We start from the raw sequence: 56427 nt of genomic DNA, 5'->3' as shown, positions 1-56427 counted from the left end.
TCAGCGTGGACTTGCCGGCCCCGTTCTCGCCGCAGATGGCATGGATTTCGCCTTCCCGCACGTCCAGATTGACGTCGGACAGCGCTTTCACGCCGGGGAAGGTCTTGGTGATGCTGCGCATCTCCAGAATGGTCTTGGTCATGCTGACCCTGTCATTTCAGTGACCTATCAAGGATTCGGCGAAGGATCGGGCCTTCTACGAACCCGACCTCCCAATCGCCCCAAGATAGAAGAGGGCGTCCGCGAGGTCTTGCGGAAAATCGCGAAAGGGCCCCGCACGCAGCGGGGCCCCCTCTTGGGTCTTGCAGATTACTGCAGTTCTTCGGCCTTGATATAGCCCGAAGCGATCACGCGTTCTTCGTAATTGGTCACATCGACCTCGTACGGGGTCAGCAGGATCGAGGGCACGACCTTGACGCCATTGTCATAGGTGGTGGTGTCGAGGCCACCCGGCTCGTTGCCCGACAGCACGGTATCGATCAGCTGGGCGGTGTACTGGGCCAGCTCGCGCGTGTCCTTGAACACGGTCGAGTACTGCTCGCCGGCAATGATTGCCTTGACGGACGGGACTTCAGCATCCTGGCCGGTGATGATCGGCCAGCTCAGGTCGCCCGAGCCATAGCCAACGCCGCGGAGCGACGAGATGATGCCGCGCGACAGGCCGTCATAGGGAGCCAGCACACCGTGCACACGGCTGCCGTCCGAGTAGTTCGCGGACAGGATATTGTCCATGCGGGCCTGTGCAACCGCACCGTCCCAACGTAGCGTACCAACCTGTTCCATGCCCTGCTGGCCCGACTTGATGACGATGTCACCAGCGTCGATCATCGGCTGCAGTACGGCCATGGCACCGTCATAGAAGAAGAAGGCGTTGTTATCGTCCGGCGAACCGCCGAACAGCTCGACGTTCCACGGCTTTTGGTCGGGGAAGCGCTCTTCGAGGCCCTTCACCAGGCTGTTGGCCTGGAGCACGCCCACCTGGAAGTTATCGAAGGTGGTGTAGTAATCGACATTGGCGCTGTCGCGGATCAGGCGGTCATAGGCAATGACCTTGACGCCCTGGTCGGCAGCGTTCTGCAGTACGGCAGAAAGCGTGGTGCCGTCGATCGAACCGATAACGAGGGCCTTGGCGCCCTTGGTGACCATGTTTTCGACTTGGGCCAGCTGGTTCGGAATGTCGTCTTCTGCGAACTGCAGGTCGACCGAATAGCCCATGCCTTCGAGCGCGGTCTTGAGCTCATTGCCGTCCGAGATCCAGCGCAGCGAGGACGAGGTCGGCATGGCAACGCCAATGAGACCCTTGTCCTGGGCAAAGGCGCCCGTTGCGGCGGTGGCCAGAACGGCACCGGCAGCGACCAGCGTCGCGATTGATTTGAGAACCTTCACGTCTCGACTCCCTAAAAATGTTTCGAGATTGGTTGTTTATGGTCTTTTGGGTTCGGGAAATTCAGACAGCGCCAACGGCCCGGATCCGCCCGCCATGGCCACACGGGCACGGCAACGGATGCCGACTTGCGCCGCATCTGGTGGGGCCGACGCCCTGGGGCATCGCCGCTCGGATCTGCATGAAGTCCTCCGGCACGGACGACATTATTGTCGCCATGGACTCTCCCAAGCCCATGGCCCGGACGCTAGAATAATCAGACAGGCCTGTAAAGCATCGAGTCACCGCAAACGCATATTTTTTCGACTCATGCAATAAAATGAGACGCCCGCTTGCTGGCCTCCTCAGCCATCGTTATTGTCGCGAAATCCATGGGAGAAGCTGTTGCAATAGGTCAAATAATTACCCACAACAGTTTAAAGGTATCAGATACCTTTAGGGAGGATGAACCATTAGGACCGGAGAAATCCGGCCTGATCAGCCGAGCGCCGCCAACACGGTCGCCGATGATCTGGCCAACGAAATCCTGACCGAGCTGGCACCCGGCGCCAGCCTGCCCAGCGAGGCTGAACTAGCCGGCCGCTTTGCCGTGAGCCGGCTGACCATTCGCGAGGCTGTCAAGCTCCTTGCGGGCCGCGGCCTGCTTGATCTGGCGCGTGGCCGCCGCGCCGTCGTGCGTGAGCCGGATGGCGCCGCCTTTGCCGACTTCCTGACATCCATGCTGCACAACGATTCCAAAGGTCTTTTTGATCTGGTTGAGGTACGTCTGTCATTGGAGGTTCAATGCGCCACCCTGGCGGCCAAGCGCGCCAGCCGCGCCGCCATCGCGGCCATCGAAAGCGCCCTGCAAGGCATGCGCGACAATGCAACCGCCGCCATGGCAAATGACCCGGAAGCCGACCGGCGCTTCCACGATTTCGATGTCGGCTTCCACGAAGCCGTCGCTCTTGCCAGCGGCAACCGCATCATGGGCTATCTGTTCGAAGCCATGGCCGTGCCCCTGCGTCAGGGCATCCAGATCAGCCGGCGCGGGCATGCCAATCGCGGTCATACCCTGTTTGACACCCTCGCCCTCCACGAGCGCATTCTCGACTGCATCAAAGACGGCAATGGCCGCGCTGCAGGCGAGGCCATGCGCCTCCACCTCAAGGATACGGAGCGCGACATCCGCAATGCGCTCTCCAGCATGGCCGATCGCCCCGCCCGTCCCCGCGCGCGGTAATCACCCTTGCGGCTTGCCGCTGTATCGCAATAATCGCGGCAACATCACCACGAGGGGCCGATGGCTGCGCGAACCGATAATAATGCGACCCGGCTGGACGATGCCGCCCGGGCGGGCTGGCTCTACTACGTAGCCGGCAACACGCAGGAAGAAATCGCCGCCAAGATGGGCATTTCGCGCCAGTCCGCGCAGCGCCTTGTCTCCCTTTCGGTCAGCGAGGGCCTGATCAAGGTAAGGCTCGACCACCCCATCGGGCACTGCCTGGATCTCGCCGAGCGCCTGCGCACCCGCTATGGGCTTGATCATTGCGAGGTCGTTCCATCCGACCCCGGCAGCGCCTCCACCACCATCGGCGTGGCCGAGGCCGGAGCCGCCGAAATCGAGCGCTGCCTGCGTGCGCCAGAGCCTCTGGTCATGGCCATCGGCACCGGTCGTACGCTCAAGGCCGCCATCGAGCAGCTCCAGCCCATGGACTGCCCGCACCACAAGGTCGTCTCGCTCACCGGCAATATCGCGCCCGACGGCTCGGCCGCCTTTTACAACGTCATCTTCAACGTGGCCGATACGGTCAAAGCCCGCAGCTTTCCCATGCCCCTGCCGGTCATTGCCTCCTCCGCCCGCGAGCGCGAACTGCTGCATAACCAGCCCATGATTGCCTCAACGCTCGCTCTGGCGGCGCGCGCCAACACCACCTTTGTCGGCATCGGCCATCTGGGCCCCGACGCGCCCCTGCTGCTCGATGGCTTCATCACCGAAGCCGAGCACAAGGCCCTGCAAAAGGCCGGTGCTGTCGGCGAGATCTGCGGCTGGGCCTTTGACGCCGAGGGGCGGCTGGTCGATGGCCTCACCAATGAGCGCGTCGCCTCGGCCCCCATTCCCAGCCGCGAAAATGGTCTCGTCATCGCCCTGGCCATGGGCCCCGCCAAGGGCGCCGCCATCCGCGCTGCCCTCACCAGGCGCCTCGCCAATGGACTGATCACCGACGAGCGCACCGCCGAACTGCTGCTGGGCTGAGGGCTGTCCGCCCGCCAATCGCGTGCGGCAGTGGCCACATTGAAAAAACCGGCCGCGCCATGTCGATCCGGAACGGGATCAATCGTCATGTCAGCGAAACGACTTCAAGGCACACGATCAATCAGGAGGAATTTTCTATGCGCTATTTCATGAGCATCATCCCGCCCGCCGACCTCAAGCCCGAACAGGTGCCCCAGGGCCTGATGGACGCCATGGGACCATGGATGGAAAAGAACCTCGCCTCTGGCGCCCTGGTCTCGACCGGTGGCCTCACGCCCGCCAGCCAGGGCAAGCGCCTGATCGGCCGGACTGGCGAAGCCGTGGTCACCGACGGCCCCTTTGCCGAAGCCAAGGAAGTGCTTGGCGGCTACGCCGTCTTCGAGGCTACCGATCTCAATGCCGCAACGGCGCTGGCCGGCGAGTTCCTGCAACTGCACATCGACAACGGACTGTCGGACATCATTCTCGAGATCCGCGAAATCGCCGGTGGCGTCAACTACTAGCGCCCCGACTGAATGGGCGCGGATTCGCCGCGCCCAGCCCCGCACAAGGAGACTGGCCTATGGCGCTCAAGCGCATGGACAATGTCGGGATCGTCGTCGAAGACCTCGACCGGGCGATCGAGTTCTTCTGCGAACTCGGCCTGACCCTCGAAGGCCGCGCCATGATCGAAGGCGAATGGGCCGGACGGGTCACTGGCCTGGGCAACCAGCAGGTCGAGATCGCCATGATGCGCACGCCCGATGGCCACAGCCGGCTTGAACTTTCCCGCTTTCTTGCCCCGCAGGTCATCGCCGATCACCGCACCGCCCCGGTCAATGCCCTGGGCTATCTGCGCGTCATGTTCACGGTGGACGATCTGGACGAAACGCTGGAACGGCTGGCAGCGCGTGGCGCCCAGCTGGTCGGCGAGGTCGTCAACTATCAGGACGTCTACAGGCTCTGCTATATCCGCGGCCCCGAGGGCCTGCTGCTGGGCCTGGCCCAGGAACTCACCTGAGTTCAAAGCCCCCATTTTCGAGCATTAGTCAGCATTTTTTCCAAGTGCCCAGGGCATTTTGAGGTCCATTTCCGGACCTCGAAATGCCTGCAATGAAGCACGTACGCCAGCCAATCGCGAAAAACCGCGCTTGACTCGCGTACACAGTTTGTGAACATTTGCTCACATCCGAAGCAAATGCCCGCTTCGGTATCTGGGAGGATATAGATGAAACTGACACCCCTTTACGCGGGCGCCTTCATGCTCGCCCTCGTCGGCACCGCTTCTGCGCAGACGCTCACCATTGCCACCGTGAACAATGGCGACATGATCCGCATGCAGGGCCTGTCCGGCGCCTTCACCGAAGAAACCGGCATCGAGCTGAACTGGGTGGTTCTGGAAGAAAACACGCTGCGCCAGAACGTCACCACCGACATCGCCACCAATGGCGGCCAGTACGACATCATGACCATCGGCACCTATGAAGCGCCGATCTGGGCCGGCCAGGGCTGGCTCAAGCCCCTCGACGGTCTGGCCGCCGACGCCGAATATGACATCGACGACCTGCTGCCTCCGATCCGTGGCGGCCTCTCGGTCGATGGCAAGCTCTATGCCGCACCCTTCTATGGCGAGAGCTCCTTCATCATGTATCGCACCGACCTGATGGAAGCCGCGGGCCTTGAAATGCCGGAAGCTCCCACCTGGGAATTCATCGGCGAGGCCGCCCGCGCCGTGACCGACCGCGCCAATGACATCAACGGCATCTGCCTGCGCGGCAAGGCCGGCTGGGGCGAAAACATGGCCTTCCTCACCGCCATGTCCAATTCCTTCGGCGCCCGCTGGTTCGATGAAGACTGGAAGCCCCAGTTTGACAGCCCGGAATGGAAGGCGACCCTCGACACCTACCTCTCCCTGATGGCCGATGCCGGTCCCGCCGGTGCCTCCTCCAATGGCTTCAACGAGAACCTGACCCTCTTCCAGCAGGGCAAATGCGGCATGTGGATCGACGCGACAGTGGCGGCCTCCTTTGTCACCAACCCCGCTGACTCCACCGTTGCCGACAAGGTCGGCTTTGCCCTGGCGCCCGACAATGGCCTGGGCAAGCGCGGCAACTGGCTCTGGGCCTGGTCGCTGGCCATCCCGGCCTCCTCGCAGAATCCCGATGCGGCCGAGCGGTTCATCAACTGGGCAACCAGCAAGGATTACCTCGCCATGGTCGCCGCCGAGGAAGGCTGGGCCAATGTGCCCCCGGGCACCCGCATCTCGCTCTACGAGAACCCGGAATACCAGGCTGCCGCCCCCTTCGCGGACATGACCCTGGGCTCCATCTACGCGGCTGACCCGACCCAGCCGACGGTCCAGCCCGTGCCCTATGTCGGCGTGCAATTCGTGGCCATCCCCGAATTTGCCGGTATCGCCACCAATGTCGGCCAGCTCTTCTCGGCGGCTCTGGCCGGTCAGATGTCGGCCGATGACGCCCTGGCCCAGGCCCAGGACGCCACCACCCGCGACATGACCCGCGCCGGTTATATCAAGTAGGCTCCTCCAAAACCCGGCGGCCGGATCGTCTCCTCCCGGCCGCCAAATTCCGGACCATGCACGGAACCCCTCGTCCTCCCTTGCATCGCGTCCCGAACCGGAGCCGCCCGGCAAATCGCCCCCTCGGGACGCCGGACGGCTCCAACCCTTCAGACGAATTCCGTTGCGCGCGGACCTGATCCGATGGCCACCTCGTGACCATCCGGTGAGGACCGGCGGTCTGGACGAACCGGACCCGACAAACGGCCCTGGGAGGAATGGATGGCGACCCGGCAGACCCGCACCCTGGCGCGCGTAATGATGGCTCCTGCCGTCATCGTGCTGCTCATCTGGATGGCCGTACCGCTGGCCATGACCCTGTGGTTCTCGTTCCAGAACTACAGCCTCATCAACCCGATGATGACCGGCTTTGCCGGCTGGGGGAACTACTCCTACGTCATCGGTGATCCCAGTTTCACCCAGGCCCTGGTCAATACCCTGCTGCTGGTCGGCGGCGTGCTGCTGATCACCGTCATCGGCGGCACTTTCCTCGCGCTGCTGCTCGACCAGCCCATCTGGGGCCAGGGCATCCTGCGCATCCTTGTCATCTCGCCCTTCTTCGTCATGCCCCCGGTGGCGGCGCTGATCTGGAAGAACGGTTTCATGCATCCCGGCTACGGCATGCTCGGGCATGTGTGGAAATTCTTCGGCCTCCAGCCCGTCGACTGGTTCGCGCAATATCCGCTCTTCTCGGTCATCGTCATCGTCGCCTGGCAATGGCTGCCCTTCGCCACGCTCATCCTGCTGACAGCGCTCCAGTCGCTCTCCGAGGAACAGCGCGAGGCCGCGGAAATGGACGGCGCCAAGGCCATCAACCGCTTCCGCTACATCATACTGCCGCACATGGCCCGCGCGATCACCATCGTGATCCTGATCCAGACCATCTTCCTCCTCGGCATCTTCGCCGAGATCCGCGTCACCACCGGCGGCGGCCCGGGCTATGCCTCGACCAATATCGCCTTCCTCGTCTTCCGCACCGGCATACTCAGCAATGACATCGGCGCCGGTTCCGCCGGCGGCGTGGTCGCCGTCATCATCGCCAACATTGTCGCCATCTTCCTGATGCGCGCCGTCGGCAAGAACCTGGACGCTTGAGGAGTTCACCATGGCCCGCACCGCAACCGTCCAGACCAAAATCGGCTTCACCATCCTGGCCTGGGCCGTCGCCCTGCTACTTTTCTCGCCGATCCTGTGGACCATCGTCACCGCGTTCAAGACCGAGGCCGAGGCTATCGCCACCCCGCCAACCTTCCTGCCGCAGACCTTTACGCTCGAGAATTTCGTCGATGTGCAGGACCGATCAGACTATTTCAAGCACGCCTGGAACTCGATCCTGGTCTCGGTCGGCTCGACCCTTTTGGGTCTTGTCATCGCCATCCCCGCGGCCTGGTCCATGGCCTTTGCGCCGACCAGGCGCACCAAGGACATCCTGATGTGGATGCTCTCCACCAAGATGATGCCGGCGGTGGGCGTCTTGATCCCGATCTATTTGATCTTCCGCGACCTGCGCCTGCTCGATACCGTGCATGGCCTGACCATCATCATGACGCTGATCAACCTGCCGATCATCATCTGGATGCTCTACACCTACTTCAAGGAAATCCCGGTCGACATCCTCGAAGCCGCCCGCATGGACGGCGCCGAGCTCTGGAACGAGATCGTCCATGTCCTCGTCCCCATGGCCGTGCCCGGCATCGCCTCGACCCTGCTGCTCAACGTCATCCTCGCCTGGAACGAGGCCTTCTGGACCATCACCCTCACCTCGGGCCGCGCCGGTACGTTGACGGCCTTCATTTCCTCCTTCTCATCGCCGCAGGGCCTGTTCCTTGCAAAACTCTCCGCCGCCTCGCTGCTCGCGATCGCCCCCATCCTGCTGCTTGGCTGGTTCAGCCAGAAACAGCTGGTCCGAGGCCTGACCTTTGGCGCAGTGAAATAAGGACACCAAAAAATGGGCTCCATTACCCTCGAACACGTCAAGAAGTCCTTCGGCGAAGTTCAGATCATTCCGGACATCTCGCTCGAGATAAAGGACGGTGAGTTCGTCGTCTTCGTCGGCCCGTCCGGCTGCGGCAAGTCCACCCTGCTGCGCCTGATCGCCGGGCTGGAAGACACCAGCGGCGGCACCATCCTGCTCGATGGCGAGGATATGACCAAGGCGCCGCCCGCCCGCCGGGGTCTGGCCATGGTGTTCCAGTCCTATGCGCTCTATCCCCATATGAGCGTGCGGGACAACATTGCCTTCCCTCTCAAGATGGCAAAGGCGCCGCAGGCCGAGATTGACAAGAAGGTCGAATACGCCGCCCGTACTTTGAACCTCGGCTCTTATCTCGACCGCCGTCCGCGCGCCCTTTCCGGCGGCCAGCGTCAGCGTGTCGCCATCGGCCGCGCCATCGTGCGCGAACCCAAGGCCTTCCTCTTCGACGAGCCCCTGTCCAATCTCGACGCCGCGCTGCGCGTCAACATGCGCCTCGAAATCACCGAGCTGCACCAGCAATTGAAGACCACGATGATCTACGTGACCCATGACCAGGTCGAGGCCATGACCATGGCCGACCGCATCGTGGTGCTGAACGCGGGCAATGTCGAACAGTTCGGCTCCCCGCTCGAGCTCTACAAGCGCCCGGCCAACCGCTTCGTCGCCGGCTTCATCGGTTCGCCCAAGATGAACTTCGTCGATGGTCCCGAGGCCGAAAAGCACAAGGCCCATTCCATCGGCGTCCGCCCCGAGCACTTTACCCTCTCCACCACCCAGGGCGCCGGTCAATGGGCCGGCAAGGTCAATGTTGCCGAACAATTGGGCTCCGACACCTTCCTCCATGTCGAGGTTGAGGGCCTGGGACTGATGACCATCCGCACCGATGGCGATCAGACCTTTGCCCATGGCGACAAGGTCTGGCTCACGCCCGACCCCAACCGCATCTACCGCTTCGACGCCGGCGGATTGGCGCTCTAGATGGCAAATGCCCCGGAAGCCCTCATGGTGAGGTGCTTTGCACCGCGAAGCCTCGAACCACGAGGGCGGCAGGCGCCGAAACCTCCACTCAGCGACCTCGTGGTTCGAGGCTCGACTTGCTCGCACCTCACCATGAGGTCTTTCGGAATAGCCCCATGACCACCAAGCTCTCCCTCGCCACATTGCCCGCCCTGACCGGCGTGGCGACACCACAATACACCCGCGCCGATCTCACCCCGGGCATTGTCCATTTCGGCGTCGGCAATTTTCACCGCGCCCATCAGGCCGTCTATCTCGATGCCCTGTTCAACCTGGGCGAGGGCCATGACTGGGCCCTTATTGGCGCCGGCGTGCGCGAGGCCGATGAGGCTATGCGGCAAAAGCTCATGGGCCAGGACTGGCTCACCTCTGTGGTCGAACAGGAGGCCGACCACAGCGCCGCCCATGTCACCGGCGCCATGATTGACTATCTCAAGCCCGGCAATGCGACGGCCATAATTGCCCGCCTCGCCGATCCCGCCATCCGCATCGTCTCCCTTACCATCACCGAGGGCGGCTACTATATCGATCCGGCGAGCCAGCAATTCGATCCCACGCATCCCGACATCGCCCATGACGCCGCCCATTTCCATGCGCCGAAAACCGCCTTCGGTCTAATCCTCGCCGGCCTCGTCAGGCGCCGCGATGCCGGTGTGCAGCCCTTCACGGTTATGAGCTGCGACAATATTCCGGGCAATGGCCACGTCACCGAGAACGCCGTCGCCGGACTTGCCGCCCTCATCGATCCGGCCCTGGCCGCGTGGGTCAAGTCCTCGGTCGCCTTCCCTAATGGCATGGTCGATCGCATCACGCCCGCCACCTCGGACCGCGAGAAGAACCTCTTGGCCGATAATTTCGGCATTGACGACGCCTGGCCGGTCTTCTGCGAAAGTTTCCGGCAATGGGTACTGGAAGACAATTTCCCCGCCGGCCGCCCGGCGCTGGAGAAGGTCGGCGTGCAGTTCGTGCCCGACGTCGCCCCTTATGAACACATGAAAATCCGCATCCTCAATGGCGGTCATGCCACCATCGCCTATCCGGCCGGCCTGATGGACATCCACTTCGTCCACGAAGCCATGGAGCATCCCCTGGTCGCCGCCTTCCTCAGGAAAGTCGAGACCGACGAGATCATCCCGGTCGTTCCGCCCGTGCCCGATACCGATCTCAACGACTATTTCACGCTCTGCGAGCGGCGCTTCGCCAATCCCAAGATCGGCGACACGGTCCGGCGCCTGGCGCTGGACGGCTCCAACCGGCAGCCCAAATTCATCATTCCCTCCGCCCTCGACCGGGTCCGAAGCGGCGAAGGCATCACTGGGCTGGCGCTGGTCTCGGCCCTCTGGTGTCGCTACTGCTTCGGCACTACCGACAGCGGCGCCGTGATCGAACCCAACGACCCCAGCTGGCCTCGCCTCGCCGCGCAGGCGCGACTGGCCCGGGACAATCCTCCCGCCTGGCTGGATATGGCCGACATCTATGGCGAACTCGGACATTCCCTGACGTTCAAGTCGGCCTTTGCCCATGCCCTGACCACGCTCTGGTCCATCGGCACCGCCGCAACGCTCGAACGCTACTTGGCAGGCACGCTCTAGCTCCAGTATGGTCCGCGCGGACCAAAGAGAGAGGGCGGCGTGTCGCAAAACCTCCTGGTGGGAGTCGACGTTGGAACAGGCAGTGCCCGGGCCGGCGTCTTCACGCCCGACGGCCGCCTTCTGGGCCGCTCCGAAAACCCCATAGCCATGCGGCGCACCGACGCCAACTTCGCCGAACACGACAGCGAGGATATCTGGGCGGCCGTCTGCGCCGCCGTGCGCGAGGCCATTGTCGCGTCCAGGGCCGCTCCTGCCGATGTCGTCGGCATCGGCTTTGACGCCACCTGCTCCCTCGTGGTCCGCGATGCCAATGGCGCGCCGGTCACCGTGGCCAGCGACGGCCAGGACCGCTGGGACACCATTGTCTGGCTCGATCACCGCGCCCTTGAGGAGGCCGACGAATGCACCCGCACCGGCCATGAAGTGCTGCACTATGCCGGCGGTGTCATGTCGCCGGAAATGGAAGTGCCCAAGCTCATGTGGCTCAAGCGCCATCTGCCCCGGAGCTGGGCCCGCGCCGGCCAGATGTTCGACCTGGCCGACTTCCTCTCCTGGAAGGCCACCGGCTCGCTGGCCCGTTCGCAGTCGACCCTCACCTGCAAATGGACCTATCTGGGTCACGCCGAAGAGAAATGGCGGCACGACTTTCTCGCTCGGGTCGGCCTGGAGGACCTCATCGAAAAAGCCGCCCTGCCCAAGATTGCCAGCCCCGTGGGCGCCGATCTCGGCCCGCTGACCGGGGACGCGGCCAATCAGCTTGGTCTCTCCACGTCCTGCCGTGTCGGCGCCGGCCTCATCGACGCCCATGCCGGCGCCTTGGGTGTGCTCGGCGCCTTCACGGCCGATGTCGACACCATCGACCGCCACCTGGCCTTGATCGCCGGCACCTCCAGCTGCGTCATGGCCCTCTCGGCCGAGGATCGCCCGACCAATGGCGTCTGGGGCCCCTATTTCGGTGCCGTCCTGCCCGGCGTCTGGCTCAACGAGGGCGGCCAGTCCGCCACCGGCGCCCTGCTCGACCATATCATCCGCTGGCATGGCGCAGGGGGCGAGCCGACCCGCGAAAAGCACGTCGCCATCTGCCGCCGCGTCATGGAACTGCGCGCCACCGAAGGCCTGGCCCTGGCCGACCGCCTGCATGTGCTCCCCGATTTCCACGGCAACCGCTCGCCGCTGGGCGACCCCTTTGCCCGCGGCGTCATCTCCGGCCTGACGCTGGACAGCGATTTCGACTCGCTGTGCCGGCTCTACTGGCGCACCTGCGTCTCCATCGCGCTCGGCGTCCGGCACATCCTCGAAACCCTCAACACCAGGGGCTATTCCATCGATACGCTCCACATCACCGGCGGCCACACCCGCAATCCGCTGCTGATGGAACTCTATGCCGATGCCACCGGCTGCACTGTTGTCCAACCCTCGACCCCTGACGCGACCCTTCTCGGCATGGCCATGGTCGCCGCCAATGCCGCCGGGCTCCACCCCAGCCTCGACCAGGCCTGCCTCGCCATGCAGCAGGGCGGCACCTCGCGCGCATCAGACCCGGCGGCCCGCCCTCAGTTTGATCGCGACTACGCCATTTTCCTTGAAATGCTCAGGCAGCGTCAGGCCATCGATGCGCTGGAATGAGCCGAAGGCGGTTCAGGCGGTCGTCAGTTTCAAATCCGAGAAATGCAGGATGAACCCATCGGGGTCTGTCAGCACGAACTCTGTGGCGCCGTTATACTCGGTCCGACCCAGGGGCTTGAGCACGCACGGCATGCCTTCGACGCGAGCAAAACGGGCGGCAATATCGTCTGCCTGTATCCACAGCGTCAGCGCACCGCCATCTGCATGCCTGGCCAGCAGCGGAAACTCTTCTTCCAGTGTCTCGCGACTCTGGAACATCAACCGCACGCCGCCGCTTTTGACATGGGCCCAAATAGCCTGCCCGGTCGCAGGCACTCTCTGAACCAGCACGAACCCTAAATTCCGGTAGAAGGACAGGCTTTCCTCGACGTCATCCACCCTCAGATTGGGGGTCAACGCATGCAGGGCGGCTAATGGGAAGGCTTCGGTCATGGTCTTTTCCTCGACTGCTTGCCTCCCCCATGCCCCAGGCACATGTGCCAAGGCAACGCGAACCATTGCACCTCCAAGGTGCAGGGGCGCACAGGCATCGGACATTTCCTGCAGACAGGGGCTTTGTGCTTAGCCTCCGCCTATCCTTCTCTCCCAATCCCCGCTAAGCTCTTTTCCGGGAAGTCGAATTCCGTGGCCTTAAAGCGAGCGACAAAACTGCATGTCGATCAAAGCCGCCATCTATCATCTGACCCACTACAAATATGACCGCCCGGTCACCTTGCAGCCGCAGATCATTCGCCTGCAGCCCGCGCCCCATTCGCGCACCAAGGTGCTCAGCCACTCCCTGCGGGTCAGTCCGTCCCTGCACTTCGTCAATGTGCAGCAGGACCCCTATGGCAATTTCCTGACGCGCTTCGTCTTTCCCGAGCCGGTGACCGAGCTCAAGATCGAAGTCGATCTCATCGCCGACATGACGGTTTACAACCCGTTCGATTTCTTCGTCGAAGAAAGCGCCGAGACCTGGCCGTTTCAATACCCCGAGGATGTGCGCGCCGATCTGTCCATCTACATGCAGCCAGAGCCGGCCGGCCCGCTGCTCCAGCAGTTCCTCGACAGTATCGACCGCACCCCGCACAACACGGTGACCTTCGTCACCGATCTCAATGCGCACTTGCAGACCATTGTCGATTATATCGTCCGCCTTGAACCCGGCGTCTGGACACCCGAAGAAACCCTGAGCAATGGCCGGGGCTCGTGCCGGGATTCAAGCTGGCTGCTGGTCAATATCCTGCGCCATCTTGGCCTGGCTGCTCGCTTTGTCTCCGGCTATTTGATCCAGTTGAAGCCTGACCTCGTCTCGCTCGATGGCCCCGCCGGCACCGATCACGATTTTACCGATCTCCATGCCTGGTGCGAAGTCTATCTCCCCGGCGCCGGCTGGATCGGCCTTGACCCAACCTCCGGCCTGCTCACCGGCGAGAGCCATGTGCCGCTGGCCGCCACTCCGCATTACCGGAATGCCGCGCCCATATCGGGCTTTGCCTCCTTTGCCGAGGTCGATTTCGCCTTCGACATGAAGGTGACGCGCGTGGCCGAACATCCGCGCATCACCAAACCCTTTTCGGACGAAAGCTGGGAGCGGCTCAACGCCCTGGGCAAAAAGGTCGATTCCGTTCTGGTCGACAATGACGTCCGCCTCACCATGGGCGGCGAACCAACCTTCGTTTCCATCGATGATTTCGAGGCCGACGAGTGGAATGCTGGGGCAGTTGGCCCGACCAAGCGCGCCCTGGCCGACGATCTCATCCGCCGCCTGCGCGCCCGCTTCGCCCCTAATGGCATGCTGCATCACGGTCAGGGCAAGTGGTATCCGGGGGAAACCCTGCCGCGCTGGACCTTCTCGCTCTATTGGCGCATCGACGGCAAGCCTGTGTGGAAGGACGAAAAACTCGTCGCCCGCGAAGGCGTCAAGACCACCGCGACCCATGAGGACGCGAAGAAATTCCTTGATGCCTTTGCTCGCAATCTGGGCCTGACCGGCGACACCATCGACGAGGCCTATGAAGATCCCGGCGAATGGCTGCTCAAGGAAGCCAATCTGCCAGCCAATGTCGATCCGGCCAATTCCGAGCTGGCGGACCCGGAAGCCCGCTCGCGCATCGCCAAGGTGTTCGAACGGGGCCTGACCAATCCCACCGGCTATGTGCTGCCGGTGCAGCGCTGGAACGCCCAGGCCTCCAGTCCCTGGCTGACCGAAAAGTGGAAGACGCGTCGGGGCAAGCTGTTCCTTGCCCCCGGCGACAGCCCGGCGGGCTATCGTCTGCCGCTCAGTTCGCTCAAACATCTGAAACCCACCGAATATCCGCATGTGGTCCCCATGGACCCCGGCGCGCCGCGCGCACCCCTGCCCGATCCCGAGGAAGTCCTGGCGCGTCAGAAGACCGGGCTCGAAACCGATCCGCGCGCGCAGGCCGCCGCCGGCTTCACCGCCGCGACCGAACAGCAGGACATCACCGAACAGGTCATCAGCGAGATCGAGGGCGAGGTCCGCACTGCCGTGACTGCCGAAGTGCGCGAACACCGGCTTTGCGTCTTCCTGCCGCCGGTCGAAAAGCTCGAAGATTTCCTCGAACTCGTCGCTGCGGCCGAGGCAGCGGCAAAGGAGATCGGCCAGCCCATCCATCTCGAAGGCTATGGCCCTCCGCACGATCCGCGCCTCAACGTCATCCGCGTCGCCCCCGATCCGGGCGTCATCGAGGTCAATATCCACCCCGCGTCGAGCTGGGACGATTGCGTCGCCACCACCCAGGCCGTCTATGAGGAAGCCCGCCTCTGCCGGTTGGGCGCCGACAAGTTCATGATCGATGGCAAGCATGTGGGCACCGGCGGCGGCAACCACGTCGTGGTCGGCGGCGCCACGCCCCATGACAGCCCCTTCCTTCGCCGGCCGGACCTCTTGAAGTCCCTGGTGCTGCATTGGCAGCGCCACCCTTCGATGAGTTTCCTCTTCTCGGGCATGTTCATCGGCCCCACCAGCCAGGCGCCGCGCCTCGACGAAGCGCGCCATGACAGTCTCTACGAACTCGAGATTGCCATGGCCCAGGTGCCCCTGCCCGGCGAAGGCGCCCCGCCCTTGCCCTGGCTGACCGATCGCCTCTTCCGCAACCTGCTCGTCGACGTCACCGGCAATACCCACCGCGCCGAGATCTGCATCGACAAGCTCTATTCCCCCGATGGCCCCACGGGCCGGCTGGGCCTGGTCGAATTCCGCGGCTTCGAAATGCCTCCTAATGCCCGCATGAGCCTGGCCCAGCAATTGCTGGTCCGCGCCCTCATCGCCCGCTATTGGGCCAAGCCCCTTGTCGGCGATTTCACCCGCTGGGGCACGGCCCTGCATGACAGGTTCATGCTGTCCTTCTTCGTCTGGCAGGATTTCCTCGGCGTGCTGGCCGACCTGAGGGACCATGGCTTCGATTTCGAGCCCGAATGGTTCGCCGCCCAGCGCGAATTCCGCTTTCCCTTCTGCGGCGAAGTTAGCGTCGATGGCGTGAAGCTCGAACTGCACCAGGCCCTTGAACCTTGGCACGTCATGGGCGAACAGGGCGCCATTGGCGGCACGGTGCGCTTCGTGGATTCCTCGGTGGAACGCCTTGAAGTGCGGCTCGAAAGCGACAATCCCGCCCGCTACATCGTCACCTGCAACCAGCGCCCGGTTCCGCTCAAGCCTACGAGAACCAGCGGCATCTCCACCGCCGGTGTCCGCTTCAAGGCCTGGCAGCCGGCCTCGGGCATGCACCCCGCCATTCCGGTCCATGCCCCGCTGGTCTTTGACATCTATGACACCTGGACCGGTCGGGCCATTGGTGGCTGCACCTACCACGTCGCCCATCCGGGCGGGCGCAATTACGAAACCTTCCCGGTCAATGGCAACGAGGCCGAGGCCCGCCGCCTCGCCCGCTTCGTTCCACACAATTATACGCCCGGCGCCTACCCCCTCCGCTCGGAAAAGCCTGCGGATGAATTCCCGCTGACGCTTGACCTTCGGCGGCCGCCACGGTTCACGTAACCCATGACTTCGCGGAATCACCAGACCCGCGGCAAGCCCCCGGCCGGGCCCAGCATTGTCGCTGGCTACCAGCTGCTGCCCGGCGTGCCGGACGAGATGATCGACCCGTCCGGCGCCATCAGGCCCGGCTGGGACAAGCTCATGTCGGCTTTCGATGCGCTGGGGCCGATTGAACTCGCCGCTCGCTTTGAGCGTGCCGACCAATATCTGCGCGACGCCGGGGTGTTCTATCGCAAATACGATGGCGCCGAGGGCAAGGAACGCGCCTGGCCGCTGGCCCACGTCCCGCTGCTCATCGACGAAGACGATTGGGTGCAGATTTCAAGCGGCCTGACCCAGCGCGCCGAACTGCTCGAAGCCATCGTTGCCGACATCTACGGCGACAATACCCTGGTGCAGGAAGGCCTGCTGCCGCCCGAATTGATCGCTCAGAATGGCGAATTCCTGCGCCCCATGGTCGGCATTCGCCCGGTCAGCGGCCATTATCTGCACTTCTGCGCCTTCGAGCTGGGCCGCGGCCCCGATGGGGCCTGGTGGGTACTGGGCGACCGGACCCAGGCGCCTTCGGGCGCCGGCTTTGCGCTCGAAAACCGCGTCGCCACCACGCGGGCCCTTTCAGACATCTATTCGGACCTAAACATAAACCGGCTCGCCGGCTTCTTCCGCGGGTTCCGCGACACGCTCTTTGCCCAGGCCCGACGCGATGGTGGCCGCGTCGGCATTCTCACCCCCGGCCAGCTCAACGAGACCTATTTCGAGCACGCCTATATCGCCCGCTATCTGGGGCTGATGCTGCTCGAAGGCGAGGACCTCGTGGTCGAGGATGGCCAGGTCATGGTTCGCACCGTGGCCGGCCTCAAGCCGGTCAGCGTGCTGTGGCGGCGGCTCGACGCCAGCTTCGCCGATCCACTCGAATTGCGCTATGACAGCCATATCGGCACACCGGGCATGGTCGACGCGCTGCGCGGTGGCTCGATCTCCATGATCAACGCGCTGGGCACCGGCATTCTCGAAACCCGCGCCCTCGCCGCCTTCATGCCGCGCCTCTGCAAGCACCTGCTCGGCACCGGCCTCGAACTGCCCGAAATCGCCACCTGGTGGTGCGGCCAGGGCGCCGAGCGCGAATTCGTGCTCGACAATTTCAATGGCCTGATGATCGGCCCCGCCTTCTCGACCGCCCTGCCTTTTGACGATCTGCGCGGCACCGCGCTGGGCGCCAGCATGACGCCAGCGCAAAAATCCGAGCTCAAGACCCGCATTGCCGCACAGGGCGGAAGCTATGTCGGCCAGGAACCGGTGCGGCTCTCCACTGCCCCCATATATGTCGATGGCAGGCTTGAGCCGCGGCCCATCACCCTGCGCGTCTATGCTGCCCGCACCGAGAGCGGCTGGACCATCATGCCAGGCGGTTTTGCCCGCGTTGGCTCCACCACCGACTCCTCTGCGCTGGCCATGCAGCGCGGTGGCCAGGCCGCCGACGTTTGGGTGCTCTCCTCAAAGCCGGTAGAGCCAGTCTCGCTCCTGCCGCGCGAGGGTCAGAAGCTGTTGCGCAATTCGCCAGGCAGCCTGCCCAGCCGCGCCGCCGACAATCTCATCTGGCTGGGCCGCTATGCCGAGCGCTGCGAAGCCACGGTGCGCATCCTCAGGGCCTATAATGCGCGGCTGGCCGAACTCTCCAAGCCCGATCTGCCGATCCTGACCCATTGCGCTGCCTTCCTCGACACTCTGGATGTCGACGCATCCGAGGCCATGCCGCAGGGTCTCCTCGCCTCCATCGATAGCGCCGTGCACAGCGCCGGTCAGATCCGCGACCGCTTCTCGCCCGATGGCTGGCTGGCGCTGAACGACCTGCAGAAGACCGCCAGGCGCTTTGCCGCCCGTATTAGTACCGGCGACGACTCGACCCGCGCCATGACCGTGCTGCTGCGCAAGCTGGCTGGCTTTTCCGGTCTGGTACATGAAAACATGTATCGCTTCGCCGGCTGGCGCTTTCTCGAACTGGGGCGTCGGCTGGAGCGCGCCATTCAGATGGCCCGCGCCGCCGCCTGGCTGACCGCAGCCGACGCCCCTGACGGTTCTCTCGAGATGCTGCTTGAAATCGGCGATAGCGTCATGTCGCATCGTCGCCGCTACTCGGTCAGCGCCGGCACCCAGAGTGTGGTCGACTTGCTCGTGCTCGATCCGCTCAATCCGCGCTCGGTGCTGTTTCAGTTGACCGAACTGCGTGCCCAGGTCGAGACCTTGCCCGGCGGCATCGTCGACGATCAGCATTCGCCTGCCGCCAAACTGGCCCTGCAGATTCATACCGATCTGGTGATCACCGAACCGGCACACATGACGCCCGAGCGACTCGAACGCCTGGCCGGGGACATCGGCATGCTGTCCAGTCTCATCGCCGCAGCCTATTTCACCTGACGCCATGTTGTACGATATCCGCATGACGCTCGAATATGATTACGACGCCCCCGTGCATGGCGGGCGCCACCATATTCGTGTCGTCCCGGCTAATGTGCCCGGCGTGCAGCGGGTGATCGCCGCCTCGCTCACCGTCGATCCGGGGCCATCGCGCCAGAGCGGGCACCTGGATTTCTTCGGCAATTCGGTCACCGCCATCACCATGACCGATCCGCATGATACTCTGAGCATCCGTCTGACCGCCCGCGTGCAGGTCGAAGATCTGACCCCGCCGGCCGATCTGTCGCCACCCCTGCCGCAACTGACCCGCGAGGTCGCGCAATACTGGTCGATTGCGCCCGCCAGCCCGCAGCATTTCCTGGCCGCCTCGCCCCGCATCCAGATCGTTCCGGCCATCACCGACTATGTCCGCGACGCCACGGAGGGCGAACACTCGACCCTCTCCATTGCCACCGCCCTCTGCATGGCGATCCACAAGGATTTTGAATACGACGCCAAGGCCACCGATGTCGAAACCCGGCCAGCCGAAGCCTTCGCGCTCAAAAGGGGCGTCTGCCAGGATTTTGCCCATGTCATGATCGCCGGCCTGCGCGGCATCGGCATCCCCGCCGGCTATGTCTCGGGCTTCCTGCGCACCAATCCGCCACCGGGCAAGCCGCGCCTCGAAGGCGCCGATGCCATGCATGCCTGGGTGCGCGCCTGGTGCGGCCAGCATGTGGGCTGGGTCGAGTTCGATCCCACCAATGCCATGATCGCCGGCGCCGATCACATCTCCATCGGCCATGGCCGCGACTATGTCGATATTTCCCCCATTGTCGGGGTGTTGCGCACCAATGGCTCGCACGAAACCAAGCAGTCCGTGGACGTGCTTCGAGTCGAATAAGACGCGTCACGGAACCAAAATCATCCGCCTCCGTTTTCTTGCCACGGGCCGTACGGCACCGCCAGGAAGGTCCGGTCAACCCGGATCGCAGGAGACCCCAAGATGAACCACTCCCAGTTCAGGACGATTGACAAGTCAGCCCGCGCCACCACCGCTTATTGGGGTGACGATGTGCTGAACCATCAGCCGCGCTTTGCCGAAGTGGCTATGGCCCTCCTGCCAGCTTCGCTGATCCTCGCGACCGCTACCGCCCTGCTGGTCGCCCTCGTCTAGGGTCGAACAGGCGCACTGGCAATCCGAGGTTTAGGAGGGTTTTATGACGCTCGGCACTATTCTTATCATCATTCTCATTCTTTTGCTCATCGGCGCGCTGCCGACCTGGGGGTATTCGCGTGGCTTCGGCTACTTCCCCTCGGGCATTCTCGGCGTCGTGCTGGTCGTGGTGCTCATCTTGGTCCTCATGGGACGAGTATAGCACTCAACGTCAGAAACGGGCACGCCAGGTCCCTCTGGTATCCGCCAATGGAACGTGCCCCTCAGCGGACCGATGGTCGCCCCCCTTTTCGGTCCGCGCCCTTTGTCCCGACAGGCAGCGCCTGTCGGGACTTCTTTTTGTCCCAATCGCACTGTGCCCCGGAACTTGGGCAGAACCCCCGCGTTAAGCGGCTAAGCAAACAAGGAGCGTCCTATGGCTACCACCGCAGATATGGCCCCGTCCCGTGGCAAGACCGGCAATGCCGGCCGCACTGCCGCCACCAAAACTCGCGAACAGGAGCTGGAAGCCCAGGTCTCCCAGCTTCAGGATGACCTGAAGGCCATCACCGAAACTCTGGGCAAGCTGACTGGCGAAAAGGTGGGCGAGGCCCGGTCCCTGGCGACCACCGAGATGAAACATCTCCAGGCCAAGGGTCAGCAGATGCTCGACGAGGCACAGGGCCAGGCCGGGGAGATGGAAAAGCAGCTCAAGGACACCATCCGCGAAAAGCCTCTAACCGCAGTGGCCGCCGCCGCCGGTATCGGCTTCGTTCTGGCATTGCTGACCCGGCACTGATCATGGGTTTGCTTGCAAACCTGGCGTCACTCTTCGGGCTCGAGGTCGAAAATCTCGCAGATCGGGTGAAGTCCACCGCGCTGGTTTATGGGTTGATCGGTCTGTTTAGCTTGGTCGCGGTCGCCTTTCTGGTTGCGGCAGGCTTCATGACGCTTGCTGAGAGAGTTGGCCCAATTCAGGCTGCCCTTATCCTGGCCGGAGTCTTTCTCGCTCTGGCCCTTGTGGTCTATCTGGCCGCGCTGGTGCACAGGAATAGCCGCCGACGCCATCTGGCGGAGCGTCGTCGTTCCCACGAAACCAGTGCAGTGATCTCGACGGCTGCCATTACCGCCCTGCCGCTACTGGCGAGATCACCCGGCTTGCTGAAACTAGGCCTGCCGGTCGCAGCACTCGCCGCCTATGCCCTACTGCGAGGCCATAAGGACGATTGAGCCTGACACGGTCTCCCAATACCGCGCGGGACTTCTGCGCGGTTTATTCAAAGTTGCCGGATAGTGTTTGGTCGAATGACCGAGAGCGCTTTGGGATGAATTGTCAGGGTGACCTCGTTTTCGAGGTCAATCAGCTCGCCATCCAGCACCGCATGGGTGCCGCGCTTGCGCTTGGGAAATCGTAGGACAACCTCCCGCACTTCGGTCTCGTTCACAGCGGGATTGGCCCGCCACCGGCCGGTCATCACATCGAGCGCCAGGTTCAGCAATTCATTGGTCGTGACGCTGCTCGCAACATAGACACCCAGCACCCCGGCATCGAGCCGCTCGGCAACCGGCACCGGGCTGTCATCAAGCGGATTGTTCGAAACGGCAACACCGGAGGCGGTGAAACGCACGTCGCCGCGATCCGTATGCATTGCCACTTCGAACTTGGGCGGATCTACGGCAGACGCGAGGATCGCCCGCATACTCGCCAGCATCTTGCCTGCCCGGCTGCCATACACCATGCCATTGCGGATGCGCACCAGGCGCGCATGAATGCCCACTCCAAATTGGTGCACGAAGGGGCGGCCATTGGCCGTCGCAATGTCGATGCGAGCGACAGTGCCTTGCGCATTGGCCAGCAATGCCTGATCAAGATCGAGCGGCATGCCCAGCGCCCTGGCAAACAGGTTCATAGTCCCGGCCGGCAGGACGCCCAGCGGCTTCCCGCTTGCAAAGGCCATAGCCGCTGCAGCCGAAATCGTGCCGTCGCCGCCACCGGCCAGCACCGCCTCTACCCCATCCTCATCGGCTGCCGCCTGGAGTTCGGCTTCGACCGATTTCCCCGAGACGATCCGACAGTCGAGTTCATGGCCTTGGTCGCTGAAGATCTCCGTGGCCCTGGTGCAAAAGGCGTCTAGGTCCATCGTCTTGAGCGTACCGCCGTCCCTGTTGAGAATGGCCCTGGTTTTCAAAGCAAATTGTCCTTGCTGGAGGGACCTGCGCCGCGCAGCTGCGGCAACAGGATCGTCACCTCCAGCCCGCCACCTTCGGAAACACCATACGCCGGCTGCCCCCCGAACTGCTCAGAGAGTTGCCGGATGATCACCGAACCGAGGCCCTGTTCGGTCGCGGCCTCGTCTTCGGTCATGCCCACACCATCGTCCCGCACTATGAGCTGTGGAACACCATCCTGATTGCGCCGCAACATGACGACAATCTCACCCTTCCGGTCGCCCGGAAAGGCGTATTTTAGAGCATTGGTCACCAGCTCGCCCACCAGGATACCTAAGGTCGTCGCATCGCGCGCGCTGACCTCGATGGCCGAAAGGTCGCCGCGCACCGTAATGCGGCGTGCCTCGGCGTGAGTCTCGGCAATATCCTCAAGCACCGCGGACAGGAACTCATCGGCGCTCGCCGTTTCAAGGTCATCCCCCAGGCGCAGTCGCCGATGCGCCGACGCCACCGCATGCACCCGCAGTCGTGCCGCCTCCAAGGCATCGCGCACGGGTTCGGACGTGCTGCGCATCATCTGCAGGGCCAGGAGCGACGACACTGTCGCCAGTGAATTGCCGATCCGGTGGTTGGTGTCCTGCAGCAGCGCCTCTACGCGTTGCCGCTCGCGTTCGGCATGAGCCCGCGCTTCTTCGATGTCGCGGGTCCTTTCGGCCACCTCCGCCTCCAGTGCCTCGTTCTGAGTCAACAGTCCGCGGTGACGTTGCGCCAGTGCGCTGACCTGCTTCTGGGTCCGCATCAAGAGCGCAGAAGCGAGGAGCACAGCCGCAGCCAGCGCCCCCATCAGCGCGGCCACCAGCCCGGTCCGGGTCTGGTCGATCCCCTGGTTGCGGCGGGCGAGCTTTATATCTTCCTCGGCAATGAAGTCTTCCAGCGTCTCGCTGACTTCCGCCATCAGCCGGGCGCCCATCCCGGTTTCTGTCAGGGTCTGCGCCTCGTCGCTACGCTGGCTGGTTACCAGTTCGACGGTGCGGTTCATTTCAGCCATCTTGCTGGTAATATCGCCCGTGATACTGGCAACCCGCGCACCCTGTTCGGGGTCGTCTGCCGTCATCTCCATCAGCGCGGCCACGCGGCGATCGAGACTGGATACAGCCTCCCGATAGGGCTGCAGGAATTGCGCGTCTGCCGTCAGCAGATAGCCGCGCTGGCTGGCCTCGGCCTGGCTGAGCGCATGCGTCAGCTCACGCGCCGCATTGCGCACGGCATAGGTCTGGTTGATGTCACGCAATTGCCGGTCGATGCCTTGCATCAGCATCAACGCCGAAATCGCCGCCAGGCAGATCAGGCCCAGTGACACCCAGATGGCGAGGCGCCGTGTGGCGGGTCGTCCGGGCTTTGCGATATCCACGCTGTGCAAACCATCGGTCAAGACGCTCATCTCCTTGCACCCATCGGCGACGAGGTCGGGAGCGGAACCAGCTTTGCCTCTTCGCGGTGGCAGCATTGAGGCCTACTCTAGATCAGGGGCCTGACGCGCTCGCCTGGCCCGTCCCAACCAGCGACACGCGCCAGTTCTGCGGCATCGAGCACCTGGCAACTGCGTCCCAGCCAGCGGATGAGACCGCGATTGGTCAGCTTGCGCAGCGTCTTGTTGGTGTGGACGATGGACAGTCCCAATGTGTCTGCCACATGCTGCTGCGTCAGCGGAATATACGCGCTGCCATTTCCCAGCCCAACCGATACCGCTCGTTCATGAAGGAAGGCCAGGAGGTAGGCCGCGCGCTCGAGCGCGGTGCGTCGGCCAAGGCTGAGCAGGTGATCGTCCAGCATCCGCTCCTCGCGCGCCGCCAACCAGGTGACATCAAAACTGAGCCCCGGTTGGTTGCGGAACAATTCATCGAGCCGGTCGCGCTGGAAAACACACAGGATCAGCGGCGACAGAGCCTCCACCGAGTGATCCATCTCGCCGATGACCGAACCTTGCAGGCCCACCAGGTCGCCAGGCAACAGATAGTTGAGGATTTGCCGGCGCCCGTCATCAAGCATCTTAAACCGAAAGGCCCAGCCAGAAAGCAACGTGAACAAATGGGCGCTATGGGCGCCCTCCGAAATGATCACCGCGCCGGCCTCGGCGGTCATCTCGCCGGTTTTGAAGCTGGATACGAATTTCAGCTCCTGGGCCGTGAAGTCGCGAAAAGTCGGCAGCGGGCGCAGGGGGCACTGCTCGCAGGGCACGCGACGCCCCGTGGAAGGAACAACAAGGCTCACGACGTTTCCTGACCCTTTGAAGCTCGAACCGCAAACGCGTGCGTCCAACATGTCAAAGTTAAATGACAATATGGGCAGCAAAGCCCATCAGGGGATTCCGGATAACAGGCGGAATCATGCTGGCAGATCGCACGGTTCTCGTCGTTGAGACCCAATTCATAATAGCTTTGGGTATTCAAAACGTCCTCGAAGGCTTGGGTGTATCCAAGGTCGTACTTGCCACCAGCGCCGGTGAGGCCCATGGCAATGCTCGGTCCTGGGCCCAGGCTGGTCTGGCCATTATCGAACTGGAAACCAACCACCCCGAACTGATCGAACTGGCGCGGCAGGTTTCCCAGAGCGGCATACCGGTGCTTGGCCTCAGCGCGGACGCCCGCTTGGCCTTCGGCGTTCCGGAACTGCCCGGCACGCCCATTGTTCTCAAGCCCATCCCCGATGAGGACCTGGCTTCTGCTATCATCGCGCGCCTGCGTCAGAACCCGTTGCCCGAGGTCACCTGAGCCGAGACTGCATCGGGGCCGTAATCGGACTCGCCGGTGATCTTGAGCAGTTCGGTCAGCCGCGCGCGAGCCCTGCTGACGCGGCTTTTCATGGTTCCCACCGCGCATTCGCAAATGGCGGCAGCCTCCTCGTAGGAAAAGCCGGAGGCGCCGATAAGGATAATCGCCTCGCGCTGGTCGTCCGGCAATTTTGCCAGTGCCATCTTGAAGTCCTCAAGGTCCATCAGGCCGTATTGCGAGGGATGCACCGACAGTCTCTCGGTAAAGACCCCGTCGCTGTCCTGCACTTCGCGACCGCGTTTACGCATCTGGCTATAAAACTCATTGCGCAAAATGGTGAAGAGCCACGCCTTGATATTGGTGCCCATTTCGAAGCTGGACTGCTTGGCCCAAGCCTTCATCACCGTGTCTTGGACCAGGTCATCAGCCTTGTCGTGCTTGCCCGTCAGGGAGACTGCAAATGCGCGCAGGCTTGGAAGTGTCGCGAGCATTTCTCGCTTGAATGAAGTTCCCTCGGCCCCCATGCCGTCACTCCCCGCCCTGGTCAGAAGACTTGCCGCCTTGGGCTTTCTCCGCGCCATCGAGCTTTTCGAGCAGGTCGAGCAATTGATCAGGAACACCCTCATCCTGAACCGCCCCATAAAGCGCACGCAAACGCGAGCCGATATCGGTCGTTGGACCGAGCCCGTCATCTGCCCGCCCCGCCTGCATGCGCACACGTTGCTGGGTCACCAAATTATCCTTCTTCATGCTTGTACGACCGTTCCGTCCCTGGAATCGCCCTATTCCCAGCCTGCAATGCACACTGGCGCAGAAAAGTTCCGCAGGTCTGGAACTTTTATTGCAAATGGACGTTCTGTGCCATCGTGAGGTTCTGAACCACTAGCGTCACCTTGGGAGTTTTCGTCTATGTCCTTGTCCACGCGGATTGCACCGCACCTGCCCTATCTGCGGCGTTTTTCCCGAGCCGTCACGGGATCGCAGACCTCCGGCGATGCTTATGTCGCCGCTACCCTCGAAGCCCTTATCGCCGACATCTCCCTGTTCCCCGAAGCGTCCAGCGACCGGATTGCTCTCTACAAGCTGTTCTCAGCTCTCTTCTCGTCTTCAGCGGTGTCCATTCCCGAACCCGCATCCAGCTTTGCCTGGGAAAAGCGGGCGGCGGCAAACCTCGCCAATCTCGCTCCGCTGCCCCGCCAGGCGTTCCTCCTGGTGGCAGTTGAGGGCTTCAATCACGCTCAGGCTGCGGAAATCCTCTCCGCCAGCGATGAAGAATTCGCCTCCCTGCTCGACCAGGCCTCCACCGACATCTCGCGTCAGGTGGCCACCGAGATCATGATCATCGAGGATGAACCGTTGATCGCCATGGATATCGAGCAGATGGTGCAGAGCCTCGGACATACCGTTGTCAGCATCGCCCGCACCCACAAGGAGGCGGTCAGCCTGTTCAACCAGACCCGGCCGCGCATGATCCTCGCCGATATTCAGCTGGCCGATGGCAGCTCGGGCATTGATGCGGTCAATGACATTCTCAACACCCATTCGGTGCCGGTGATCTTCATCACCGCCTTCCCTGAGCGCCTGCTCACTGGTGAACGGCCCGAGCCGACTTTCCTCGTGACCAAGCCCTTCAATCCCGAAATGGTGAAGGCTCTGATCAGCCAGGCGCTGTTCTTTGATGAAGGATCGCGCGCTGCCGCGTAAATTACCTGCCGAGCATCAGACAATGGGCAAAGGCCGGCGCGAGCTGGCCTTTTTGCTGTCCACCGGAACTTGCCGCCGGCGGCGGGCGTTGAGATGACAGATCAATCATGGAGTTACCCATGCTGTATTATGCACTCGTCTTTCTGGTGATCGCGCTGATCGCCGGCGTTCTTGGCTTCGGCGGCATTGCCGGCGCCTCGGCTGGCATCGCGCAGATACTTTTCTTCCTGTTCCTGGCATTCCTGGTCATTTCCCTCGTCATTGGCTTCTTCCGCAGGACCTGACCGACAACATCGGAACCACGATGCGGCGCTTGCGGGCGTCGTATCGTTATCAGGGCCCGGGAAAGATCGTCTCGATCTGTCCTGTGAGCCGGTAGACAGCCAAACCGATCCATTCGCGCAGGGCCGTTGTCGCCACATCCAGGTTCTGGTCAGGCGCGGCAGTATCGAGGCCAAAACCCTGCGTTCCACTACTGCGATAATCGGCTGGCCAAGGAACCACGTCGATCCCTGCCTGCCGGAACAGCCCCACAGACCGGGGCATGTGGAACGCCGAGGTCACGAGGATAATGGTCCCACCCGCGTCGCCGAGCGCATTGCGGCTAAACTGCGCGTTCTCGGCCGTATTGCGCGACTGCCCCTCGAGGACCAACCGTTCTTCTTCAATGCCAAGCCCGATAAAAAAGCGCCGGGCCGTCTCGGCCTCGCTTTCGGTTTCGCCCGACAACAGGCCACCGCCGCCGGAGAGCACAATGCGAGCCTCGGGATATTGCATGGCCAGCCACAGGGTTGTGGTCAACCTCTCGCCGGCATCATTGAGCGCCACGGTCTGGCGTGCCGAACTCGCTCGTGCCACTGTCGCCCCGCCCAGCATGACAATGGCACTGACCGCACCCGACGGAACATCTGGCCGCGCAAAGCGGTCCTCCAGCGGCTGGATCAGCAGATAGCCGATGCTGGTAAAGCTAAGCCCACCCAGCAGGACCGCCGCCGTAAACAGGGCCGCCATCGCAGACCGGCGCCGATTCACGAGGACAAGCGCCAGCGCGCCCAGGATCAGCAGCATCACCACGCTGATCGGCTGTGCAATGAGCCAGAAAATTTTTGAGAGCACAAAGAACATGCCGCTACCTCGTCGCGTGGACGCGGGCAAAACCCGCTTTTTCGCTTGCTATATCACTGACTTCTGGTTTTCTACCAAACGGTCAAGATTGCCAGCCCACAATTAGGCAATCGCCGGTCAGGAAGGCGCCCTCATACGGGCAATGGTGAGCATGAAGCAGGCCGAACCCGCCATCGCGGGGGCATCGCCAGTTGTTGAGCTGCGCGATCTTCACAAGTCCTTCGGGGCGCTGGAAGTGCTCAAGGGCATTTCCTTTGTTGCACGCGAAGGCCAGGTCGTTTCGCTCATCGGCTCATCCGGGTCCGGCAAGTCGACCCTGCTCCGCTGTATCAACATGCTCGAAGTCCCCGACCAGGGCGACGTCCTCATCGCTGGCGAAGCCATTGCCCTGAGGGGTAAGGGACAGGGTCGTCGTATTGGCGACGAGAACCAGATCCGCCGCATCCGCTCCGAGCTCGGCATGGTGTTCCAGTCCTTCAATCTATGGGCCCACATGACCATTCTCGAAAATGTCATGGAAGCGCCGCTGGTGGTGCAAAAGCGCGACCGGACCGAGGTCGAGGCGGAGGCCCGGGCCATGCTCGAGAAAGTGGGGATCGGAGCCAAGGCCGACGCCTATCCCGCCCAGCTCTCCGGTGGCCAGCAGCAGCGCGCCGCCATTGCACGGGCCCTTTGTATTAATCCGCGCGTCATGCTGTTCGATGAACCCACCTCCGCCCTCGATCCGGAGCTGGAAGTGGAAGTCCTGCGCGTCATCAAGCTGCTCGCCGACGAAGGCCGCACCATGGTGCTGGTTACGCATGACATGGACTTCGCCCGCTCGGTCTCGGACCGGGTGATTTTCCTGCATCAGGGGCTGATCGAGGAAGAAGGCACACCTGACGAAGTGTTTGCCGCCACACGATCAACCCGTCTCAAGCAATTCCTCAATGCCGCCAACCATGCGTGACGTCATTGGGAACCGACCCGGAATACCGGGCGCTCAATACAACGAACAACCAAACGGAGAACAACCATGAAGAAGATGATGCTGGCCGCTGCGGCCGTCCTGGCGCTCGGCACCCCCGCCTTTGCGCAGGAAACCGTGCGCATCGCCACTGAAGGCGCTTATGCTCCCTGGAACTTCCTCAACGACGCCGGTGAGCCTGCCGGCTTCGAGATCGATCTGGGCAATGCCATCTGCGAAACCGCAGGCCTCACCTGCGAATGGATCATCAATGATTGGGATTCCATCATCCCGAACCTGCTCGCCGGCAACTACGACCTGATCATGGCCGGCATGTCGATCACCGACGAGCGTCTCGAAACCATCGACTTCTCGGACAATTATTTCCCGCCCGATCCATCGAGGTTTGTCGCGGCATCCGGCGCCGGTCTTGATATCGCTGCGCTCTCAGGCGCGCGCGTCGGTGTCCAGGGAGGCACCATTCAGGCCGCCTATGCCGAAGAAAACCTCGGCAGCGGCAACACCGTGGTCACCTTCTCGACTGCCGATCAGGCCATGGCCGACCTGGCCGCGGGCAACCTCGACACCATCCTCGCCGATGGTGCCTATCTTGAGCCGGTCGTTGCCGCCTCCGGTGGCGCCATGGAGTTCATTGGCGAGGACGTCATGATCGGCAATGGCGTCGGTGCAGGCATCCGCAAGGAAGACCCCGATCTCAAGGCGACAGTGAATGAAGCCCTCGCGACCCTTAAGGCCGACGGGACCGTCGATGCCTTGATTGCTCAGTGGTTCGAGGGTCGCGGCCCCTATTTCGCCGAATAAGCCAGACAGACCTGCTCCTCCCGCCACCGGGGGGAGCATCTAACCGCGGGGCGGCGGCATGTCCGAAGACCTGGCCTTCTGGGTCGGCTACATCACCAACGGCAAGCATCTCACCTGGTACGCAAGTTTCCAGTTCACGATCTATGCCGCGCTGCTGGGAGGCACCCTGGCCGTGGTCTTTGGCCTCATCGGCGCAACCCTGAAGAACTCGCGCTTTGTCGGCTTCCGCCTCATCGGTTCAACCTATTCCTCGATCGTGCGCGGCGTGCCAGACGTGCTGTTCTTTCTGTTTTTCCCGCTGGCTTTCGAACAGGGCGTGGAATGGCTGATTTCCACCCAGGTCTGTTCACCAGAAGCCATCGCGGCCCAGACCGCGCCCTGGCCGCCCTGCCGCGAGGCCAACTGGTTCCTCGGCACAACCGAATATCTGCTGCTCGCCAGCGTTTCGCTGGGTCTGGTCTATGGCGCCTTCGCCACCAATGTCATCCACGGCGCCATGCGCGCCGTGCCCGCCGGCCAGCTTGAGGCGGCACGCGCCTATGGCATGAGCACCGCCCAGGTGCTCTGGCGGGTGCATATTCGCCAGATGTGGGTCTATGCCCTGCCCGGCCTCTCCAATGTCTGGATGCTCATCGTCAAGGCGACCTCGCTGCTCTCGCTGCTGCAGATTGCCGATATTGTACTCTGGGCCGACCGCCTCGGCGCGCCCAATTTTCTGCCCACCGTGGGCCTTGTCCACGACGACTGGCGCTGGCGCTATTACCTCGTGCTCTTCATATTCTACATCCTCGTCACCTGGCTCTCCGAGCGCGCCTTCGAGGCGATCATGCGCCGGGCCGGCCGCGGCATCCTCAGCGAGGTGCCGGCCTGATGGAAGGGTTCTTCAACGATCTGGCGATCATGGCCCCGGCAGTGGTGTTCAACATCTATTTTGCCGCCGCCTCCATCCCACTCGGTTTCGTCATGGCGGTATTCCTGTCCCTGGGCAAGGCGTCGTCCAATCCGCTGATCAACGCCCTGTCGCGCGGCTACATCTATGCCTTCCGGGGCTCGCCGCTCTTCATACAGTTCTTCATGTTCTATTCGCTGGCGCTCTCGCTCAACCTGACAGTGTGGCGACCGCTCGGCATTTCCGGTTTCGTGCTGCATCCTTTGTTCATCGGCCCGCTGGTGCTGGTGCTCAACACCGCGGCCTATACCGCCGAGATTTTCTATGGTGCCCTGCGCGCCGTGCCGCGCGGTGCCGTCGAGGCCGCCCGCGCTTATGGAATGAGCCGCGCCCAGCAGTTCCACCGCGTCGTCTGGCCCAATCTCATACGCCTAGCCTGGCCGGCCTATACCAATGAGGTAGTATTTCTGTTCCACGCCACGGCCATCGTCTATTTCGCCCTGCCGGTGGTTGGCCCCCAGGCCGATCTGATGATCACCGCTAAAACCTTGTTCGAGCGTGACTACAATGCCTTCCTGCATTTCTCGGTCGCCGCTCTCTATTTCCTATTGGTCTCGCTGGTGGTGTTCTTCCTTTTCGGCCTCATCTACCAGCGGCTAATGCGCCATCTTCCAGCGCAACCCGGCCTGCGCTTCGCCCCAAAATGGCTACGATAGAGCATTTCCATGACCTTTCAGCAGCACTCCACCGTGCTGGCCGGCGATGCGCCGGGCCAGTCCACCACGCTCTACTGGTACACCGCCGGTCCAGATGACGCGCCCACCAAGGTATACCTGCAGGCCGCCCTCCATGCCGACGAGCAACCCGGCACCATGGCGCTGCATCACCTTCTGCCGATGCTGCGCGACGCTGATGCCGCCGGCACGCTCAAGGCCCGCTTCGTCATCTTCCCTTCGGTCAATCCGCTAGGCCTCGCCACCCGCGTGCTGCGCCGCCATATCGGCCGCTACGACCTCGAAACCGGCGTCAATTTCAACCGCCGCTGGCCCGACCTCTATCCTCAGATCGCTGCGGCGATTGCCGGCAAACTGACCAGTGACCCAAAGGCCAACCTCGCGACTATCCGCAATGCCGTTGGCGTCTGGCTCGACCAGCAGCAACCGGCGACAGCCGCCCAGCGCCTGCGGCTTCTGATCATGCAATCAGCCCATGACGCCGACATCATACTCGACCTCCATTGCGACGATGAGAGCCTCAAACACATCTTCACTTCACCCGACCTGATGCCCGGCTTGCAGGACTTGGCCGACCGCATGCAGGTCGCCGCGACCCTGACCGCCGAGGACAGCGGCGGCGGCTCCTTTGACGAAGTGCTGCCCAGCCTCTACCGCAAGGCGCAGAGCGCCAATCCCGCTTTCCCCATCCCTATGGGCGCCGAAACCGCAACGCTGGAGTATCGCGGTCAGGCCGACACCCATGATGTCATCGGCCTCGAAGATGCCATGGGCCTGTACAACTTCTTCGCCGATCGTCGCCTGATCGATGCAACGCCCCCAACAGCCACGCCCGCGCCTGGCCCGACCTCCTTGGAAGCCACCGAGATGCTCCGTGCTGACCGGCCGGGTTTGCTCGCCTATAGGGTTAACTTGGGTGACCGAGTGAAAAAGGGCGACGTCGTCGCCGACATCATCGCCATGGACGGGCCGGAAGCCTTCCTGCAACGCACGCCGCTGCGCGCCGGAACTGACGGCCTCATCCTCTCCCGCGCCACGGCCAAATTTGTCGTGGTCGGTTCGTCCGTCGCCAAGATCGTCGGCAGCGAAGTTTTGCCAGCCCGCGCTGGCGGATATCTGCTCGAGGATTAACTCGCCAGCGCGCGTTCTGGCTCAACTAGCGCCGTGGCGCCGCCGGCAACAGTGGAGAGCAGATAGGCCGGCAAATCCTCAGGCGTCAGCGGACGCGCGAAATAAAACCCCTGCAGCTGATGACAGGCGATCTCCGACAGGAACTCCGCCTGCTCCGCGGTCTCGACGCCCTCGGCGGTGATCCGGAGCTTCAGCGTCTTGGCCATCGAGGCGATGGCCCGCAGGATGTCGCGGGCAATCGGATCATTGGTCGAGGCCTCCACGAAGGAGCGGTCGATCTTGATCTTGTCGAAAGGAAACTTCAGCAGATAGCTCAGCGACGAATAGCCGGTCCCAAAATCATCCATGGCGATGGTGACGCCCAGTGCACGGATTTCGGCCAGCTTCTCGATGACCTCATCTGGATTTTCGATCAGGAGGCCTTCGGTGATCTCGATTTCCAGCCGTTTCGGCGCGAGACCGGAATCGCGCAATGCCCGCTGCACCACCCGTCCGATATCGGACCGGCGGAAATGCCGCGCCGAAAGATTGACGGCCACAGTCAGATGCTCTGGCCAGGCCGCCGCGGCGATACAGGCCTGGTTGATCGTCCAGTCGCCAATATCGACGATCAGGTCGGACTGTTCGGCAATGGCGATGAACTCGGCCGGCGCCACCAGGCCCCGCGTCGGATGATTCCAGCGGATCAGCGCTTCAAAGCCGGTCGGCAGCCCGTCCGTGGCGTTGACCAATGGCTGGTAGTGCAGCACCAGCTCGCTCCTGGCGATAGCGCCGCGCAGCTCGGCCTCGATCAGTCTTCGCTCGCGCTGCTCCGAGTCCATCTCGGTTTCAAAGAACCGGTGCATCGAACGTCCATCGGCCTTGGCACGATAAAGCGCCAGGTCGGCATTGCGCAACAGGTGGTCGGGGCGGATGCCATCATCGGGGGCCATGGCAATCCCAATGCTGGCCCCGATCAGAAACATGTCGCCCTCGATCACGAAGGGCTCGCGCATGACGCTGACCAGCCGCGCCGCAAGCGCTTCGACGGCTTCCCGGGTGCCCGCATCGGGAAGCAGGATAGCAAATTCATCGCCACCAAACCGGGCGGCAATATCGATGTCCTTGAGCTGCGCCTGCATGCGGGCAGCCACTTCCGTCAGCAGCCGGTCACCCGCCATATGCCCTTTGCTGTCATTGACCCCCTTGAACTGGTCGAGGTCGAGAAACATGACGGTAAACGGCGTGCCATAACGTTCCAGTCGCGCGACATTGAGTGTCAATTGCTCGGTGAACTTGGTCCGGTTCAACAGCCCCGTCAGCGAGTCGTGGTGCGCAAGCAGGGTAATACGGCGCTCGGCAATCTTGCGCTCGCTGATGTCAGAACCGGTGCCGAGATAGCCCAGATACTTCCCGGCTTCGTCAAAGGCCGGCTTGCCCGTCAGCCGCCACCAGCATTCCTGCCCGGTGATCATGATCTGGATTTCGACATCCTGGAAGGTTTCCCGCGCCGCTATGGCCCGCTCGATCCGGCGCACCAGCGGATCTGACGGCGCCGTGATCTCCTGCAAAAACAGATTAAAATCGGCCCCGATCAGGTCAGCTTCCGTAGCCCCGGTGGCCTTGGTGAAGCCCCCTGACAATCGGGTGACGATACCGGCCTGGTCAACGCCCCACACCCAGTCCGAGGCCGTCTGCTCGAACTCGCGCAGCAACAGGCCAATGATCTGGCCCTTTTCTTCCACCAACATCTCCGAGGCGCGCAGCGCTACGAACGCCGCCGCATGATTGAACACCACTGTCACCAGGATAAAGGTGAACCCACCAATCAGCGTGCCTTGCACCAGAATGTCGCCCGATTGCCCGAGGCCGGTAAGCCCGCGCAGCGAGCCGATGACGATAGGAATGGTCAACGCCGCAAGGGCCTGCGGGTAATTGATCAGTGCGATCAGCGAGATGCAAAGCAATCCGCCCGCACCCAGCAAGGCCACGGTACGAATGGCGATATCCTGTTCGACCGGCAATACCGAGAGGACCACGGCCCAAAGCACACCCACGCTCAAGGCGAGTATGACAGCCTGCGTTGCCGCGCGGCCGACTGCCTGCCCCGGTCGGCTCCGGGACGCCAGCGCCGTGGCGTAGAGGTGGATGATATTGATCGCACTCAGAAGAGCCGCCAGCACGCCGAAGCTGGGAAGGCCCCAGGTCACCACCATGAACACGGCCGAGACGATCAGCGAGGCGGCCATCAGCGCCGGAACCATCAGCGCCACCGAGGCGAGTTGCTGGCCAAGTAGTTTTTCGCGCAAAGCAGAAGACAGGCCGTCCGCACCAATCGCGCGGTCGACGAATCCATCGATCTGGGAAAAGGCGGCTCCGGGCGCAGACATGGTCCACACAATGAGCCTTACCCCTTAACATAGCGTATTTTTCTGTGTCCGCTTCAGTACCGGGGCCGCCATCCAGCCCCGGTTTCATCACCCGTGGACGTGGCGCCTCAGCGCTGCGGCAGTCCCCATCGCGCGTGTTCAAGCGCCGTCATCACGCCGCGCAGTTCCGCCAGTCCCTTCATCCGGCCGATGGTCGGATATCCCGGCTGCGAACGACGCCCGAGATCGTCGAGAATATCCTGTCCATGGTCGGGCCGCATCGGGATTTCCCAGTCCTTGCGGCCCTCGGCCTTGCGCCGGCGCTCTTCGGAGAGAACCGCCGCGATCAGCGCCACCATATCGGTATCACCCGCCAGGTGCTCGGCTTCGAAGAACGAGCCCGCAATGTCACCATTGTCGCGCTTGACGTTGCGCAGGTGCAGGAAATGCACCTTGGGCCCGAACCGCTCCATCATGCCGGGCAGGTCATTGTCCGGCCGGGCCCCAAGTGAACCCGAGCACAGCGTCATCCCATTGGCCGGACTGTCGACGGCATCGAGGATATATTTGTAATCTTCCTCGGTGGACATGATGCGCGGCAGGCCGAGCAGCGCGAATGGCGGATCATCGGGGTGACAGCAGAGCCGGAGGCCTAGCTCTTCAGCCACTGGCACCACCTCTTCAAGGAAATCCACGAAGTGGGTGCGCAACTGCTCGCGACTGATCGCGCCATATTCATCAAGGTGGTCCTGGACATCCTCCAGCGACATGGACTCGGTCGATCCGGGCAGGCCCATGGTCACATTTCGCGCCAGCTGCTTCTTGTCGTCCTCACCCATCGCTTCAAAGCGCCGTGCGGCCTCGTCGGCAATGGCATTGGTGAAGTCCGTGGCCGCTCCTGGGCGTTTGAGGATATGGATATCGAAAGCCGCGAAGTCATTGATATCAAAGCGCATGCAGGACCCACCATTGGGCACGGTCCATCGCAGGTCGGTGCGCGTCCAGTCCAGCACCGGCATGAAATTGTAGCAGATAGTCTCGATGCCACTATCGGCCAGATGCTTCATCGAGATCTTGTAATTCGCGACATGCTTGCGCCAATCGCCCTTCTGCTTCTTGATATCCTCGGTGACCGGCAGGCTTTCCACCACGTCCCAGGTGAGGCCCGATGCGGTCCCGTCCTTGCGGGTCGCAATTTCGGAATGGCGCTTGGCGATTTCCTCGGGCGTCCACACCACGCCATTGGGCACGTGATGCAGCGCGCTCACCACGCCTGCTGCGCCGGCCTGGGTAATGTCATCAATGCTGGTGAGGTCCTTGGGGCCAAACCATCGCCATGTCTGTCGCAACTTGAAGTCTCCATTCGCAAAATTCGAAAATGTCCGGCCTTGGCCGGACTAATCACTGGCCAGCCGCAGCAGGGTATCTACATGGCAGGGAGAGCCTTCCCGGCACCAGCAGGCGAGGTTTCTGCCCGCCAGCGCCGCCCGGATAACTGCTTGTTCCGGGCGTGGCCTGTCGGCCTCGATCTCGCCGGCCATCCATCGCCCATAGCGCGCCACGGCCTCGGCCTGCGCCGCATCCTTGTCGAGCCCGGTCTCGGTCATTATCGCATCGATTGTAAAGGGATTGCCCCAGGGTCCGGGGCGCGCCACCGACTGCGCCGGCAGGCCGTTCAACGCCTGTGACACGGCCTGCAGGTCAAACCCCGCCCGGCGCGACAAAACAATCCGCGCCGGCCTCATTTGCGCATGTCCCGGTCGTAGACGAATTTGGGCATTTCCCACTTCAGCACCAGCGCCAGCACGCGCAGCGAAAAGCCCAGGGCAATGGCAATCAGCACCATCACGTCGCCCGGCATGCCCCCGGTCAGGCCCAGGTAATAGACCACGCCGGTGACCAGCGAGACCGAGGCATAAAGTTCGCCCTGGAAGATCAGCGGAATGTCGTTGCACAGCACATCGCGCAGTACGCCGCCAGCCGTACCCGTCACCATGCCCGCAACGATGACGATGATCGGGTGCACGCCCGCCTCGATGCCGATATTGCAGCCGATCACCGTGAACACCACCAGCCCCAGCGCATCGAGCAGCAGAAACGGCCATTTCAGCTTGTCCACCAGCCGAGCCAGCGGAATCGTCGCCAGCGCCGCCCCGCAAACCAGCAGCAGTACATAGGGGTTTTTCACCCACACCAGCGGATAGTGGTCGAGCATGATATCGCGCATGGTGCCGCCGCCAAGCGCGGTCACGCAGGCGATCAGGCACACCCCGAACCAGTCCATGTTGCGGCGCCCGGCCGCCAGCGCCGCCGTCATCGCTTCTACGGAAATGGCAATGTAGAAGGCGATCAGCAGCATGGCGCATGTCCTCCGTATCGTCGAAACCGGATTGCCCGAACGGGCTTACGCCTCCAGCATGTGCCCGTCGCCCGCCAAGGAAACAAGCCCCATGCGCCAACCCCGCACTGTCCGCGCTCTTGAGGAGTTCGGCCGCACCCGCCTCAGCGACAGCTTCTTCATGCGCGACTTTCTCTATTCCGAGATCGCCGCCATCCACGGCTTCACAAACCTGCCCGACAATCCCGACCTCGCCATTGCTGCCGGAACACGCCTCTGCCAGGACTTGCTCGAACCCCTCCAGCAGCGCTTTGGCCGCATTTCCGTGCGTTCTGCCTATCGCTCGCCCGAGGTCAATGGCTTCGGCAATGCCGACAAACTCAACTGCGCCGCCAACCCCAAGAACTATGCCGGCCACATCTGGGATCGACGCGACGCCGAAGGCCGCATGGGCGCCACCGCCTGCATCGTGATCAACCGCTTCATCCCCTATTACGAGCGCACCGGCAATTGGGAGGCCATGGCCTGGTGGGTACACGATCACTTGCCCTACTCCGATATGGAGTTCTTTCCCAAGTTCGCCGCCTTCAACCTGCACTGGCACGAAGTGCCAGTGCGAACGATCTACAGCTTCATCCCGCCCCGCCGTGGTCGGCTTACAGCGCCCGGAAAGCCCAACTGGACCGGGCAGCACGGCGAACATTACGCCGCCATGCTGGCAGAACTGGGCTAGACGAAATCCTGCCGCATGGGCGTGAACACATCGACCAGCCGGCCCTTTTCCAGCGCCACGACGCTGTGAACGACGCCGGTCGGCACGATGAAGCTGCCGCCTTGCCTCACCACTTCGACCTTGCCGTCGATGGTCACTTCAAAGCTGCCTTCGGCGACATAGCTGACCTGGATATGCGGGTGGCTGTGCGGCGCGCCCACTGCCCCCTTGTCGAAGCCGAATTCCACCTGCATCAGCTCGGGTAGGTGGATCAGCACCCGGCGCGTATTGCCCGGCGCCAGTTCGGTCCATTCGGTTTCATTGGGCTGGGCGAAAAGCTTCTGTTCAGTCATGTCATTACCTCGTAAGCCAGCCACCATCGACCGGGATGACGGCGCCATGCATGTAGTTGGAAGCTGGCGCCAGCAGGAACACAGCGGCATCGCCGATATCGGACGGCACGCCCCAGCGACCCGCCGGAATGCGCCCCAGGATCGACGCTGACCGGTCCGGATCATTGCGCAGGGCCTCGGTATTATTGGTCTCGATATAGCCGGGCGCCACCGCATTCACATTAATGCCCTTGGCCGCCCATTCATTGGCGAGCAGCCGCGTGATCCCCAGCACCCCGCTCTTGGAGGCGGTATAGCTGGCGACCCGGATACCGCCCTGAAAGCTCAGCATCGAGGCAATATTGACGATCCGCGCCGCGCGACCCGCCGCAATGGCTTTCTTGCCGATGGCCTGGCAGAGAAAGAACATCGTCTTGAGGTTGACGTCCATCACCGCGTCCCAGTCGTCTTCGGTGAAATCGACCGCGTCGACTCGCTTGATGATCCCGGCATTATTGACCAGACCGTCGATCGGACCATGTTCATTCCATGCCGCGTCGAACATCGCCTGCGCGTCCTTGGTAGACCCCAGGTCCGCACGCACCTCCGCGAAGTCGGCACCCTGCCCCGCCATTAGCGAGGCAGTTTCTTCCATGGACGAGCGACCGACCCCGATCACCTTGCCGCCGGCCCGGCCGATGCTGAGGGCAATGCCCTGCCCGATACCGGTATTGGCGCCGGTGACCATCACGGTATTGCCGGATAGGGAGAAGGCGCCGAGATCCATCAGCGTAGGTCCTCCATGGCGACCTTCTCGACATCGGTATAGTCGACATTGTCGCCAGCCATGGCCCAGATGAACGTATAGGCTCCGGTGCCGGCACCACAGTGGATCGACCACGGCGGCGACAGGATCGCCTGCTCGTTGCGCACGATCAGGTGCCGGCTTTCGTCCGGCTCGCCCATCAGGTGCACCACGAAAGCATCGGGCTTCAGGTCGAAATAGAGATAGGCCTCCATGCGCCGGTCATGCACATGCGCAGGCATGGTGTTCCATACCGAACCAGGGGCGAACTGGGTCAGGCCGACGACCAGTTGGCAGCTCTTGAGATCGTTGGTGTATTGGTAAATCGAGCGTTCATTAGCGGTCTCGGCGCTGCCCAGGTCGAGGCGCTTTGCGCCCGACTGCTGCAGCAGCGTCGTGGGATAGCTCGCATGGGCTGGCGCGCTCAACAGGTAGAACTTTGCGCCCTCCCCGGCAAACCGCACATCCTTTGCCCCCATGCCGATATAGAGCATGTCGCGCGACCCTACTGCATGGTCCGAACCATCGACCGAGATCGTCCCGGCTTCCCCGATATTGACAGCGATCATCTCGCGCCGGTCCAGGAAATTGGCCGTGCCGGTAGGCTTGATGACATCGAGTTTCAGCGCCCCGCCATTAGGCACGGCCCCGCCCACCGCCATGCGGTCGTAATGGGTGTAGGTCCAGCGCACCTGACCGGAAGCAAACAGATCGTCGATCAGGAAGTTCTCGCGCAACTCACCGGTGCCCATGGCCGCAGCCGTCACGGGATCAATGGCAAATCGGATATCGAAATCGGTACTCATGGAAACGTCCTAATTGGTCTGACTTTGTTCGGCCAGGCGACCGCGATAGCGATCCTGGCTGCGCGAAAGATGGTCCCGCATCGCCTCACGCGCGCCATCGGCATCGCGGGCAGTAATGGCGGTGAGAATGCGGCGGTGCTCTTCATGCAGGCCCACTTGGTATTCATAGGTCAGCACGCTTTCCGTGCCCCAGGGCGAGGCCACGTCGCACGGAATGGTGCGGCTACCCAGGGCATCGAGCACTTCGAGATAGAACGGATTATTGGTCGCGGCCGCTACGGCGCGATGGAATGAAAAGTCTGTCTTGCCGGTCGGCGTGCCCTGCGAAAGCAACCGCCCGAACTCATTCCAGGCTTCCTGGATCGCGGCGACCTGACTGGTGCTGTGGCGCTGTGCCGCAAGGCCAGCCGACTCGATCTCGATGCCCATGCGCACTTCGAGCACATTGAGCGCCACCGAAATCTTGTTCGAGCGCTCCCCGGCAATGGCGCTGAAGGCCGAACTCGCCTGTGCCATGACAAAGACACCGGCACCCTGGCGCGACTGCACCATGCCATCGGCGGCTAGCGCCGCAATGGCCTCGCGAACCACAGTCCGGCTGACCCCGAAATGAGTGGTCATCTGGCTCTCGGTCGGCAGCTTCTCACCTGGGCCGAACTCGCCGGCTCCGATGCGCTTGCGCAGTGCATTGACCACCAATTCGGCGAGTTTTGGTTTTCGGGCAGGGAGCGAAACGTCGATTAGGGACATGCCATCACCGGAACAGGCTGGGCAGCCACAGCGACAGTGCCGGGATATAGGTCACGAGTCCCAGCACGGCGATGCCCGCCAGATAGAACGGCCAGACGCTGCGCATCGCCGTCCAGATGGAAATCTTGCCCACGGCCGCGGCCACGAACTGCACCGGCCCCAGGGGCGGCGTGTTGAGGCCAATGCCCAGGTTCAGGATCATTATGACGCCGAAATGCACCGGATCGACGCCAAAGCTGGTGACCATGGGTAGGAAGATGGGGGTGGTGATGATGATCAGCGGCCCCATGTCCATGAAAGTGCCGAGCAACAGCAGCAACACATTGATGAGCAACAGCACCATCAGCGGATCGCTGGTCAGTTGCGTCACCATTTCGGTCAGCATCGGGGCAACTCGCATATAGGCCATCAGCCAGCCGAACGAAGCCGCAGCGCCGATGATGAACAGCACCATGGCCGTCGTTCGCACCGCGCCGATGACGCAGTGAACGAAGTTCGACCAGTCCATGGAGCGATAGACGACCAATGTCACGAGGAAGGCGTAGATGACGGCGATGCAGGAGCTTTCCGTCGCCGTGAAAATGCCGGAGCGTACCCCGCCAAAGATGATGGCGATCAGCATCAGGCCCGGAATGGAGATCAGGAAATACTGGAATGCCTTGGCGAAGCCCGGGAAAGGCTCTGTGGGGTACCCGCGCCGGCGCGCCACGATATAGGCGGTGATCATCAGCGCCAGCGCCAGCAACAGGCCGGGAATGACGCCGGCCGTGAATAGGTCCGCAATGGAGATACGGCCACCGCCTGAGAGCGAATAGATGATCATGTTGTGGCTGGGCGGCAGCAACAGCGCAATCAGCGCCGCCATTGAGGTAACGTTGACCGCATAGTCGGCGCCATAGCCGCGCGCCTTCATCTGGGGGATCATGATGCCGCCTACTGCGGCCGCCTCTGCCACAGCCGAGCCGGAAATCCCGCCGAACAGGGTCGAGGCAACGATATTGACCTGGCCGAGCCCCCCGCGCACATGCCCGATGATCGATCCGGCAAAGGCGATGATCCGCGCGGCGATCCCTCCCCGCATCATCAGGTCGCCGGCAAAGATGAAAAATGGAATAGCCATCAGCGTAAAGGCGGAGACGCCAGAATTGAGCTGCTGGAACACAACCACCGGCGGGCGGCCCAGATAGACGATCGTGGCAAGGCTGGCGATGCCGAGACAGAAGGCGATGGGTGTGCCGACAAACATCAGGCCGCCGAAAACCCCAAAAAGAACCCAGTATTCCATCGTGATCAGACCTCAGTAATAGCGGGTTCGGCGGAGTCGGCATCGACAGGTTCGCCGGCTAGGCGCAACGCCATGCGCTCCAGGATGAACAGGCAGATCAATGCACCGGAAACCACGATGGGCAGGTAAGTGACGGTCTGGGGCAGGCCGAGCACCGGAATGCGCACACTGGCGCCGCGAATGGCCAGCTCGCCGCCAAACCAGACCATGCCGAAGCCGAAGCCGAAAATGGCGATATCGCTGACGCTGCGCAGCCAGGGCGTGGCGCTGTCCGGCAGCGCGTAGAGCAGCACGTCGAAGCCCATATGAAACCTTTCGCGCACGCCAACGGCCGCGCCAAGAAAGATGAACCAGCTCATGATCTGGATGGATGCCGCCTCGGTCCATGACGGCGAGGAATTGATGACGTACCGCATGAAGACCTGGTAGGCCACGAGCCCGGTCATGGCGACAAGGCCAGCCCCGGAGAGCCACAGGGCGAGGGTGGACAAAGCGTGAAAGACACGACTAGCCGATAGGAGCCCGCTTTTCATCGGCTCAATCTCCTTGAATCAGATGCCGGGCCGGCCGCAGGACCGGCCCGGCGAAAGGCATCAGCCTTCGGTGGCCTGAATGCGAGCCACCAGGTCCTGCAGAGCAGGATCGGTAACATACTTGTCGTAGACCGGCTTCATCGCGTCGATGAACGGAGCCTTGTCGACTTCGTTGATCGTGACGCCCAAAGCCTCGACCTTGGCCTTGGATTCCACTTCCTTGGCAGCCCAGAGTTCACGCTGATAGGCGACCGATTCCTTGGCCGCTTCACGCATCGCGGCCTGGTCTTCGGCGGAGAGGCCATCCCAGACGATCTTGGAGACCACCAGCACCTCGGGCACCATCAGGTGCTCGTTGAGCGAGTAATACTGGGCCACTTCGGCATGACCGGCAGTGTCGAAGCTGGGATAGTTGTTCTCGGCACCGTCGATGACGCCGGTCTGGATACCCGAATAGACTTCGCCATAGGGCATCGGGGTGGCATTGCCGCCCAGGGCCGCAACCATGTCCACGAAAATGTCCGAGCCCATGACGCGGAACTTCATGCCTTCCATGTCGGCCAAGGTATTGATCGGCTTCTGGCTGTTGTAGAAGGAACGGGCGCCGCCGTCGTAATAGGCGAGAGCCACCACGTCCACAGCGTCAAATGCCGCCAGGATTTCTTCGCCGATAGGACCGTCAAGCACATTGTGGAAGTGCTCGGTCGAGCGGAAGATATAAGGCAGCTGGGTAACGGTAGCGGCCGGAACCTGGGTGCCGAAGGCGCCAATCGAGATGCGGTTCAGGTCGATCACACCGAACTGGGTCTGCTCGATCGTATCCGCTTCCTGGCCAAGTTGGGCCGAGTGGAACACTTCAACCGAATAGCGGCCGTCGGTCTTTTCGGAGAGCAACTCACCGAACTTCTTGACCGCTTCGACGGTCGGGTACCCATCTGGATGGGTGTCCGAGGAGCGCAGCACCGTCTGGGCGCTGGCAGCCGAAACCATAAGAGTAGATGCGATGACGGCAACAGCCGCCATCTTAGGCAGATGAAACATAATTGTCCTCCCAATGTGTCTCAATGGCCGGCTGTCCATAGGTCCTTGCCGGCCTGAACGGCAGATCATCCTGCCGCCGGCCCGTCTTTTCGTTTGCCGATCGGCGAGCCTTGGACAAAACTGGTATGGAAGAAGAAGTGACAAGTCAACATACAATAATTGGTATGTTGTATGATGACTTTGGACGGTCAGTGCGAGTCAGGAAACCAAGCTCATGGCCCGGGCCGCTGACTTCATTGGCTATGGGGCGACGCCCTAGATGTGGATCGCGCCGTCGCCCAGCGACAGCGCGGCCTCTCGAATGGCCTCGCTCAGCGTCGGATGGGCATGGGTGGTGCGGGCGAGATCTTCCGAAGCCCCGGAGAATTCCATCAACGTCACCAGCTCGTGGATCATCTCGCCGGCATTCTTGCCCACGATATGCGCGCCCAAAACCCGGTCGGTCTCCACATCAGCCAGTATCTTAACGAAGCCCTGCGTGGCCAGCATCGCCTTGGCGCGGCCATTGGCGGTGAAGGGGAACTTGCCGATCTTGTAATTGATGCCCTCAGTCTTGAGCTCGTCCTCGGTTTTGCCCACCGAGGCGACTTCGGGATTGGTATAGACCACCGCCGGAATGGCCGCATAATTCACATGCCCCGCCTGGCCGGAGAGGATTTCTGCCACCGCAATGCCTTCGTCCTCGGCCTTGTGCGCCAGCATCGGGCCGGTAATTACGTCGCCAATGGCATAGATGCCGTCGACCGAGCTCTTGTAATGCGCATCGACACGCACCCGGCCGCGCTCATCCAGCGCAACCCCGGCAAGGTCGAGGCCTAGTCCCTCGGTGAATGGCTTGCGGCCGATGGCGACCAGTGCCACATCGGCATCCAGCACTTCGGCTTCCCCGCCCTTGGCCGGCTCAACCTTGACCTTGAGCGAACCGTCTTCCTGCTTTTCGACCCCGGCCACCTTGCTCGAAAGCTTGAATTCCATGCCCTGCTTCTGCAGCATGCGCTGGAACTGGCGGGCCACTTCGCTGTCCATGCCGGGCAGGATGCGGTCGAGATATTCAACCACCGTCACCTGGGCGCCTAGGCGCATCCACACTGAGCCAAGCTCCAGCCCGATCACCCCGGCTCCGATGACCACCAGCCGGTTGGGGACCTGCTCCAGCACCAGCCCGCCGGTGGAGGTAACTACGGTCTTTTCGTCGATCTCGATGCCCGGCAGGTTCGCCGACACCGAACCGGTAGCGATCACGATATTTTTGGTGACGATCTCGACCTGCGAACCGGTCTGCGGCGTCACCAGCACCTTGCCGGCTGCGGGGATCGACCCGATGCCGCGGAACACGGTGATCTTGTTCTTCTTGAACAGATAATCCACGCCGCCGACATTGGAGGCCACCGTCTCGGATCGATGGTTCTGCATCTGCTTGAGATTGAGCTGTGGGGCGGGAATATCGATGCCCAGCGCCTTGAAGCCATGCCCTGCCTCTTCGAACAGTTCGGAGGCGTGCAGCAGCGCCTTGGAAGGGATGCAGCCGATATTGAGGCAGGTGCCGCCCAGCGTCGCCCACTTCTCCACCACGGCCACCTTCATGCCCAGCTGTGCCGCGCGAATTGCGCAGACATAGCCGCCCGGGCCCGAGCCGATGATGGTAAGGTCGAATTGGTCTGCCATTGTCTTCAAGCCCCAGAGAGTTTGTCAGCGCTGTTGAGCGAGTGCGACACGCACTGCCAACGCCAGGAATGTAATGCCGGTGACCCGATTAAACCACCGGCCGAAACGGAAAAAGCCCTGCCGCACCGAAGCTGTCGTAAAGAAAACCGACACCAGTGCGAACCAGGCAAAAAGCATCAGGCTCATGCTGCCCACATAGAGCACCTTGGTCTGTCCTGCCGTATGCACCGACACCAGCGAGGTGAACAGCGCCAGGAAGAACAACACCGCCTTGGGATTGAGAAGATTGGTGAGGAACCCCAGCGCAAAAGCCGCCATGTCGCCCTTGCGCGCCACGCCATGCTCGCCCACCACAGGTGGCTGGGGCGGCGGGCTGTGCAGCGCCGATATGGCCAGCCAGACCAGATAGGCCGCGCCTGCCCACTTGAGGATGTTGAACAGCAGCAGCGAGTGCCCCACGATCACCCCGACGCCAAGCAGCGTGTAGCTGCCATGCACTAGAATCGAGGTGGCAATGCCCGCTGAAGTGAGCAGCGCGGCGCGCCGTCCATGCACGACCGACTGGCGCAGCACCATGGCAAAATCAGCGCCCGGGATGACCGCATTGATGCCAAAGGCCAGCATCAGGCCAGCAAATTCGAGCCAGGGAAAATCCATCGGTCGTCACCGCCGCAAAAGGTGCGCACAGGGTTACACCAGCGTGCACCAAGGGGCAACGCAGACCGACACAAGTCCCCCTGCCCTATGGGCAAGACCCGGAAGAAGCTGGAAGAGAGTGACGTGTCTAGATCGCCACGCCGAAAAACAACATGATCAGCCCGATAAGGGACACCGTCCAGAACGCCGAGCGCATCAGCGGCACATCGATGAAATAGGCGGGCAGATAGGCCCAACGCGCCCAGAACCAGATCTGCGCGCCCCATTGGGTCAGCCCATTCGACCGGCCCGTCAATTCGGTCGCCACCGCCAATGCGATAAAGATGCCATAGGTCTCGAGAAAATTGCGCAGGGCCCGGTTGCCGCGCGCCGCCCATTTGTTCGGCGGACGCTCATTGTCGCGCTGCGTGCCGGCGAACCTGATCCCGTAATCCAGGCGATAGGCCGCAGACTGTACCCCGAGATAGGCAAAGGCCAGGGCGGCACTCCAGATCAGAAGGGTCAGTTCAACGCTCATGTGGCTCTCCAATTACCGCCAGCACTACGACAGGCACGGGCCGCTGGATCACGTGTTTTATTGGTTCGCCAACCACTTGGGTGGCAGTCAGGACGCCGAAATCTCCTGCGCCCGCTTAAGCACACCGGGCAATTGCTGGTCAATGTCCAGTGCCTCGCTCTCGATCTGCTCGAGGAAGGTGCGGCAGAACACACCCTTGTCGGGAGCCTGATTATAGGCGGTCATGATCTGGCTGCCACCATAGGTCGCGGCGGCCTCCTGCTGCCCCTCGGTGCCGCCGCCCAGCCGGGCGATCACCCGGTCGGCAAGATCGAGATAGCCGATATTGCGCAAATACCAGTTTGCGGCTGCCTCGTTATAAACGCCGTCAAGCCCTGTGGTCTCGTAGCAATGCGTCGTCATCACATCGACAATGGCCTTGGAACCATGAAACGCCATCAACTCCCCCACAAGTGCGGGATCGGCCGCCTCCTGCGCTGCCGTCGGCAAAGCCAGCATTGCCGCGGCTGCACCCAGAACCACTCTTGCTCGAAACACGAAATTCTCCAGAACCCGAACCCGATTGGCGTCCACCGCCCCAGCGTATCGCTGCCGAACGCTAACAGAGTGTTACCGCGCCAGCGCGCCGGCACGCACCAATCGGTGACCACGAAAAAGGCCCGCCGAAGCGGGCCTTTCAATCAGCAGAAGGTGGCGAAACTTAGAGATCGAGCACCAGGCGCTCCGGCGCCTCCAGGCTTTCCTTGACGCGAACGAGGAAGGTCACGGCTTCCTTGCCATCAACGATCCGGTGATCATAGCTCAGCGCCAGGTACATCATCGGGCGGATGACGATCTGGCCGCCGACCACCACGGGACGCTCCTGGATCTTGTGCATGCCCAGAATGCCCGACTGCGGTGCATTGAGGATCGGCGTCGACATCAGCGATCCATAGACGCCACCATTGGAGATGGTGAAGGTGCCACCCTGCATGTCGGCCATCGAAAGCTGGCCGTCGCGGGCCTTCTTGCCCATGGCGTTGATGCCCTTCTCGATCTCGGCAATCGACATCTGGTCGGCATTGCGGATCACCGGCACGACCAGACCTTTGTCGGTACCCACAGCCACGCCAATGTGGGCGTACTGCTTGTAGATCAGGTCATCGCCGTCGATTTCGGCGTTGATCGAGGGGATTTCCTTGAGCGCGTGAACCACGGCCTTGGTGAAGAAGCCCATGAAGCCCAGCTTGACGCCGTGCTTCTTCTCGAACAACTCCTTGTACTGGGTCCGCAGTTCCATCACCGGAGCCATGTCCACCTCGTTGAAGGTGGTCAGCATGGCAGCGGTGTTCTGCGCATCCTTGAGGCGGCGCGCGATGGTCTGGCGCAGGCGGGTCATCTTGACCCGTTCCTCGTTGGCTGCGTCATCGGCGGCAACAGGCGCACGCGGCGCGGCAGGGGCCTTGGCTTCAGCCGACTTGGACGCTGACGCGGGGGCAGCGGCTGGCGCCGCCGGCCTGGCGAGTGCGGATAGCACGTCCTCCTTCAGCACTTGCCCGGCTTTGCCCGAACCGGCAATTGAATCGGCATCAAGGCCCTTCTCGTTGATCATTTTCTGGGCCGAGGGTGCCGGAGCGCGATCGGTGGCCGTCGTCGGCTGTGGCGCAGGCTCCGGCTTGATATCTTCGGGACCGGCGGCGTTATTGGCCGGTGCCTCGCTCTTGACTTCTAGCGCAGGGGCAGCGGCGGCAGGCGCCGAAGTGGCAGCGCCCGAACCGGCGGCAATGGCACCGAGCAACGCGCCGACATCGACGGTCTCGCCGGGCTTGGCGGCAATCGCTTCCAACACACCGGCGGCAGGCGCCGGCACTTCGATGGTCACCTTGTCGGTCTCGAGCTCGACAATGGGTTCGTCGGCGGCGACACTGTCGCCCACCTGCTTGAACCACTGGCCGATCGTGGCTTCGGTAACGCTTTCACCCAGGGTCGGGACGCGGATTTCTGTCGACATTGAAAATTGTCCTTCTTGGTCGGGTTACGGCGCGAACGCGTCGTCGAGAAACGCCTGGAGTTGGGCAAGATGGGTCCGCATCAAGCCGGTCGCCGGCGAGGCCGCTGCCGCGCGGCCGACATAGCGGACGCGCTGGTTTTCACGGCCCATCTGGTCGAAGACCCACTCGATATAGGGCTGGATGAACGCCCAGGCCCCCATATTGCGCGGCTCTTCTTGGCACCAGACCACGTCAGCATTGGGGAAGCGGCTCAATTCATCCAGCACGGCCTTGGCCGGGAACGGATAGAGCTGCTCGACGCGCAGCAGATAGACATCGTCGATACCCTTCTTCTCGCGGTCCTCCAGGAGGTCATAATAGACCTTGCCGGTACACAGCACGACACGGCGGATCTTGTCGTCCGCAGCCAGCTTGATCGTGGTCTTGGGCAGGCCGGGCGCCTCGGCATCGTCCCAGAGCAGGCGGTGGAAGACGCTGTCCGGGCCGAATTCCACCAGACCCGAAATGGCGCGCTTGTGACGCAACAGGCTCTTGGGCGTCATCAGGATCAGCGGCTTGCGGAAGTCCCGCTTCAGCTGCCGCCTGAGGATGTGGAAGTAATTGGCCGGGGTCGTGCAGTTTGCGACCTGCATATTGTCTTCGGCACACAATTGCAGGAAGCGCTCCGGACGGGCCGAGGAATGCTCGGGGCCCTGCCCTTCATAACCATGGGGCAAGAGCATCACCAGGCCCGACATGCGGAACCACTTGCGCTCGCCCGAGGAAATGAACTGGTCGATGACCACCTGCGCGCCGTTCACGAAATCGCCGAACTGGGCTTCCCACAAGGTCAGCGCGCGCGGCTCGGCGAGGCTGTAGCCATACTCAAAGCCCAGCACCGCCTCTTCCGAGAGCATCGAATTGATGACCTCGTAGCGCGCCTGCTCGGGCGAGAGATTGTTGATCGGGGTATAGGTCTTGTTCTCGACCAACTGGTCGTTAAGTACCGAGTGGCGTTGGCTGAACGTGCCGCGTTCGACGTCCTGGCCCGACAGGCGAACCGGGTGTCCATCGGTCACCAGCGTACCGAAGGCCAGCGCCTCGGCGGTGGCCCAATCCACGCCCTCGCCCGATTCGATGGCGCTGAGGCGGTTATCCATGAAGCGCTTCACCGTCTTGTGGACGTTGAAGTCAGCCGGAACCTGGGCCAGCTTGGTGCCGATCTCGATCAGCCTGTCGATGGCAACGCCCGTCTCGCCACGGCGCGGACCCTCGTCCTCGGCGGGTTTGAAGCTCTTCCATTGGCCGTCGAGCCAGTCGGCCTTGTTTGGACGGTAATCCTGTCCCGCCTCGAACTCGGTTTCCAGCACTGCCCGCCAGTCAGCCTTGAGCTTGTCGACCTCGGCCTGCGACACCAGGCCTTCGCCGATCAGCTTTTCCGAGTAGAGCTCCAGCGTGGTCTTGTGACCACGGATCTTGGAATACATCGTGGGCTGGGTGAAGCTGGGTTCGTCGCCTTCATTGTGGCCGAAGCGACGATAGCAGAACATGTCGATGACGACGGGACGGCCAAATTTCTGGCGGTACTCGACCGCCACCTTGGCGGCAAACACCACCGCTTCCGGATCATCGCCATTCACATGCAGCACCGGCGCCTCGATCATCTTGGCGACATCGGTCGGATAGGGCGAGGAGCGCGAATACATCGGCGAGGTGGTAAAGCCGATCTGGTTGTTGATCACGAAGTGGATCGATCCGCCGGTGCGGTGACCCTTGAGTCCGGAAAGTCCGAGGCACTCGGCAATCACGCCCTGGCCGGCGAAGGCGGCGTCGCCATGGATCAGCAGCGGCAGCACCATGGAGCGGTCCGGCTTGCCATCGGTGGCGATGTTCACCAGCCTGGCGTCAGGGGCGATATGCTGGTCCTGCTTGGCGCGCGACTTGCCCAACACCACCGGATCAACAATCTCCAGGTGGGACGGATTGGCGGTGAGTGACAGGTGAACCTTGTTGCCGTCGAAATCACGGTCGGACGAAGCACCCAGATGGTACTTCACGTCACCTGAACCCTCGACATCATCGGGGTAGAAGGCGCCGCCCTTGAACTCGTGGAACAGCGCGCGATGCGGCTTCTGCATCACCTGGGTCAAGACGTTCAGGCGACCACGGTGAGCCATGCCCAGGACGATGTCCTTGATGCCCAGCGCGCCGCCGCGCTTGATGATCTGCTCGAGCGCCGGAATGGTGGCTTCGCCGCCATCAAGGCCGAAGCGCTTGGTGCCGGTATATTTGACGTCGATGAACTTTTCGAAGCCCTCAGCCTCGACCAGCTTGGAAAGGATTGCCTTCTTGCCCTCAGGGGTAAAGGTGATTTCCTTGTCCGGGCCCTCGATGCGCTCCTGGATCCACTGCTTGGCTTCCGGATCGGAGATATGCATGAACTCGATGCCCAGCGTACCGCAATAGGTGCGCTTGAGAATGGACAGCATCTCGGGGATGGTGGCGTATTCGACGCCCAGATAATTGTCGATAAAGATCTTGCGGGAGTAGTCGGCCTCGGTGAACCCGTAACTCGTCGGGTCCAGCTCGGGTGCCGGCTCGTCAGTCTTGAGCTTCAGTGGATCGAGATCGGCATGCAGATGTCCGCGCATGCGATAGGCGCGGATCATCATGATGGCGCGGATCGAATCGCGGGTTGCCTGCAGCACATCGGTGGCACTCGGCGCCGGCTTGCCTTCAGCGGCAGCCTGCTTGCTCGCGGCCTTTTCGACCTTCAAGGCCGCCTGGCCCCAGTCGCCATCAAGCGCGCTGACCAGTTCGCCGCCTTCGGGCTGCGGCCAGTCCTTGCGGCCCCAACTGGGCCCCTCGGCGTTTTTCTGGGCCTGGTCCTGGCTGTCATCGAGCCTGGTAAAGAAGCTCGACCAGGTCTCGTCGACGCTGGAAGGATCGGTTTTGAACCGAGAATAGAGTTGTTCGATGTAGTCGGCGTTCCCCCCGTAGAGGAACGAGGTCAGCAAGAACGTGTCGTTCTTTTCCTGTCGTGTCATCGCGTGTTTCGCAGGACCTTGCGCCCTGCCATCCTTCTCAACGAACCAGCCTCGATTATCGGAGCCAGTGTCAAATGCGGTCATCCTAAAGTGGGGCGAATATTGACCGCGTTTCCTTTGTATCTTGTTAAGACTTGCGGCGCCCCGCAAGGCGCCGCGGCTCACTCGATTGAGTTTTCAACCGGCCACGCCCGGGCTTAGCACCGAACCATGTCCGAAGCGCGACCAACATTGGTCGCATTGGCATCCATTGACGCTGGGGAATGCAGGCATCCCCGCCGCCCCCAGAACCACTAGCCCTTCAGCACTTCCGCCAGCGTCCGGCCAATGCGGGCGGGCGACTTCGAAACCCGAATCCCTGCCGCTTCCATTGCTGCGATCTTGTCTTCCGCACCGCCCTTGCCGCCCGAAATCACGGCGCCGGCATGGCCCATGGTGCGGCCCGGAGGAGCGGTCAGACCCGCGATGAAGCCGGCCATCGGCTTCTTGCGGCCCTTCTTGGCCTCGTCGATGAGAAACTGGGCCGCTTCTTCTTCAGCAGAACCGCCGATTTCGCCGATCATGATGATCGACTTGGTCTCTTCGTCGGCCAGGAACATTTCGAGCATATCAATGAACTCGGTACCCTTGACCGGGTCGCCCCCGATGCCGACGGCCGTGGTCTGGCCAAGGCCTTCATTGGTGGTCTGGAACACGGCTTCATAGGTAAGCGTGCCCGAGCGCGAAACAATGCCCACCGAACCCTTGGAGAAGATCGAGCCCGGCATGATGCCGATTTTGCATTCTTCCGGGGTCAGCACGCCGGGGCAGTTCGGACCAATGAGGCGCGACTTGGACTTTTCAAGCTTGGCCTTGACCCGAACCATGTCCATGACCGGCACGCCTTCGGTGATGCAGATGATCAGCTCGATTTCCGCATCGATGGCTTCTTCGATGGCAGCGGCAGCGCCCGCGGGCGGCACATAAACTACCGAGGCATTGGCGCCGGTTCGGTCCTTGCCTTCCGCAACCGACGCAAAGATCGGAAGTTCGGTGCCGTCGACACCCGAGGACCAGACCTCCCCGCCCTTCTTGGGATGGGTGCCACCCACCATCTTGGTACCGAAATAGGCCAGGGCCTGTTCGGTGTGAAAGGTACCGGTCTTGCCGGTCAGACCCTGCACAAGAACCTTGGTGTCTTTGTTGACGAGAATGGACATCTGTTTCTCTTCCGTCTGTGGGCGCCAGGCGCCGCATTCATGCCCGTTTTTAAGCGGGAGGTTAACTATTGGCTCGGCGCCGTCCTGGGCGTGACAATCGTGAGCTGGATGACAAAGCCGGTATCGTCCCAATGTGTGGTCAGCAGTTTCTGGCCGCTGCCCGTGCCGGCAAGGCTTGCATAGCTGCCGCCGTTCTCGGTCTTGACCTCGCCCTGGTAGCGGTCGAGCCCGGATAGTGCAGCGATCACGGCTTCGCCGCGTCCCTTGGGTTCAGCAACATCGAGCCGGCAATAGCCCAGAGTTGTTTCGGGATAACTCTCCACCAGGATGAACATGTCACCCCAGCCCATGCCGGGAATCTCGCGGCTGGCGGCATAGGACCGGATAAACGGGCTTTCCGCGTCCTGGTCATAGGCATCCCAACCCGCTTCGATCGCGGCTTCCACCGCCAGCACGTCGCCACTGGCAAATGTCTCGCACATCTCCAGCGCCGCCAAAGCCTCATTGGCGCCGGAGGTCTTGGTCTTGCCCTGGGCCATGGCCGGCGTGACTGCCAGCACCAGACCCAGGAAAACGGCGAGACCGGTTCGCATCGGGCTAGCCTTGGACCGCCTTGACGATCTTCTGGGCGGCGTCGTCCAGGTCATCGGCCGAGATGACATTGAGGCCGGACTTGTCGAGGATTTCCTTGCCTTCCTTGACGCGGGTGCCTTCGAGACGCACCACCAGCGGCACTTCGAGGCCAACCTCCTTGACCGCGGCGATCACGCCCTCTGCAATCACATCGCAGCGCATGATGCCGCCGAATATGTTGACCAGAATCCCCTTCACGGCCGGATCGGCGGTGATGATCTTGAACGCTGCCGTCACCTTCTCCTTGGAGGCACCGCCACCAACGTCGAGGAAGTTCGCAGGTTCAGCACCATACAGCTTGATAATATCCATGGTCGACATGGCCAGGCCCGCGCCATTGACCATGCAGCCAATGTTGCCGTCGAGCGCCACATAGGCGAGGTCATACTTGGAGGCTTCGATTTCCTTGGCGTCTTCTTCGGAAAGATCGCGCAGGGGCTTGAGTTCCTCGTGGCGGAACGCAGCATTGTTGTCGAAGCTGACCTTGGCATCGAGCACGCGCAGGCGCCCGTCGGTCATCACGATCAGCGGGTTCACTTCGAGCAGGCTCATGTCCTTCTCGGTGAAGGCCTTGTAGAGGATCGGGAACAGGGTCTTTCCGTCTTCTGCTGCCGCGCCTTCGAGCTCATAAGCCGCATTGATCTTGGCAATATCGTCAGCGGTCACGCCGGCCTCGGGATCGATCGCGACGGTGATGATTTTTTCGGGCGTGTGCTCGGCCACGGCTTCGATATCCATGCCGCCTTCGGTCGAGACCACGAAGCTCACCTTGGAAGTGGCGCGGTCGACCAGCAGCGAGCAGTAGAGCTCGCGGGCAATATCGGCGCCATCTTCGATATAGAGGCGGTTGACCTGCTTGCCGGCATCGCCGGTCTGCTTGGTCACCAACGTATTGCCCAGCATCTCCTTGGAGAACGCGACCACGTCGTCAATGGTCTTGGCCAGGCGCACGCCGCCCTTGGCGTCGGGACCCAGTTCCTTGAACTTGCCCTTGCCACGGCCACCGGCATGAATCTGGCTCTTGACCACATAGAGCGGACCCGGCAGCGCCTTGGCGGCGGCCGCCGCTTCGTCAGCTGAGAAAATGGCGACGCCCTGCGCAACCGGCGCGCCATACTCTTTCAGCAGCGCCTTGGCCTGGTGTTCATGGATATTCATTCTATTCCCCTTGGATGGGCAGACATTCGTCCGGTATTTCTGGAGCCGGAAAGCCAAAAGCCGCTGGCGGCGCCAGCGGCTTGTTATGTCACGCGAGCTTCGGCGCGATCTTCTTGCAAGCCTCGATCAGGCCGTCCACCGAAGCGACCGACTTGTCGAAGGCCTTCTGCTCGGAAGAGTTGAGCGCGATCTCGACGATCTTTTCCGCGCCACCGGCGCCGATGACGACTGGCACGCCGACATAGGTGCCCTTGACGCCATATTCGCCATTGAGCTGCACTGCGGAGGGCAGTACGCGCTTCTTGTCCTTGAGATAGCTCTCGGCCATCGCAATCGCGGAAGCGGCCGGCGCATAGAAGGCCGAACCGGTCTTCAACAGACCCACGATCTCGGCGCCGCCATCGCGGGTGCGCTGGATGATCTGGTCGAGCTTTTCCTTGCTCATCCAGCCCATCTTGACCACATCGGTCAGCGGAATGCCGGCAACGGTGGAATAGCGGGCCAGCGGCACCATGCTGTCGCCATGGCCGCCCAGCACGAAGGCGTTGACGTCTTCGATCGAGACGCCCAGTTCATCGGCGATGAAGTGGCAGAAGCGCGAGCTGTCCAGCACGCCGGCCATGCCGATCACCTTGTTGGCGGGCAGGCCGGAGAACTTCTGCAGCGCCCAGACCATGGCGTCGAGCGGATTGGTGATGCAGATGACGAAGGCATTCGGAGCATATTTGGAAATGCCCGCACCCACCTGCTCCATCACCTTGAGGTTGATTTCCAGGAGGTCATCGCGGCTCATGCCGGGCTTGCGCGGCACGCCGGCGGTAACGATCACCACGTCGGCGCCTTCGATGTCCTTGTATTCGGACGTGCCCTTCATCTTGACGTCGAAGGACTGGGTGACCGCCGACTGGGCGATATCGAGCGCCTTGCCGGGGCCGACGCCGTCGACCACGTCGAACAGCACGACGTCTCCGAGTTCCTTCTGTGCCGACAGCAGGGCTAGCGTCCCGCCGATCTGACCTGCACCGATAAGGGCAATCTTCTTGCGCGCCATATATCCTCATCCCGGACTGCGTTGAATTGGCGCACCTCTTAACCCTGTCAGGGGAGCCGGGCAAGTGAACCCTTCGTCGTAATGCTGAAATCTGCCTTGCTCATGGGCGATGGGGGAGTGCCGATTGGGCAAAGGCAATCCTCGCGGACCGGCAGGGATGCTTACAGATGGTCGAAGTATTTTTTCTCCAGCGACTTGCGACACAGCTGAGCTTTGAATTAATTCCTCCCCTGGGCGGCACATCGCCCTTGGGGGAAACCATGAAAAAGATTGTAGCAGGCCTTGCATTCGCTTTGGCCTTGGTCGGTGTCGTAGACGCTTCGGCCCTGGATCGGCGCGTGAAGATCAACAACGTGTCGTCCTACGACATCTACGAGTTCTACGCTTCCAATACCGGTGCCGACACCTGGCAGGAAGACATCCTTGGCAACGACATTCTGCCTTCTGGCTCCAGCGTTATGATCAACATCGACGATGGCAGCGGGTACTGCAAATATGACTTCAAGGCCGTGTTCGAAGACGGCGACGAAGCGATCTCGGCGGACAACAACGTCTGCGAGCTGACCGAATTCAATTTCACCAACTGACAGAGGCTGCGTGGCGACCCGGTGACCTCACCGGGCCGCCCGCCTCCGCCTAGACCCGCCCCGCTTTAACGACGATTTCCTCCGCGGGCGCGGCATCCCGCAGACCCTTGCCCAGATACTCCTCCGACTGCATTTCAGTCAGGCGCGACAGCGTGCGCTGAAATTCGAAGGCCGTCTTGTCGTCTGCACCCAACTCTTCAAGCGGCACGGCAAAGCTCGCCGCAAGCTTCACGCCGCGGTCGTAGAGCGAGTCTATAAGCAGAATAAAGCGCTTGGCCGCGTCGGACTTGGTCCGACCCATTTGCGGCACATCGTCGAGCACTATGCTGTCGAACTGATGCGCGATACGCACGAAGTCCCGCGTCCCCAGTGGCTTTTCACAAAGATCCGTGAACCCGAACCGCGCCGCGCCCATCGCCGTCAGCGGCACGGGGATCTGCCGACCAATGCTTTCCACGACACCGGGCGTGCCCGGCTCACCCCCGGTAATGCGCAGCCACATCTGGTCCATGGCCGCCCGCACCTCCGGCCCGGCGCCGAAAGCATAGACCTGCTGGCCGGCAAACTTGAGCCGCCGGTAATCCTGCTGGCTGGGCAGACCCGCCACTACGGTTCTTTCCTTGAGCAGCGCGATGAACGGCAGGAACAATTGGCGGTTGAGACCGTCCTTGTAGAGACCGTCCGGCACTACATTTGAGGTCGCCACCAGCGTCACCCCGCCCGCAAAAAGCTTGGAAAACAGCCGGTCGAGCAGCATGGCATTGG

Annotated in this window: 58 protein-coding genes (2 of these 58 running past the window's edge); 27 read left to right on the top strand and 31 right to left on the bottom strand. The window is 62.3% G+C overall.

Annotated elements, in window-relative coordinates:
• Together mmsA and chvE are read right to left on the bottom strand one after the other, a co-directional pair.
• Positions 1-142, bottom strand: partial view of a multiple monosaccharide ABC transporter ATP-binding protein gene (gene mmsA / locus ACXYMS_RS02475; protein WP_458903440.1) — the 5' portion only. Its footprint begins 1391 nt before the window's first position; the window shows 142 of its 1533 coding nt (coding positions 1-142); the start codon lies at positions 140-142; the stop codon falls past the left edge of the window.
• Positions 143-309: 167 nt separating this feature from the next.
• Complete coding sequence (chvE, locus tag ACXYMS_RS02470) at positions 310-1386, bottom strand: multiple monosaccharide ABC transporter substrate-binding protein (protein ID WP_458903439.1); 1077 nt, start codon at positions 1384-1386, stop codon at positions 310-312.
• Positions 1387-1835: 449 nt separating this feature from the next.
• Between chvE and ACXYMS_RS02465 the strand changes: the two genes are divergently transcribed.
• The 10 genes from ACXYMS_RS02465 to ACXYMS_RS02420 all read left to right on the top strand — a co-directional run bounded on the left by ACXYMS_RS02465 (position 1836) and on the right by ACXYMS_RS02420 (position 12387).
• Positions 1836-2606 (top strand): FadR/GntR family transcriptional regulator, encoded by a 771-nt coding sequence (locus ACXYMS_RS02465; protein ID WP_458904582.1) that lies wholly within the window; start codon positions 1836-1838, stop codon positions 2604-2606.
• Positions 2607-2666: 60 nt separating this feature from the next.
• The gene (locus tag ACXYMS_RS02460) at positions 2667-3620 is read left to right on the top strand and encodes a sugar-binding transcriptional regulator (protein ID WP_458903438.1); all 954 of its coding nucleotides are present in this window, start codon (positions 2667-2669) and stop codon (positions 3618-3620) included.
• A gap of 137 nt (positions 3621-3757) precedes the next feature.
• Entirely contained in the window at positions 3758-4123 is a 366-nt protein-coding gene (locus tag ACXYMS_RS02455) for a YciI family protein (protein ID WP_458903437.1), read from the top strand.
• 59 nt (positions 4124-4182) lie between these two features.
• Positions 4183-4620 carry a VOC family protein gene (locus ACXYMS_RS02450; protein WP_458903436.1) on the top strand — a complete coding sequence of 146 codons (438 nt, stop codon included), beginning with the start codon at positions 4183-4185 and terminating at the stop codon, positions 4618-4620.
• Between the two features lie 207 nt (positions 4621-4827).
• Positions 4828-6138, top strand: coding sequence for an ABC transporter substrate-binding protein (locus ACXYMS_RS02445; protein WP_458903435.1), 1311 nt, complete (start codon positions 4828-4830; stop codon positions 6136-6138).
• Between the two features lie 261 nt (positions 6139-6399).
• Entirely contained in the window at positions 6400-7272 is an 873-nt protein-coding gene (locus tag ACXYMS_RS02440; protein WP_458903434.1) for a carbohydrate ABC transporter permease, read from the top strand.
• Between the two features lie 10 nt (positions 7273-7282).
• Entirely contained in the window at positions 7283-8113 is an 831-nt protein-coding gene (locus tag ACXYMS_RS02435; RefSeq protein ID WP_458903433.1) for a carbohydrate ABC transporter permease, read from the top strand.
• 12 nt (positions 8114-8125) lie between these two features.
• Positions 8126-9130, top strand: coding sequence for an ABC transporter ATP-binding protein (locus ACXYMS_RS02430; RefSeq protein WP_458903432.1), 1005 nt, complete (start codon positions 8126-8128; stop codon positions 9128-9130).
• Between the two features lie 155 nt (positions 9131-9285).
• Complete coding sequence (locus ACXYMS_RS02425; protein WP_458903431.1) at positions 9286-10761, top strand: mannitol dehydrogenase family protein; 1476 nt, start codon at positions 9286-9288, stop codon at positions 10759-10761.
• A 39-nt stretch (positions 10762-10800) separates the two neighbouring features.
• A complete protein-coding gene (locus ACXYMS_RS02420; RefSeq protein ID WP_458903430.1) occupies positions 10801-12387 on the top strand; it encodes an FGGY-family carbohydrate kinase in 1587 nt (528 codons plus the stop codon).
• Between the two features lie 12 nt (positions 12388-12399).
• Here the strand turns inward: ACXYMS_RS02420 and ACXYMS_RS02415 are convergent, their stop codons facing one another.
• On the bottom strand, positions 12400-12819 hold the full coding sequence (locus ACXYMS_RS02415) for a VOC family protein (RefSeq protein WP_458903429.1): 420 nt from the start codon (positions 12817-12819) through the stop codon (positions 12400-12402).
• Positions 12820-13039: 220 nt separating this feature from the next.
• On the opposite strand from ACXYMS_RS02415, the gene ACXYMS_RS02410 reads away from it, so the two are divergent.
• The 7 genes from ACXYMS_RS02410 (at position 13040) to ACXYMS_RS02380 (ending at position 21167) form a co-directional block, all read left to right on the top strand.
• A complete protein-coding gene (locus ACXYMS_RS02410; RefSeq protein WP_458903428.1) occupies positions 13040-16387 on the top strand; it encodes a transglutaminase family protein in 3348 nt (1115 codons plus the stop codon).
• A gap of 3 nt (positions 16388-16390) precedes the next feature.
• Positions 16391-18802, top strand: a complete 2412-nt coding sequence (locus tag ACXYMS_RS02405) for a circularly permuted type 2 ATP-grasp protein (RefSeq protein WP_458903427.1) — start codon at positions 16391-16393, stop codon at positions 18800-18802.
• A gap of 4 nt (positions 18803-18806) precedes the next feature.
• The gene (locus ACXYMS_RS02400; protein ID WP_458903426.1) at positions 18807-19685 is read left to right on the top strand and encodes a transglutaminase family protein; all 879 of its coding nucleotides are present in this window, start codon (positions 18807-18809) and stop codon (positions 19683-19685) included.
• 102 nt (positions 19686-19787) lie between these two features.
• Entirely contained in the window at positions 19788-19958 is a 171-nt protein-coding gene (locus ACXYMS_RS02395; RefSeq protein WP_458903425.1) for a hypothetical protein, read from the top strand.
• Positions 19959-20001: 43 nt separating this feature from the next.
• Entirely contained in the window at positions 20002-20160 is a 159-nt protein-coding gene (locus tag ACXYMS_RS02390; RefSeq protein ID WP_458903424.1) for a DUF3309 family protein, read from the top strand.
• A 213-nt stretch (positions 20161-20373) separates the two neighbouring features.
• On the top strand, positions 20374-20736 hold the full coding sequence (locus ACXYMS_RS02385) for a DUF883 family protein (RefSeq protein WP_458903423.1): 363 nt from the start codon (positions 20374-20376) through the stop codon (positions 20734-20736).
• A gap of 2 nt (positions 20737-20738) precedes the next feature.
• Positions 20739-21167 carry a hypothetical protein gene (locus ACXYMS_RS02380; RefSeq protein WP_458903422.1) on the top strand — a complete coding sequence of 143 codons (429 nt, stop codon included), beginning with the start codon at positions 20739-20741 and terminating at the stop codon, positions 21165-21167.
• 47 nt (positions 21168-21214) lie between these two features.
• On the opposite strand, the gene ACXYMS_RS02375 is transcribed toward ACXYMS_RS02380, so the two are convergent.
• From ACXYMS_RS02375 to ACXYMS_RS02365, 3 genes are all read right to left on the bottom strand, one after another.
• The gene (locus ACXYMS_RS02375) at positions 21215-22126 is read right to left on the bottom strand and encodes a diacylglycerol/lipid kinase family protein (protein WP_458903421.1); all 912 of its coding nucleotides are present in this window, start codon (positions 22124-22126) and stop codon (positions 21215-21217) included.
• The gene (locus ACXYMS_RS02370) at positions 22123-23538 is read right to left on the bottom strand and encodes a sensor histidine kinase (protein ID WP_458903420.1); all 1416 of its coding nucleotides are present in this window, start codon (positions 23536-23538) and stop codon (positions 22123-22125) included. Before ACXYMS_RS02370 ends, ACXYMS_RS02375 begins: the two co-directional genes overlap by 4 nt.
• Positions 23539-23624: 86 nt before the next feature.
• Positions 23625-24377 (bottom strand): Crp/Fnr family transcriptional regulator, encoded by a 753-nt coding sequence (locus ACXYMS_RS02365; RefSeq protein ID WP_458904580.1) that lies wholly within the window; start codon positions 24375-24377, stop codon positions 23625-23627.
• A 116-nt stretch (positions 24378-24493) separates the two neighbouring features.
• Between ACXYMS_RS02365 and ACXYMS_RS02360 the strand changes: the two genes are divergently transcribed.
• Positions 24494-24877, top strand: coding sequence for a response regulator (locus tag ACXYMS_RS02360; RefSeq protein ID WP_458903419.1), 384 nt, complete (start codon positions 24494-24496; stop codon positions 24875-24877).
• Here ACXYMS_RS02360 and ACXYMS_RS02355 read toward each other — a convergent pair.
• Entirely contained in the window at positions 24850-25401 is a 552-nt protein-coding gene (locus ACXYMS_RS02355; protein WP_458903418.1) for an RNA polymerase sigma factor, read from the bottom strand. The genes ACXYMS_RS02360 and ACXYMS_RS02355 overlap by 28 nt on opposite strands.
• A 4-nt stretch (positions 25402-25405) precedes the next feature.
• Positions 25406-25609, bottom strand: a complete 204-nt coding sequence (locus tag ACXYMS_RS02350; protein ID WP_458903417.1) for a NepR family anti-sigma factor — start codon at positions 25607-25609, stop codon at positions 25406-25408.
• A 177-nt stretch (positions 25610-25786) separates the two neighbouring features.
• On the opposite strand from ACXYMS_RS02350, the gene ACXYMS_RS02345 reads away from it, so the two are divergent.
• On the top strand, positions 25787-26581 hold the full coding sequence (locus ACXYMS_RS02345; protein ID WP_458903416.1) for a response regulator: 795 nt from the start codon (positions 25787-25789) through the stop codon (positions 26579-26581).
• Between the two features lie 119 nt (positions 26582-26700).
• Entirely contained in the window at positions 26701-26865 is a 165-nt protein-coding gene (locus ACXYMS_RS02340) for a DUF1328 domain-containing protein (protein WP_220304415.1), read from the top strand.
• Positions 26866-26914: 49 nt separating this feature from the next.
• Here the strand turns inward: ACXYMS_RS02340 and ACXYMS_RS02335 are convergent, their stop codons facing one another.
• Entirely contained in the window at positions 26915-27706 is a 792-nt protein-coding gene (locus tag ACXYMS_RS02335) for a YdcF family protein (RefSeq protein WP_458903415.1), read from the bottom strand.
• A gap of 151 nt (positions 27707-27857) precedes the next feature.
• Here ACXYMS_RS02335 and ACXYMS_RS02330 point away from each other — a divergent pair, with 151 nt between their 5' ends.
• From ACXYMS_RS02330 to ACXYMS_RS02310, 5 genes are all read left to right on the top strand, one after another.
• Positions 27858-28655, top strand: a complete 798-nt coding sequence (locus ACXYMS_RS02330; RefSeq protein ID WP_458903414.1) for an ABC transporter ATP-binding protein — start codon at positions 27858-27860, stop codon at positions 28653-28655.
• Positions 28656-28721: 66 nt separating this feature from the next.
• Positions 28722-29474, top strand: coding sequence for a transporter substrate-binding domain-containing protein (locus ACXYMS_RS02325; protein WP_458903413.1), 753 nt, complete (start codon positions 28722-28724; stop codon positions 29472-29474).
• Positions 29475-29532: 58 nt separating this feature from the next.
• Positions 29533-30345 (top strand): ABC transporter permease subunit, encoded by an 813-nt coding sequence (locus tag ACXYMS_RS02320; RefSeq protein WP_458903412.1) that lies wholly within the window; start codon positions 29533-29535, stop codon positions 30343-30345.
• Positions 30345-31079 (top strand): ABC transporter permease subunit, encoded by a 735-nt coding sequence (locus ACXYMS_RS02315; protein WP_458903411.1) that lies wholly within the window; start codon positions 30345-30347, stop codon positions 31077-31079. The genes ACXYMS_RS02320 and ACXYMS_RS02315 overlap by 1 nt, the downstream gene beginning before the upstream one ends.
• A 9-nt stretch (positions 31080-31088) precedes the next feature.
• On the top strand, positions 31089-32228 hold the full coding sequence (locus ACXYMS_RS02310) for a succinylglutamate desuccinylase/aspartoacylase family protein (RefSeq protein ID WP_458903410.1): 1140 nt from the start codon (positions 31089-31091) through the stop codon (positions 32226-32228).
• Here ACXYMS_RS02310 and ACXYMS_RS02305 read toward each other — a convergent pair.
• The 4 genes from ACXYMS_RS02305 to ACXYMS_RS02290 all read right to left on the bottom strand — a co-directional run bounded on the left by ACXYMS_RS02305 (position 32225) and on the right by ACXYMS_RS02290 (position 36935).
• On the bottom strand, positions 32225-34597 hold the full coding sequence (locus tag ACXYMS_RS02305; protein WP_458903409.1) for a putative bifunctional diguanylate cyclase/phosphodiesterase: 2373 nt from the start codon (positions 34595-34597) through the stop codon (positions 32225-32227). The two genes, ACXYMS_RS02310 and ACXYMS_RS02305, sit on opposite strands and share 4 nt — an antisense overlap.
• Positions 34598-34704: 107 nt before the next feature.
• Positions 34705-35925, bottom strand: a complete 1221-nt coding sequence (uxuA, locus tag ACXYMS_RS02300) for a mannonate dehydratase (RefSeq protein WP_458903408.1) — start codon at positions 35923-35925, stop codon at positions 34705-34707.
• 48 nt (positions 35926-35973) lie between these two features.
• Positions 35974-36321 carry a DUF4326 domain-containing protein gene (locus tag ACXYMS_RS02295; protein ID WP_458903407.1) on the bottom strand — a complete coding sequence of 116 codons (348 nt, stop codon included), beginning with the start codon at positions 36319-36321 and terminating at the stop codon, positions 35974-35976.
• A complete protein-coding gene (locus ACXYMS_RS02290; RefSeq protein ID WP_458903406.1) occupies positions 36318-36935 on the bottom strand; it encodes a trimeric intracellular cation channel family protein in 618 nt (205 codons plus the stop codon). Before ACXYMS_RS02290 ends, ACXYMS_RS02295 begins: the two co-directional genes overlap by 4 nt.
• 91 nt (positions 36936-37026) lie before the next feature.
• Between ACXYMS_RS02290 and ACXYMS_RS02285 the strand changes: the two genes are divergently transcribed.
• Positions 37027-37647: a hypothetical protein gene (locus ACXYMS_RS02285; RefSeq protein ID WP_458903405.1), complete on the top strand. Its 621-nt coding sequence runs from the start codon at positions 37027-37029 to the stop codon at positions 37645-37647.
• Here the strand turns inward: ACXYMS_RS02285 and ACXYMS_RS02280 are convergent.
• The 17 genes from ACXYMS_RS02280 to mdh all read right to left on the bottom strand — a co-directional run bounded on the left by ACXYMS_RS02280 (position 37644) and on the right by mdh (position 55075).
• Positions 37644-37979 carry a cupin domain-containing protein gene (locus ACXYMS_RS02280; protein ID WP_458903404.1) on the bottom strand — a complete coding sequence of 112 codons (336 nt, stop codon included), beginning with the start codon at positions 37977-37979 and terminating at the stop codon, positions 37644-37646. The genes ACXYMS_RS02285 and ACXYMS_RS02280 overlap by 4 nt on opposite strands.
• A gap of 4 nt (positions 37980-37983) precedes the next feature.
• On the bottom strand, positions 37984-38745 hold the full coding sequence (kduD, locus tag ACXYMS_RS02275) for a 2-dehydro-3-deoxy-D-gluconate 5-dehydrogenase KduD (RefSeq protein ID WP_458903403.1): 762 nt from the start codon (positions 38743-38745) through the stop codon (positions 37984-37986).
• Positions 38745-39569, bottom strand: a complete 825-nt coding sequence (gene kduI / locus ACXYMS_RS02270; protein WP_458903402.1) for a 5-dehydro-4-deoxy-D-glucuronate isomerase — start codon at positions 39567-39569, stop codon at positions 38745-38747. Before kduI ends, kduD begins: the two co-directional genes overlap by 1 nt.
• Positions 39570-39578: 9 nt before the next feature.
• Positions 39579-40319 (bottom strand): FadR/GntR family transcriptional regulator, encoded by a 741-nt coding sequence (locus ACXYMS_RS02265; RefSeq protein WP_458903401.1) that lies wholly within the window; start codon positions 40317-40319, stop codon positions 39579-39581.
• A 4-nt stretch (positions 40320-40323) separates the two neighbouring features.
• On the bottom strand, positions 40324-41604 hold the full coding sequence (locus ACXYMS_RS02260) for a TRAP transporter large permease (protein ID WP_458903400.1): 1281 nt from the start codon (positions 41602-41604) through the stop codon (positions 40324-40326).
• A gap of 5 nt (positions 41605-41609) precedes the next feature.
• Positions 41610-42137 carry a TRAP transporter small permease gene (locus ACXYMS_RS02255; RefSeq protein WP_458903399.1) on the bottom strand — a complete coding sequence of 176 codons (528 nt, stop codon included), beginning with the start codon at positions 42135-42137 and terminating at the stop codon, positions 41610-41612.
• Between the two features lie 60 nt (positions 42138-42197).
• Complete coding sequence (locus tag ACXYMS_RS02250) at positions 42198-43178, bottom strand: TRAP transporter substrate-binding protein (protein ID WP_458903398.1); 981 nt, start codon at positions 43176-43178, stop codon at positions 42198-42200.
• A 255-nt stretch (positions 43179-43433) separates the two neighbouring features.
• Positions 43434-44843, bottom strand: a complete 1410-nt coding sequence (gene lpdA / locus ACXYMS_RS02245) for a dihydrolipoyl dehydrogenase (RefSeq protein WP_458903397.1) — start codon at positions 44841-44843, stop codon at positions 43434-43436.
• 24 nt (positions 44844-44867) lie between these two features.
• On the bottom strand, positions 44868-45500 hold the full coding sequence (locus ACXYMS_RS02240; RefSeq protein ID WP_458903396.1) for a LysE family translocator: 633 nt from the start codon (positions 45498-45500) through the stop codon (positions 44868-44870).
• A 127-nt stretch (positions 45501-45627) separates the two neighbouring features.
• Entirely contained in the window at positions 45628-46017 is a 390-nt protein-coding gene (locus ACXYMS_RS02235; protein ID WP_458903395.1) for an MAPEG family protein, read from the bottom strand.
• Positions 46018-46104: 87 nt separating this feature from the next.
• Positions 46105-46554 carry a hypothetical protein gene (locus ACXYMS_RS02230; protein WP_458903394.1) on the bottom strand — a complete coding sequence of 150 codons (450 nt, stop codon included), beginning with the start codon at positions 46552-46554 and terminating at the stop codon, positions 46105-46107.
• 163 nt (positions 46555-46717) lie between these two features.
• Positions 46718-48007 carry a 2-oxoglutarate dehydrogenase complex dihydrolipoyllysine-residue succinyltransferase gene (gene odhB / locus ACXYMS_RS02225; protein ID WP_458903393.1) on the bottom strand — a complete coding sequence of 430 codons (1290 nt, stop codon included), beginning with the start codon at positions 48005-48007 and terminating at the stop codon, positions 46718-46720.
• Positions 48008-48031: 24 nt separating this feature from the next.
• Positions 48032-51034, bottom strand: a complete 3003-nt coding sequence (locus ACXYMS_RS02220) for a 2-oxoglutarate dehydrogenase E1 component (RefSeq protein WP_458903392.1) — start codon at positions 51032-51034, stop codon at positions 48032-48034.
• Between the two features lie 293 nt (positions 51035-51327).
• Positions 51328-52233 (bottom strand): succinate--CoA ligase subunit alpha, encoded by a 906-nt coding sequence (gene sucD, locus ACXYMS_RS02215; protein WP_458903391.1) that lies wholly within the window; start codon positions 52231-52233, stop codon positions 51328-51330.
• 65 nt (positions 52234-52298) lie between these two features.
• Positions 52299-52826: a hypothetical protein gene (locus ACXYMS_RS02210; protein WP_458903390.1), complete on the bottom strand. Its 528-nt coding sequence runs from the start codon at positions 52824-52826 to the stop codon at positions 52299-52301.
• 4 nt (positions 52827-52830) lie between these two features.
• The gene (gene sucC, locus ACXYMS_RS02205; protein WP_458903389.1) at positions 52831-54024 is read right to left on the bottom strand and encodes an ADP-forming succinate--CoA ligase subunit beta; all 1194 of its coding nucleotides are present in this window, start codon (positions 54022-54024) and stop codon (positions 52831-52833) included.
• A gap of 88 nt (positions 54025-54112) precedes the next feature.
• Positions 54113-55075 (bottom strand): malate dehydrogenase, encoded by a 963-nt coding sequence (mdh, locus tag ACXYMS_RS02200; RefSeq protein WP_458903388.1) that lies wholly within the window; start codon positions 55073-55075, stop codon positions 54113-54115.
• 167 nt (positions 55076-55242) lie between these two features.
• Here mdh and ACXYMS_RS02195 point away from each other — a divergent pair, with 167 nt between their 5' ends.
• Complete coding sequence (locus tag ACXYMS_RS02195) at positions 55243-55662, top strand: hypothetical protein (protein ID WP_458903387.1); 420 nt, start codon at positions 55243-55245, stop codon at positions 55660-55662.
• A gap of 49 nt (positions 55663-55711) precedes the next feature.
• On the opposite strand, the gene zapE is transcribed toward ACXYMS_RS02195, so the two are convergent.
• On the bottom strand, positions 55712-56427 hold the 3' portion of the coding sequence (zapE, locus tag ACXYMS_RS02190) for a cell division protein ZapE (RefSeq protein WP_458903386.1). 448 nt of this gene lie beyond the right edge of the window; the window shows 716 of its 1164 coding nt (coding positions 449-1164); the start codon falls outside the window, past its right edge; its stop codon occupies positions 55712-55714.

The organism is Devosia sp. CAU 1758, assembly GCF_054482695.1.
The sequence above is the reverse complement of the archived record's forward strand: the minus strand, read 5'-3'. Positions and strand labels throughout refer to the sequence as shown.

Excerpts from the sequence above, each read along its gene's own strand:
- ACXYMS_RS02430 (WP_458903432.1), top strand. The coding sequence starts at position 8,126 with ATGGGCTCCATTACCCTCGAACACGTCAAGAAGTCCTTCGGCGAAGTT.
- ACXYMS_RS02455 (WP_458903437.1), top strand. The coding sequence starts at position 3,758 with ATGCGCTATTTCATGAGCATCATCCCGCCCGCCGACCTCAAGCCCGAA.
- ACXYMS_RS02330 (WP_458903414.1), top strand. The coding sequence starts at position 27,858 with ATGAAGCAGGCCGAACCCGCCATCGCGGGGGCATCGCCAGTTGTTGAG.
- ACXYMS_RS02265 (WP_458903401.1), bottom strand. The coding sequence starts at position 40,319 with ATGTCCCTAATCGACGTTTCGCTCCCTGCCCGAAAACCAAAACTCGCC.
- ACXYMS_RS02210 (WP_458903390.1), bottom strand. The coding sequence starts at position 52,826 with ATGCGAACCGGTCTCGCCGTTTTCCTGGGTCTGGTGCTGGCAGTCACG.
- ACXYMS_RS02450 (WP_458903436.1), top strand. The coding sequence starts at position 4,183 with ATGGCGCTCAAGCGCATGGACAATGTCGGGATCGTCGTCGAAGACCTC.
- ACXYMS_RS02320 (WP_458903412.1), top strand. The coding sequence starts at position 29,533 with ATGTCCGAAGACCTGGCCTTCTGGGTCGGCTACATCACCAACGGCAAG.
- kduD (WP_458903403.1), bottom strand. The coding sequence starts at position 38,745 with ATGGATCTCGGCGCCTTCTCCCTATCCGGCAATACCGTGATGGTCACC.
- ACXYMS_RS02280 (WP_458903404.1), bottom strand. The coding sequence starts at position 37,979 with ATGACTGAACAGAAGCTTTTCGCCCAGCCCAATGAAACCGAATGGACC.
- ACXYMS_RS02220 (WP_458903392.1), bottom strand. The coding sequence starts at position 51,034 with ATGACACGACAGGAAAAGAACGACACGTTCTTGCTGACCTCGTTCCTC.
- ACXYMS_RS02195 (WP_458903387.1), top strand. The coding sequence starts at position 55,243 with ATGGTCGAAGTATTTTTTCTCCAGCGACTTGCGACACAGCTGAGCTTT.
- ACXYMS_RS02385 (WP_458903423.1), top strand. The coding sequence starts at position 20,374 with ATGGCTACCACCGCAGATATGGCCCCGTCCCGTGGCAAGACCGGCAAT.
- sucD (WP_458903391.1), bottom strand. The coding sequence starts at position 52,233 with ATGTCCATTCTCGTCAACAAAGACACCAAGGTTCTTGTGCAGGGTCTG.
- ACXYMS_RS02290 (WP_458903406.1), bottom strand. The coding sequence starts at position 36,935 with ATGCTGCTGATCGCCTTCTACATTGCCATTTCCGTAGAAGCGATGACG.
- ACXYMS_RS02445 (WP_458903435.1), top strand. The coding sequence starts at position 4,828 with ATGAAACTGACACCCCTTTACGCGGGCGCCTTCATGCTCGCCCTCGTC.
- ACXYMS_RS02390 (WP_458903424.1), top strand. The coding sequence starts at position 20,002 with ATGACGCTCGGCACTATTCTTATCATCATTCTCATTCTTTTGCTCATC.
- odhB (WP_458903393.1), bottom strand. The coding sequence starts at position 48,007 with ATGTCGACAGAAATCCGCGTCCCGACCCTGGGTGAAAGCGTTACCGAA.
- ACXYMS_RS02345 (WP_458903416.1), top strand. The coding sequence starts at position 25,787 with ATGTCCTTGTCCACGCGGATTGCACCGCACCTGCCCTATCTGCGGCGT.
- ACXYMS_RS02425 (WP_458903431.1), top strand. The coding sequence starts at position 9,286 with ATGACCACCAAGCTCTCCCTCGCCACATTGCCCGCCCTGACCGGCGTG.
- ACXYMS_RS02255 (WP_458903399.1), bottom strand. The coding sequence starts at position 42,137 with ATGAAAAGCGGGCTCCTATCGGCTAGTCGTGTCTTTCACGCTTTGTCC.
- ACXYMS_RS02250 (WP_458903398.1), bottom strand. The coding sequence starts at position 43,178 with ATGTTTCATCTGCCTAAGATGGCGGCTGTTGCCGTCATCGCATCTACT.
- ACXYMS_RS02295 (WP_458903407.1), bottom strand. The coding sequence starts at position 36,321 with ATGAGGCCGGCGCGGATTGTTTTGTCGCGCCGGGCGGGGTTTGACCTG.
- ACXYMS_RS02440 (WP_458903434.1), top strand. The coding sequence starts at position 6,400 with ATGGCGACCCGGCAGACCCGCACCCTGGCGCGCGTAATGATGGCTCCT.
- ACXYMS_RS02315 (WP_458903411.1), top strand. The coding sequence starts at position 30,345 with ATGGAAGGGTTCTTCAACGATCTGGCGATCATGGCCCCGGCAGTGGTG.
- ACXYMS_RS02395 (WP_458903425.1), top strand. The coding sequence starts at position 19,788 with ATGAACCACTCCCAGTTCAGGACGATTGACAAGTCAGCCCGCGCCACC.
- ACXYMS_RS02355 (WP_458903418.1), bottom strand. The coding sequence starts at position 25,401 with ATGGGGGCCGAGGGAACTTCATTCAAGCGAGAAATGCTCGCGACACTT.
- ACXYMS_RS02240 (WP_458903396.1), bottom strand. The coding sequence starts at position 45,500 with ATGGATTTTCCCTGGCTCGAATTTGCTGGCCTGATGCTGGCCTTTGGC.
- ACXYMS_RS02405 (WP_458903427.1), top strand. The coding sequence starts at position 16,391 with ATGACTTCGCGGAATCACCAGACCCGCGGCAAGCCCCCGGCCGGGCCC.
- ACXYMS_RS02360 (WP_458903419.1), top strand. The coding sequence starts at position 24,494 with ATGCTGGCAGATCGCACGGTTCTCGTCGTTGAGACCCAATTCATAATA.
- ACXYMS_RS02410 (WP_458903428.1), top strand. The coding sequence starts at position 13,040 with ATGTCGATCAAAGCCGCCATCTATCATCTGACCCACTACAAATATGAC.
- ACXYMS_RS02335 (WP_458903415.1), bottom strand. The coding sequence starts at position 27,706 with ATGTTCTTTGTGCTCTCAAAAATTTTCTGGCTCATTGCACAGCCGATC.
- ACXYMS_RS02460 (WP_458903438.1), top strand. The coding sequence starts at position 2,667 with ATGGCTGCGCGAACCGATAATAATGCGACCCGGCTGGACGATGCCGCC.
- ACXYMS_RS02325 (WP_458903413.1), top strand. The coding sequence starts at position 28,722 with ATGAAGAAGATGATGCTGGCCGCTGCGGCCGTCCTGGCGCTCGGCACC.
- sucC (WP_458903389.1), bottom strand. The coding sequence starts at position 54,024 with ATGAATATCCATGAACACCAGGCCAAGGCGCTGCTGAAAGAGTATGGC.
- ACXYMS_RS02285 (WP_458903405.1), top strand. The coding sequence starts at position 37,027 with ATGCGCCAACCCCGCACTGTCCGCGCTCTTGAGGAGTTCGGCCGCACC.
- ACXYMS_RS02305 (WP_458903409.1), bottom strand. The coding sequence starts at position 34,597 with ATGTCTGCGCCCGGAGCCGCCTTTTCCCAGATCGATGGATTCGTCGAC.
- ACXYMS_RS02435 (WP_458903433.1), top strand. The coding sequence starts at position 7,283 with ATGGCCCGCACCGCAACCGTCCAGACCAAAATCGGCTTCACCATCCTG.
- ACXYMS_RS02380 (WP_458903422.1), top strand. The coding sequence starts at position 20,739 with ATGGGTTTGCTTGCAAACCTGGCGTCACTCTTCGGGCTCGAGGTCGAA.
- ACXYMS_RS02415 (WP_458903429.1), bottom strand. The coding sequence starts at position 12,819 with ATGACCGAAGCCTTCCCATTAGCCGCCCTGCATGCGTTGACCCCCAAT.
- ACXYMS_RS02400 (WP_458903426.1), top strand. The coding sequence starts at position 18,807 with ATGTTGTACGATATCCGCATGACGCTCGAATATGATTACGACGCCCCC.
- mdh (WP_458903388.1), bottom strand. The coding sequence starts at position 55,075 with ATGGCGCGCAAGAAGATTGCCCTTATCGGTGCAGGTCAGATCGGCGGG.
- ACXYMS_RS02260 (WP_458903400.1), bottom strand. The coding sequence starts at position 41,604 with ATGGAATACTGGGTTCTTTTTGGGGTTTTCGGCGGCCTGATGTTTGTC.
- ACXYMS_RS02310 (WP_458903410.1), top strand. The coding sequence starts at position 31,089 with ATGACCTTTCAGCAGCACTCCACCGTGCTGGCCGGCGATGCGCCGGGC.
- ACXYMS_RS02340 (WP_220304415.1), top strand. The coding sequence starts at position 26,701 with ATGCTGTATTATGCACTCGTCTTTCTGGTGATCGCGCTGATCGCCGGC.
- kduI (WP_458903402.1), bottom strand. The coding sequence starts at position 39,569 with ATGAGTACCGATTTCGATATCCGATTTGCCATTGATCCCGTGACGGCT.
- ACXYMS_RS02235 (WP_458903395.1), bottom strand. The coding sequence starts at position 46,017 with ATGAGCGTTGAACTGACCCTTCTGATCTGGAGTGCCGCCCTGGCCTTT.
- lpdA (WP_458903397.1), bottom strand. The coding sequence starts at position 44,843 with ATGGCAGACCAATTCGACCTTACCATCATCGGCTCGGGCCCGGGCGGC.